Source organism: Sphingobium sp. VMM (assembly GCF_056790315.1).
On record NZ_JBXGSI010000015.1, the window covers coordinates 1 to 53,877 of the forward strand.

At 65.8% G+C, this 53,877-nt stretch carries 55 protein-coding genes and 1 riboswitch; of the genes, 24 read left to right on the forward strand and 31 right to left on the reverse strand.

Features of this window, described 5'->3' with window-relative positions:
• Positions 1-14: 14 nt before the first annotated feature.
• The 6 genes from ACUCV3_RS18230 to ACUCV3_RS18255 all read right to left on the reverse strand — a co-directional run bounded on the left by ACUCV3_RS18230 (position 15) and on the right by ACUCV3_RS18255 (position 8,829).
• Positions 15-2,552 carry a PepSY domain-containing protein gene (locus tag ACUCV3_RS18230; RefSeq protein WP_482240955.1) on the reverse strand — a complete coding sequence of 846 codons (2,538 nt, stop codon included), beginning with the start codon at positions 2,550-2,552 and terminating at the stop codon, positions 15-17.
• A 102-nt stretch (positions 2,553-2,654) separates the two neighbouring features.
• Positions 2,655-2,924 carry a SemiSWEET family transporter gene (locus tag ACUCV3_RS18235; RefSeq protein ID WP_004210495.1) on the reverse strand — a complete coding sequence of 90 codons (270 nt, stop codon included), beginning with the start codon at positions 2,922-2,924 and terminating at the stop codon, positions 2,655-2,657.
• Between the two features lie 142 nt (positions 2,925-3,066).
• Positions 3,067-5,679: a methionine synthase gene (gene metH / locus ACUCV3_RS18240; protein WP_279731714.1), complete on the reverse strand. Its 2,613-nt coding sequence runs from the start codon at positions 5,677-5,679 to the stop codon at positions 3,067-3,069.
• Between the two features lie 116 nt (positions 5,680-5,795).
• Positions 5,796-6,842 (reverse strand): homocysteine S-methyltransferase family protein, encoded by a 1,047-nt coding sequence (locus ACUCV3_RS18245; RefSeq protein WP_069336676.1) that lies wholly within the window; start codon positions 6,840-6,842, stop codon positions 5,796-5,798.
• 98 nt (positions 6,843-6,940) lie between these two features.
• The gene (gene metF, locus ACUCV3_RS18250; RefSeq protein ID WP_136186500.1) at positions 6,941-7,861 is read right to left on the reverse strand and encodes a methylenetetrahydrofolate reductase; all 921 of its coding nucleotides are present in this window, start codon (positions 7,859-7,861) and stop codon (positions 6,941-6,943) included.
• On the reverse strand, positions 7,858-8,829 hold the full coding sequence (locus tag ACUCV3_RS18255) for an ArsR/SmtB family transcription factor (RefSeq protein ID WP_482240956.1): 972 nt from the start codon (positions 8,827-8,829) through the stop codon (positions 7,858-7,860). Before ACUCV3_RS18255 ends, metF begins: the two co-directional genes overlap by 4 nt.
• Before the next feature lie 213 nt (positions 8,830-9,042).
• Here ACUCV3_RS18255 and ACUCV3_RS18260 point away from each other — a divergent pair, with 213 nt between their 5' ends.
• Both ACUCV3_RS18260 and ACUCV3_RS18265 read left to right on the forward strand, forming a co-directional pair.
• Positions 9,043-9,261, forward strand: a complete 219-nt coding sequence (locus tag ACUCV3_RS18260; protein ID WP_004210488.1) for a hypothetical protein — start codon at positions 9,043-9,045, stop codon at positions 9,259-9,261.
• 84 nt (positions 9,262-9,345) lie between these two features.
• Positions 9,346-9,579 (forward strand): hypothetical protein, encoded by a 234-nt coding sequence (locus ACUCV3_RS18265; protein WP_279729599.1) that lies wholly within the window; start codon positions 9,346-9,348, stop codon positions 9,577-9,579.
• A 58-nt stretch (positions 9,580-9,637) separates the two neighbouring features.
• Here ACUCV3_RS18265 and ACUCV3_RS18270 read toward each other — a convergent pair whose 3' ends face one another.
• Positions 9,638-10,063, reverse strand: coding sequence for a glycine zipper 2TM domain-containing protein (locus ACUCV3_RS18270; protein ID WP_279729598.1), 426 nt, complete (start codon positions 10,061-10,063; stop codon positions 9,638-9,640).
• A gap of 183 nt (positions 10,064-10,246) precedes the next feature.
• Here ACUCV3_RS18270 and ACUCV3_RS18275 point away from each other — a divergent pair, with 183 nt between their 5' ends.
• The gene (locus ACUCV3_RS18275; protein ID WP_279729597.1) at positions 10,247-11,230 is read left to right on the forward strand and encodes an esterase-like activity of phytase family protein; all 984 of its coding nucleotides are present in this window, start codon (positions 10,247-10,249) and stop codon (positions 11,228-11,230) included.
• A gap of 117 nt (positions 11,231-11,347) precedes the next feature.
• Here ACUCV3_RS18275 and rpmB read toward each other — a convergent pair whose 3' ends face one another.
• A complete protein-coding gene (rpmB, locus tag ACUCV3_RS18280) occupies positions 11,348-11,641 on the reverse strand; it encodes a 50S ribosomal protein L28 (protein WP_004210484.1) in 294 nt (97 codons plus the stop codon).
• Between the two features lie 153 nt (positions 11,642-11,794).
• Here rpmB and ACUCV3_RS18285 point away from each other — a divergent pair, with 153 nt between their 5' ends.
• On the forward strand, positions 11,795-12,016 hold the full coding sequence (locus ACUCV3_RS18285; RefSeq protein ID WP_004210483.1) for a hypothetical protein: 222 nt from the start codon (positions 11,795-11,797) through the stop codon (positions 12,014-12,016).
• 174 nt (positions 12,017-12,190) lie between these two features.
• A complete protein-coding gene (locus tag ACUCV3_RS18290) occupies positions 12,191-12,649 on the forward strand; it encodes a nucleoside deaminase (RefSeq protein ID WP_482240957.1) in 459 nt (152 codons plus the stop codon).
• Here ACUCV3_RS18290 and ACUCV3_RS18295 read toward each other — a convergent pair.
• Entirely contained in the window at positions 12,611-14,524 is a 1,914-nt protein-coding gene (locus ACUCV3_RS18295; protein ID WP_279729595.1) for a hypothetical protein, read from the reverse strand. The two genes, ACUCV3_RS18290 and ACUCV3_RS18295, sit on opposite strands and share 39 nt — an antisense overlap.
• A 44-nt stretch (positions 14,525-14,568) precedes the next feature.
• Between ACUCV3_RS18295 and ACUCV3_RS18300 the strand changes: the two genes are divergently transcribed.
• A complete protein-coding gene (locus ACUCV3_RS18300; RefSeq protein WP_048938366.1) occupies positions 14,569-14,985 on the forward strand; it encodes a GtrA family protein in 417 nt (138 codons plus the stop codon).
• Between the two features lie 18 nt (positions 14,986-15,003).
• Here the strand turns inward: ACUCV3_RS18300 and ACUCV3_RS18305 are convergent, their stop codons facing one another.
• On the reverse strand, positions 15,004-15,897 hold the full coding sequence (locus tag ACUCV3_RS18305; protein ID WP_048938367.1) for an AraC family transcriptional regulator: 894 nt from the start codon (positions 15,895-15,897) through the stop codon (positions 15,004-15,006).
• Positions 15,898-16,086: 189 nt separating this feature from the next.
• Between ACUCV3_RS18305 and ACUCV3_RS18310 the strand changes: the two genes are divergently transcribed.
• A complete protein-coding gene (locus tag ACUCV3_RS18310; RefSeq protein ID WP_279729594.1) occupies positions 16,087-16,818 on the forward strand; it encodes an SDR family oxidoreductase in 732 nt (243 codons plus the stop codon).
• Between the two features lie 216 nt (positions 16,819-17,034).
• Here ACUCV3_RS18310 and ACUCV3_RS18315 read toward each other — a convergent pair whose 3' ends face one another.
• The 3 genes from ACUCV3_RS18315 to ACUCV3_RS18325 are packed head-to-tail and all read right to left on the reverse strand — an operon-like array spanning position 17,035 to position 19,479.
• Positions 17,035-17,838 (reverse strand): LytR/AlgR family response regulator transcription factor, encoded by an 804-nt coding sequence (locus ACUCV3_RS18315; protein ID WP_004210477.1) that lies wholly within the window; start codon positions 17,836-17,838, stop codon positions 17,035-17,037.
• Entirely contained in the window at positions 17,835-18,941 is a 1,107-nt protein-coding gene (locus ACUCV3_RS18320; protein WP_010336741.1) for a sensor histidine kinase, read from the reverse strand. Before ACUCV3_RS18320 ends, ACUCV3_RS18315 begins: the two co-directional genes overlap by 4 nt.
• A 55-nt stretch (positions 18,942-18,996) precedes the next feature.
• Complete coding sequence (locus tag ACUCV3_RS18325) at positions 18,997-19,479, reverse strand: winged helix-turn-helix transcriptional regulator (protein WP_010336740.1); 483 nt, start codon at positions 19,477-19,479, stop codon at positions 18,997-18,999.
• Between the two features lie 121 nt (positions 19,480-19,600).
• On the opposite strand from ACUCV3_RS18325, the gene ACUCV3_RS18330 reads away from it, so the two are divergent.
• A complete protein-coding gene (locus tag ACUCV3_RS18330; RefSeq protein ID WP_004210474.1) occupies positions 19,601-21,706 on the forward strand; it encodes a RelA/SpoT family protein in 2,106 nt (701 codons plus the stop codon).
• A gap of 55 nt (positions 21,707-21,761) precedes the next feature.
• On the opposite strand, the gene ACUCV3_RS18335 is transcribed toward ACUCV3_RS18330, so the two are convergent.
• Entirely contained in the window at positions 21,762-22,049 is a 288-nt protein-coding gene (locus tag ACUCV3_RS18335) for an addiction module antidote protein (RefSeq protein ID WP_010336739.1), read from the reverse strand.
• A 34-nt stretch (positions 22,050-22,083) separates the two neighbouring features.
• Entirely contained in the window at positions 22,084-22,374 is a 291-nt protein-coding gene (locus tag ACUCV3_RS18340; protein WP_010336738.1) for a type II toxin-antitoxin system RelE/ParE family toxin, read from the reverse strand.
• Positions 22,375-22,746: 372 nt separating this feature from the next.
• Between ACUCV3_RS18340 and rplJ the strand changes: the two genes are divergently transcribed.
• From rplJ to ACUCV3_RS18355, 3 genes are all read left to right on the forward strand, one after another.
• On the forward strand, positions 22,747-23,262 hold the full coding sequence (rplJ, locus tag ACUCV3_RS18345; RefSeq protein ID WP_004210472.1) for a 50S ribosomal protein L10: 516 nt from the start codon (positions 22,747-22,749) through the stop codon (positions 23,260-23,262).
• 72 nt (positions 23,263-23,334) lie between these two features.
• Positions 23,335-23,709 carry a 50S ribosomal protein L7/L12 gene (gene rplL, locus ACUCV3_RS18350; protein WP_004210471.1) on the forward strand — a complete coding sequence of 125 codons (375 nt, stop codon included), beginning with the start codon at positions 23,335-23,337 and terminating at the stop codon, positions 23,707-23,709.
• Between the two features lie 169 nt (positions 23,710-23,878).
• Positions 23,879-25,300 carry a carboxylesterase/lipase family protein gene (locus ACUCV3_RS18355; protein WP_482240958.1) on the forward strand — a complete coding sequence of 474 codons (1,422 nt, stop codon included), beginning with the start codon at positions 23,879-23,881 and terminating at the stop codon, positions 25,298-25,300.
• 15 nt (positions 25,301-25,315) lie between these two features.
• Here the strand turns inward: ACUCV3_RS18355 and ACUCV3_RS18360 are convergent, their stop codons facing one another.
• Positions 25,316-26,746, reverse strand: coding sequence for a porin (locus ACUCV3_RS18360; RefSeq protein ID WP_482240959.1), 1,431 nt, complete (start codon positions 26,744-26,746; stop codon positions 25,316-25,318).
• 143 nt (positions 26,747-26,889) lie between these two features.
• On the opposite strand from ACUCV3_RS18360, the gene ACUCV3_RS18365 reads away from it, so the two are divergent.
• Entirely contained in the window at positions 26,890-28,398 is a 1,509-nt protein-coding gene (locus ACUCV3_RS18365; RefSeq protein ID WP_482240960.1) for an ABC transporter substrate-binding protein, read from the forward strand.
• Between the two features lie 65 nt (positions 28,399-28,463).
• On the forward strand, positions 28,464-28,886 hold the full coding sequence (locus tag ACUCV3_RS18370) for a DUF4112 domain-containing protein (protein ID WP_010336734.1): 423 nt from the start codon (positions 28,464-28,466) through the stop codon (positions 28,884-28,886).
• A 142-nt stretch (positions 28,887-29,028) separates the two neighbouring features.
• Here ACUCV3_RS18370 and ACUCV3_RS18375 read toward each other — a convergent pair whose 3' ends face one another.
• The 7 genes from ACUCV3_RS18375 to ACUCV3_RS18405 form a co-directional block, all read right to left on the reverse strand.
• Positions 29,029-29,736: a ribonuclease T2 family protein gene (locus tag ACUCV3_RS18375; protein WP_010336733.1), complete on the reverse strand. Its 708-nt coding sequence runs from the start codon at positions 29,734-29,736 to the stop codon at positions 29,029-29,031.
• The gene (nadC, locus tag ACUCV3_RS18380) at positions 29,729-30,583 is read right to left on the reverse strand and encodes a carboxylating nicotinate-nucleotide diphosphorylase (RefSeq protein WP_010336732.1); all 855 of its coding nucleotides are present in this window, start codon (positions 30,581-30,583) and stop codon (positions 29,729-29,731) included. Before nadC ends, ACUCV3_RS18375 begins: the two co-directional genes overlap by 8 nt.
• A complete protein-coding gene (locus ACUCV3_RS18385) occupies positions 30,580-32,706 on the reverse strand; it encodes a prolyl oligopeptidase family serine peptidase (RefSeq protein ID WP_482240961.1) in 2,127 nt (708 codons plus the stop codon). Before ACUCV3_RS18385 ends, nadC begins: the two co-directional genes overlap by 4 nt.
• Before the next feature lie 178 nt (positions 32,707-32,884).
• On the reverse strand, positions 32,885-34,300 hold the full coding sequence (gene cls, locus ACUCV3_RS18390; protein ID WP_010336730.1) for a cardiolipin synthase: 1,416 nt from the start codon (positions 34,298-34,300) through the stop codon (positions 32,885-32,887).
• A gap of 24 nt (positions 34,301-34,324) precedes the next feature.
• Entirely contained in the window at positions 34,325-35,311 is a 987-nt protein-coding gene (gene nadA / locus ACUCV3_RS18395; RefSeq protein ID WP_004210458.1) for a quinolinate synthase NadA, read from the reverse strand.
• Between the two features lie 31 nt (positions 35,312-35,342).
• Entirely contained in the window at positions 35,343-36,056 is a 714-nt protein-coding gene (locus ACUCV3_RS18400; protein WP_010336729.1) for a DUF4230 domain-containing protein, read from the reverse strand.
• The gene (locus tag ACUCV3_RS18405) at positions 36,041-36,919 is read right to left on the reverse strand and encodes an MBL fold metallo-hydrolase (RefSeq protein WP_029547572.1); all 879 of its coding nucleotides are present in this window, start codon (positions 36,917-36,919) and stop codon (positions 36,041-36,043) included. The genes ACUCV3_RS18400 and ACUCV3_RS18405 overlap by 16 nt, the downstream gene beginning before the upstream one ends.
• 100 nt (positions 36,920-37,019) lie before the next feature.
• On the opposite strand from ACUCV3_RS18405, the gene ACUCV3_RS18410 reads away from it, so the two are divergent.
• The 4 genes from ACUCV3_RS18410 to ACUCV3_RS18425 all read left to right on the forward strand — a co-directional run bounded on the left by ACUCV3_RS18410 (position 37,020) and on the right by ACUCV3_RS18425 (position 39,200).
• On the forward strand, positions 37,020-37,310 hold the full coding sequence (locus tag ACUCV3_RS18410; protein ID WP_010336727.1) for a GIY-YIG nuclease family protein: 291 nt from the start codon (positions 37,020-37,022) through the stop codon (positions 37,308-37,310).
• An 89-nt stretch (positions 37,311-37,399) separates the two neighbouring features.
• Positions 37,400-37,930 (forward strand): hypothetical protein, encoded by a 531-nt coding sequence (locus tag ACUCV3_RS18415; protein ID WP_138984426.1) that lies wholly within the window; start codon positions 37,400-37,402, stop codon positions 37,928-37,930.
• Positions 37,930-38,832, forward strand: coding sequence for a tyrosine recombinase XerC (locus tag ACUCV3_RS18420; protein ID WP_010336725.1), 903 nt, complete (start codon positions 37,930-37,932; stop codon positions 38,830-38,832). Before ACUCV3_RS18415 ends, ACUCV3_RS18420 begins: the two co-directional genes overlap by 1 nt.
• 74 nt (positions 38,833-38,906) lie before the next feature.
• Positions 38,907-39,200, forward strand: coding sequence for a hypothetical protein (locus tag ACUCV3_RS18425; RefSeq protein ID WP_029547570.1), 294 nt, complete (start codon positions 38,907-38,909; stop codon positions 39,198-39,200).
• Positions 39,201-39,206: 6 nt separating this feature from the next.
• Here ACUCV3_RS18425 and ACUCV3_RS18430 read toward each other — a convergent pair whose 3' ends face one another.
• The 4 genes from ACUCV3_RS18430 to rsmI all read right to left on the reverse strand — a co-directional run bounded on the left by ACUCV3_RS18430 (position 39,207) and on the right by rsmI (position 42,260).
• Positions 39,207-39,806 (reverse strand): DedA family protein, encoded by a 600-nt coding sequence (locus ACUCV3_RS18430; protein ID WP_010336723.1) that lies wholly within the window; start codon positions 39,804-39,806, stop codon positions 39,207-39,209.
• A gap of 141 nt (positions 39,807-39,947) precedes the next feature.
• Positions 39,948-40,922: a glutathione synthase gene (gene gshB / locus ACUCV3_RS18435; protein WP_029547569.1), complete on the reverse strand. Its 975-nt coding sequence runs from the start codon at positions 40,920-40,922 to the stop codon at positions 39,948-39,950.
• Between the two features lie 130 nt (positions 40,923-41,052).
• Positions 41,053-41,406, reverse strand: a complete 354-nt coding sequence (locus tag ACUCV3_RS18440; RefSeq protein ID WP_010336721.1) for a YraN family protein — start codon at positions 41,404-41,406, stop codon at positions 41,053-41,055.
• Positions 41,403-42,260, reverse strand: a complete 858-nt coding sequence (rsmI, locus tag ACUCV3_RS18445; RefSeq protein WP_482240962.1) for a 16S rRNA (cytidine(1402)-2'-O)-methyltransferase — start codon at positions 42,258-42,260, stop codon at positions 41,403-41,405. The genes ACUCV3_RS18440 and rsmI overlap by 4 nt, the downstream gene beginning before the upstream one ends.
• 11 nt (positions 42,261-42,271) lie before the next feature.
• Here rsmI and ACUCV3_RS18450 point away from each other — a divergent pair, with 11 nt between their 5' ends.
• A complete protein-coding gene (locus ACUCV3_RS18450) occupies positions 42,272-43,477 on the forward strand; it encodes a penicillin-binding protein activator (RefSeq protein ID WP_010336719.1) in 1,206 nt (401 codons plus the stop codon).
• A gap of 37 nt (positions 43,478-43,514) precedes the next feature.
• On the opposite strand, the gene ACUCV3_RS18455 is transcribed toward ACUCV3_RS18450, so the two are convergent.
• From ACUCV3_RS18455 to ACUCV3_RS18465, 3 genes are read right to left on the reverse strand one after another with little or no spacing between them, the layout of a single operon-like run.
• Complete coding sequence (locus ACUCV3_RS18455; RefSeq protein WP_279729590.1) at positions 43,515-44,288, reverse strand: ABC transporter ATP-binding protein; 774 nt, start codon at positions 44,286-44,288, stop codon at positions 43,515-43,517.
• On the reverse strand, positions 44,282-45,277 hold the full coding sequence (locus ACUCV3_RS18460) for a FecCD family ABC transporter permease (RefSeq protein ID WP_279729589.1): 996 nt from the start codon (positions 45,275-45,277) through the stop codon (positions 44,282-44,284). The genes ACUCV3_RS18455 and ACUCV3_RS18460 overlap by 7 nt, the downstream gene beginning before the upstream one ends.
• Before the next feature lie 12 nt (positions 45,278-45,289).
• Entirely contained in the window at positions 45,290-47,134 is a 1,845-nt protein-coding gene (locus ACUCV3_RS18465; protein ID WP_279729588.1) for a TonB-dependent receptor plug domain-containing protein, read from the reverse strand.
• Between the two features lie 171 nt (positions 47,135-47,305).
• Positions 47,306-47,547, reverse strand: a riboswitch (cobalamin riboswitch).
• A 139-nt stretch (positions 47,548-47,686) separates the two neighbouring features.
• Between ACUCV3_RS18465 and ACUCV3_RS18470 the strand changes: the two genes are divergently transcribed.
• The 6 genes from ACUCV3_RS18470 to ispZ all read left to right on the forward strand — a co-directional run bounded on the left by ACUCV3_RS18470 (position 47,687) and on the right by ispZ (position 53,064).
• Positions 47,687-48,676 (forward strand): threonine ammonia-lyase, encoded by a 990-nt coding sequence (locus tag ACUCV3_RS18470; RefSeq protein ID WP_279776259.1) that lies wholly within the window; start codon positions 47,687-47,689, stop codon positions 48,674-48,676.
• A gap of 69 nt (positions 48,677-48,745) precedes the next feature.
• Positions 48,746-49,369: an energy transducer TonB gene (locus ACUCV3_RS18475; RefSeq protein ID WP_279731231.1), complete on the forward strand. Its 624-nt coding sequence runs from the start codon at positions 48,746-48,748 to the stop codon at positions 49,367-49,369.
• 57 nt (positions 49,370-49,426) lie between these two features.
• Positions 49,427-50,239, forward strand: a complete 813-nt coding sequence (gene dapF / locus ACUCV3_RS18480) for a diaminopimelate epimerase (protein WP_279731230.1) — start codon at positions 49,427-49,429, stop codon at positions 50,237-50,239.
• A gap of 2 nt (positions 50,240-50,241) precedes the next feature.
• The gene (mtaB, locus tag ACUCV3_RS18485; protein WP_279731229.1) at positions 50,242-51,483 is read left to right on the forward strand and encodes a tRNA (N(6)-L-threonylcarbamoyladenosine(37)-C(2))-methylthiotransferase MtaB; all 1,242 of its coding nucleotides are present in this window, start codon (positions 50,242-50,244) and stop codon (positions 51,481-51,483) included.
• Complete coding sequence (ftsY, locus tag ACUCV3_RS18490) at positions 51,483-52,421, forward strand: signal recognition particle-docking protein FtsY (protein ID WP_279731228.1); 939 nt, start codon at positions 51,483-51,485, stop codon at positions 52,419-52,421. The genes mtaB and ftsY overlap by 1 nt, the downstream gene beginning before the upstream one ends.
• Positions 52,411-53,064, forward strand: coding sequence for a septation protein IspZ (gene ispZ / locus ACUCV3_RS18495; protein ID WP_279731227.1), 654 nt, complete (start codon positions 52,411-52,413; stop codon positions 53,062-53,064). The genes ftsY and ispZ overlap by 11 nt, the downstream gene beginning before the upstream one ends.
• A gap of 21 nt (positions 53,065-53,085) precedes the next feature.
• On the opposite strand, the gene rnk is transcribed toward ispZ, so the two are convergent.
• Entirely contained in the window at positions 53,086-53,496 is a 411-nt protein-coding gene (gene rnk / locus ACUCV3_RS18500) for a nucleoside diphosphate kinase regulator (RefSeq protein WP_037516172.1), read from the reverse strand.
• Positions 53,497-53,877 lie beyond the last annotated feature (381 nt).

Here is a 53,877-nt window from a genome sequence, read left to right on the forward strand (position 1 = left end):
CTTCCAATCCGTCCTTAATAGACGTCGCGCTTGTAGCGGCCGGCCTCGGCCAGGTCATTGAGCATCGCCTCGCCCAGGATCGCGATCAGCGCCTCATGGACGCTCTGCGCCATGCCTTCCAGGCTGCCGCAGACCAGGATGGTCGCGCCCTGGCCGATCCGTTCGCGCAGTTCCGCGCCGGCGTCCGCCAGCAGATGCTGGACATAGCGGCCGCAATCCGCATCGCGCGAGAAGCTGCGATCCAGCCGTGCCAGCGTGCCGTCCGCCAGCCAGGTCGACAGTTCCGCATCGAAATAGCGCTCATGCGCCCGGCTGCGCTCGCCGAACAGCAGCCAGTGGCCGCCCATCCCGTCATGGGCGGCGGCGCGCAGATGGGCGCGCAGCCCGGCAATGCCGGTGCCATTGCCGATCAGGATCATCGCGCCGCGCGCCGCCGGATCGGTGCGGAAGCCCGGATTGGGCCGCACCCGCATCATCGTCGTCTCGCCCGGCGCCATATGCGCGGTCAGCCAGCCCGAACCGATGCCCAGCCGCCCGTCATCATCGCGCACCTGCCGCACCACCAGGTCCAGCACGCCATCGGCCATGATCGACGCCGCCGAATATTCGCGCGCCGGCAGCGGGCGCAGCGCCCGCGCTTCTGCCATGGTGAGCGGGGTTCCGGCTTCGGGCAGCATCGCGCGTGCCAGTTCCGCCCGCAACGCCGCCGGCACCGCGATCAGATCGCCCTCGGGCGCCTGGCTGGCCAGCAGCGCCTCGACCGCCTCGGGCGCGTTGCAGGGGTGGAGTTCGACGATATCGCCCGCCTGCCATTCAGGCACGTCCGTACCCACCGGCTCGAACTGCAGATGATAGGCGGTGAGCGCCGGGCTGTCGGGATTGAGCGCATGGCGCGCCACCAGTCGCCACGGCGTGAACGGGATCACCATCTGGCCCCGATCGCCCTCGCCCGCGCCCAGATCATGCAACGCATCATGCCAGGCCTGCTCCGCCGCTTCATCTTCATGCCCCATGGCGATCAGCGGGAAGAGCGGCTGCGCGCCCGCCCCAGCCATCCAGCCATCGACCGCGATGCCGAAGGCGCAGAAATCGGGATATTCCCGGTCGCCGATCGCCAGCACGCCATAATGGAGATGGCCAAGATCGATCGCCCCGCCGCGCAGCAGCCGGCTGGCAAAGCCGCGCGCCATGTCCGGCGGCTCACCCTCGCCATAGGTCGAAACGACGAACAGGATGCGCTGCGCCCCCGCCAGCATGTTACGGGTCAGCCGGCCGACCGGCACCACCTGTGCCCGCACCCCGCCATGGGCCAGCGCCTGCGCCGCATTGCGCGCACGAATCTCGGCCGTCCCGGTCTGGCTGGCATAGGCGATCAGCAGGTCGCCGCCGCCCATGTCGCCGCCCGCAACCGCCGCGACATCGCCGGCCAGCGCCCGCGCCGCCTGCTTGCGCTTGCGGCGCGAGAGATAGAGCAGGAAGCCGGTCACCGTGAACAGCGGCATGGTGAGGCTGGTCAGCATCATGATGATCCGGCCGGGCAGCCCGAAAAAGGCACCGCGGTGCAGTTCATAGACGCTCTGGGTGATGATCACGCCCAGCGGCCGGCGATCATAGAGGTCGCGCTTCTCCAGCGCATAGCTGGCCGGATCATAGCTATATTTGTCGGTCTGGCGCAGATGGCGCGCGCCTTCGGGCCGGGCGTCGAAGCTGATCGTCTTCATCGGCTGCGATGGCGCCGGCTGGGTGATGCGTACCCAGATATAGTCATTGCCGGTGGCGCGGCGGAAGGCGGTCCAGGCCGGATCGATCGACGGGCGCGGCGCGATCCCCTCGCGCTTTTCCGACCGCCGCCCTTCCTCGCCCGGTGCCTTGCCGGTCAGGCTGTATATCACCCCTTGCCGATACCAGTCATAGCTCCACCACAGGCCGGTGAGCGCGCTCAGCAGATAGAAGAGCAGCACCCAGGTGCCGATCACGACATGCAGCGCGCGCCACAGGTTGCGCCCGGTCTTGCGCAGGTCCAGCACCAGCCAGGCGCGCCAGTCCAGCGCCTGCCGCGGCCAGCGCAGATAGAGGCCGGACAAAGCGAAGAAGATCAGCGAAATCGCGCTGAAGGCAGTGATCTGCCGACCGATGCCATTGCCACCGCCCGGCAGCGCCAGCCAGCGATGCAGATCGTCCATCAGATGGAAAAAGCCTTCGCCCGCCGGCGCGCCGAGCCAGGCGCCGGTGGCCCGATCGACCTGCCCCTGCTTGCGGTCGCGCCCTTCGCTCGACGACAGGCGCACGCTGTGCGCCCGGTCACGCGCCATTTCCCAGTCCAGCCGCGCGATATAATAGCCCGGATTGTCGGCCTGCACCCTGGCGATCAACTGGTCGGGCGACAGGTCCGGCCTGGACGGCACGCCGGGCGCATAGAGGCGCGGCGACAGCGCCTCGCTGATCTCGTCCTCGAAGCTCATGGTCGCGCCGGTCACGCCCATCAGCGCCAGCACCAGGCCGGCGGTGATCCCCAGGAACCAGTGGATCTGGAACAATATGCGCTTGGTCACCGGGGCTCCGTGGGCTGTCATCCGAAAGCCCAGCCTATTACGCATCTGCAACATGAATGCAATTGCGACTTAGTTTCAAGCAGGCCGAGCGAAAGATCAGCCCTAAAGCGCGGTGTAGAGGCAGGTCGCACCCAGGATGATGCCGGGCACATTGGCGACGATGATCGGCCAGTCCTTGTCCTTGTGCAACCAGCCATAGGCCGCCCAAAGGCAGGTATTGAGCACGGTCGCCAGCGGCTGGATCACCGAGCCCTTGTCTCCGGCCAGGTTCATCCGGATCTGGTCCAGATAGGAACCATACATGAGGATGGCGGTGACGGTCGCGATCCAGCCGACCACCCGCAACGTCCGCTCGTCGAGATGCCGTGCCATCCTGCCCCCATGCCTGTCGTCCGCGGCACTTAGCCACCGACCGCCGCCCGCGCGCAAGACCGCAATTACCCGGAGGCACGCATGGCACCGCCGGGCATGGGGTAGCAGGCAACCTCCCCCCGATGGAGGGAGGCGCCGGGCGTCAGTCCAGGTTCGGGCGCAGATAGCGTTCGGCGGTTTCCAGGTCGATGCCGCGGCGCTGGGCATAATCTTCCAGCTGGTCGCGGCCGACGCGGGCGACGCCGAAATATTCCGCCTGCTGGTGGCCGAAATAGAAGCCGCTGACCGCCGCCGTCGGCAGCATGGCAAAGCTTTCGGTGAGGGTCGCGCCGGTCGCATGATGGGCGTCCAGCATCTCGAACAGGATGGGCTTCAAACTATGTTCCGGGCAGGCCGGATAGCCGGGCGCGGGGCGGATGCCGCGATATTCTTCCTTGATCAGCGCCTCGTTGGTCAGCTGCTCGCCCTCGGCATAGCCCCAGAGCGCGGTGCGGACATAATGGTGCAGCCGCTCGGCAAAGGCTTCGGCGAGACGGTCGGCCAAGGCCTTCAGCAGGATGTCCGAATAATCGTCGATCGCATTTTTGAAGCGCGCCAGATGCGGTTCGATGCCGTGGATCGACACGGCAAAGCCGCCCATCCAGTCGCCATCATGGCTGATGAAGTCGGCGAGGCACATGTTCGCCCGGCCTTCGCGCTTGGCGATCTGCTGGCGCAGCATCGGCAGGGTGTAGTGCTTCTCGTCCTCGACATGGACGATGATGTCGTCGCCCTGACGACGGCAGGGCCACAGGCCGGCGACACCGCGCGCGGTCAGCCATTTCTCGTCGATGATCTTCTGGAGCATCTTCTGCGCGTCGGCGAACAGGCTGCGGGCGCTTTCGCCGACAATCTCGTCCTCCAGGATGGCGGGATAATTGCCGGCCAGTTCCCAGGCGCGGAAGAAGGGGGTCCAGTCGATATAGTTGACCAGATCCTTCAGATCCCAGTCGGGGAAGCGGTGCGTACCGGGCAGAAGCGGACGGGGGGCCTTCAGGCTTTCGTCCATTTCGAACGCGTTGGCGCGCGCGTCCTCGAGCGACAGGAGCTGGCTCTGCCCCTTGTTCGCGCGGGCGACGCGGACATGCTCATAATCATCCTTGGTCTTCTGAACGAAATCGGCCTTCTGCGTTTCGGAGACGAGCGCGGTGGCGACGCCGACCGCGCGGCTGGCGTCGAGCACATGGACGACCGGGCCGGTGAAGGCCGGGTCGATGCGCAGCGCGGTGTGGACGCGCGAGGTGGTCGCGCCGCCGATGAGCAGCGGCATGGTCATGTTGGCGCGCTGCATTTCCGCCGCCACCGTCACCATCTCGTCCAGCGAGGGGGTGATGAGGCCGGACAGGCCGATCATGTCGGCATCATTCTCGTTCGCGGCCTTGATGATGTCCTGCCAGGGCACCATCACGCCCATGTCTATCACCTCGAAGCCGTTGCACTGGAGCACGACGCCGACGATATTCTTGCCGATATCATGGACGTCGCCCTTGACCGTCGCCATGATGATCTTGCCCTTGCCCTTGGCACCGGGTTCCTTCGCCGCCTCGATATAGGGCAGCAGATGGGCGACCGCCTTCTTCATGACACGGGCGGACTTCACCACCTGCGGCAGGAACATCTTGCCCGCGCCGAACAGGTCGCCGACGACGTTCATGCCGTCCATCAGCGGGCCTTCGATCACCTGGATCGGCTTTTCGGCGGCGAGGCGGCATTCCTCGGTGTCTTCCACCACATACATGTCGATGCCCTTGACCAGCGCATGTTCGAGGCGCTTGGCGACCGGCCAGCCCCGCCATTCCTGCGCCGCCTTTTCGGACGCCGCATCCTTGCCCTTGAAGCTTTCCGCGAGCGCGACGAGGCGGTCGCCGGCTTCGGGATCGCTGTTCAGCAGCACGTCCTCGCATGCCTGGCGCAGCGCCGGGTCGATCGCGTCATAGACGTCGAGCTGCCCGGCATTGACGATCGCCATGTCGAGGCCGGCGGGGATGGCATGATAGAGGAACACCGAGTGCATCGCCCGGCGCACCGGCTCGTTACCGCGGAAGGAGAAGGAGAAGTTCGACAGGCCGCCCGAGATATGGACATGGGGGCAGCGCTTCTTGATCTCGCGGCAGGCCTCGATGAAGTCGACGCCGTAATTATTATGCTCCTCGATCCCCGTCGCCACGGCGAAGATATTGGGATCGAAGATGATGTCCTCGGGCGGGAAGCCGATCGTCATCAGCAGCTTGTAGGCGCGCTCGCAAATCTCGACCTTGCGGGCTTGCGTGTCGGCCTGGCCGGTCTCGTCGAAGGCCATGACGACCACGGCGGCGCCATAGGCCATGCAGAGTTTCGCATGATGCAGGAAGGCCTCTTCGCCCTCCTTCATGCTGATCGAGTTGACCACCGGCTTGCCGGAGACGCATTTCAGACCCGCTTCGATGACTTCCCATTTGGAACTGTCGATCATCACCGGCACGCGGCTGATGTCCGGCTCCGACGTCATGAGCTTGAGGAAAGTGGTCATCGCCTCGACCGCGTCGAGCAGGCCTTCGTCCATGTTCACGTCGACGATCTGCGCGCCATTTTCGACCTGCTCGCGGGCGATATCGATCGCCGCGGCATAGTCGCCGGCCATGATCAGCTTCTTGAACTTGGCGGAGCCGGTGACGTTGGTGCGTTCACCGATATTGACGAAGGTGGCGCCAGAAAGATCGGGGGAGGTCGTGGTCATTTTTCTTACCTGCTCCCCTCCCGCAGGCGGGAAGGGCTGGGAGTGGGCAATTGAGGCAGTGCCTGGACAGGCCCACCCCCTAGCCCCCTCCCGCTTGCGGGAGGGGGAACATCTAATTAGGCCGCGATGTGCATCGGTTCGAGGCCCGCGAGGCGGGTCACGACCGTCAGTTCGGGCACCTGGCGCGGCTTGTGACCGTCCAGCGCCTTCGCCACTGCGCCGATATGGGCGGGCGTCGTGCCGCAGCAGCCGCCGACCATGTTGACGAGGCCCTCGTCCACCCACTGACGGATCAGCTTCGCGGTGGTTTCCGGCAGCTCGTCATATTGCCCCAGTTCATTGGGCAGGCCGGCATTGGGATAGGCCAGGATCAGCGTGTCGGCATTTTTCGACAGTTCGGCGAGATAAGGCCGCAGCAGGTCCGCCCCGAAGGCGCAGTTCACGCCGATGGTCAGCGGCTTCAGGTGGCGCAGCGAATACCAGAAGGCGTTGATCGTGTGGCCCGACAGGTTGCGGCCCGACATGTCGGTGATGGTGAAGCTGAGCATCACCGGCACCGAACGACCGGCCGCCGCTTCGGCTTCGCGCGCGGCCATGCCGGCGGCCTTGGCGTTGAGCGTATCGAAGCAGGTTTCGATCAGCAGGAAGTCGACGCCGCCGGCGATCAGCGCATCGCACTGTTCGCGATAATCGGCCTTGAGCGTGTCATAGTCGACCTCGCGATAGGCGGGATCGTTGACGTCGGGCGAGATGCTGAGCGTCTTGTTGGTCGGGCCGATCGAGCCGCAGACGAAGCGGGGCTTGCCGTCCTTCGCCGTCGCCTTCTCGCAGGCGGCCCGCGCGATCTTGGCGGCCGCGACATTGATGTCCCATACCAGATGTTCGCAGCCATAATCGGCCATCGCGATCTTGGTCGAGGAGAAGGTGTTGGTCTCGATCATGTCGGCGCCATTGTCGAGATAGGCGGTATGAATGCCCTCGACGATGTCAGGCCGGGTCAGGCAGAGCAGGTCATTATTGCCCTTCTGGTCCTTGGCCAGGTCCAGGTCGCCGCGATAATCCGCCTCGGTCAGCCCATGCTTCTGGATCGAGGTGCCATAGCCACCGTCGAAGATCAGGATCTTTTCCGCCGCCAGGGCGCGCAATTTCTGTTCAGCGTTCATCGTCATATCCCCTCGTCCCGTTCGGTTCGAGCTTGTCGAGAACCCTCGCGCTTACGGTTCTCGACAAGCTCGAACCGAACGGAGGGGATGGTTTCAAATCAGGCGTCCACCGCAACCTGAGGCCTCAACCCCAGCAGATGGCAGATCGCATAGCTTAGTTCCGCCCGGTTGAGCGTATAGAAATGAAAGTCGCGCACGCCGCCCATATAGAGGTTGCGGCACAGTTCCGCCGCCAGCGTGGCCGAAACGAGCTGGCGCGCAGCGGGATGCTGGTCCAGCCCGTCGAACAGGCGGCCCATCCAGGCGGGGACATCGGTGTTGCACATCGCCGACATGCGCTGGACCGCGGCGAAATTACTGACCGGCATGATGCCGGGAATGACGTCCGCGTCGATGCCGGCGGCGGCGACCGTGTCGCGGAAGCGGAAGAAGGTATCCGCCTCGAAGAAGAATTGGGTGATCGCACGGGTCGCGCCGGCGTCGATCTTGCGCTTCAAATTGTCGATGTCGCTCTGCGCGCTCAGCGCATCGGGATGGGTTTCGGGATAGGCGGCGACCGAAATCTCGAAATCATGGCGCTTGCGCAGCCCCTCGACCAGTTCGGCCGCGCCCTTGTAACCATCGGGGTGCGGCTGGAAGGCGGTGCCGGCCTCCGGCGGATCGCCGCGCAGCGCGACGATATGGCGCACGCCCGCTTCCCAATAGGCGTCGGCGACCTCGTCGATCTCGGCCTTGCTAGCGGCGACGCAGGTCAGGTGCGCGGCGGCGGCCAGCGGCGTTTCCTTCGCGATGCGGGCGACCGTATTATGGGTGCGCTCGCGGGTGGAACCGCCCGCGCCATAGGTCACCGACACGAATTTGGGCGCCAGCGGCGTCAGCGTCTCGATCGCCGACCAGAGCTGCTCCTCCATCTTCTCCGTCTTGGGCGGGAAGAATTCGAAGCTCACATTGAGGTCGCCGGCCAGATCCGCATAGAGCGGCCCTTCGGCATCATGGCGGGCGCGGTCAGTCTGGGTCATGCGGAAATCCGTTCTTCGATGGGCAGGGTGTCGGCGCCGCGCTGGCGCCCGAGCCATAATTGTACCGTCAGTTCCTGGCCGGGCAGCACGTCCACCCGCTCCAGTTCCAGGCCCGCCTGCGCGAACCAGCCTTCGATCTGCATGTCGGAAAAGCCCAGGCGCGCATGCTGGTCGCGGGTGCGCAGTTCCTCGCGTTCATGAGCGGCGAAATCGACGATCAGCACCCGGCCGCCGGGGCGCAGCACCTGCGCCGCCTGCTCGATCACCTGCTCGGGCGCCTGCGCATAATGCAGCACCTGATGTAGCAGCACCGTGTCGACGCTGGCGGGATCGATCGGCAGCGCGGCGAAATCGCCCAGCAGCAGCGCATATTTGTCGCCCGCATCCTCGGGCAGCTTGGCACGGGCGAGCCGCAACATATCGGGGCTGCGATCAAGCGCCGTCACCTGATCGGCGGCGGGGCCGAACAATTCGATCATCCGCCCGGTGCCGGTGCCGATGTCGAGCAGATGGCCGATCGCCTGCCCGTCCAGCATCGCGCGCATCGCCGCTTCCACATCGGCTTCGGCGACATGGAGCGAACGGATCGCGTCCCATTCCTCGGCATGTTCGGCGAAATAGGCTTCGGCGGCGCGCGCACGCTCGGCCCGCACGGCGGCAAGGCGCGCGAGATCCGCGCTCTGCCAGGCAGCTTCGGTGGCTGACGGCTGCAACCGGTCGAACAAGGTGATGAAGGGCTGGACCGACGCCTTCTGCCCCAGCCGCAGGAAGACCCAATTGCCCTCCTTGCGCCGTTCGACCAGGCCGGATTCCACGAGAATGCGGATATGGCGCGACACCCGCGGCTGGCTCTGGTCGACCACCTGCGCCACTTCGCCCACGGCCAGTTCCATCGCCCGCAACAGGTGGGCGATGCGCAGCCGCGTCGGGTCTCCAAGAGACCGGAAAATGTCGAGGGCGCCACTCATGAAGCAATCATATAAAGAAATCTTTATATGCGTCAATGGCCCTCCATTGCGGGCACTTCCGACAAAAACCGCGCCTTATCAGGCCCTCCCGCTCAGGAATGGGATTGCCTTGCTTCGCCCAAAGCATTACGAATCAGCGCGCAGGCGCAATGGGGGGTGAGCTTTTCTCCGAGAGTGGTCTGCATCTTTTTTTTCTCTGAGAGGGGTTTGCCCATGTCCAAGTCGATTGCTCTTTCGCTCGTTCTCGCCGCTTCGCTGGGTCTGGCTGCTTGCGGTGGCCACACCGCCGAAAACGCTGCCAACAACGCCGCCAACGCTGCTGAGAACGCTTCGAACGCTGCCGACAACGCCATGAACGCCGCGATGAACGCTGCCGACAACGCTGCGAACGCCGCTTCGAACGCGACCAACAACGTCGCCAACGCGATGTAATTTCCCTTTCGGGAAGAGTTTCTTGGAAAAGGGCCGCACCGGAAACGGGAGCGGCCCTTTTCTTATGCGCGAAAGGACCGGCGAGTGACCAAGCGATCTGCCCTGCTGCTCCTGCTGGCGCTGGGTGCCTGCAATTCCGGCCAGGATGATGGCGTCGGCGGCGTCAGCGCGGCCGAAGCCAGCGCGCTCAATGCCGCCGCGGCGCAGCTGGATGCGCGCGCCGGTGCCGCGTCGCCGCAGGAGGCCGGGCTCAACCCCGCTGCCATCGCGGCCGCCCGCGCCGACCGGCGACAGGCCGGGGGCAATGCCGCCCGATAGCAAGAAGGCCGCCCCCTTCACGGGGACGGCCCTTCAAAGTCACCAGATGGGGTGACGCTTAGCAGTTGCGGTCGATCGCGCGGCCAGCCAGCGCACCGACGCCCGCGCCGATGATGGCGCCCGTGGTGCCGTCGCCCCGGCCATAGCGGCTGCTGCCCCGACCCACCTCGTTACCGAGCAGGCCGCCGGCGATCGCGCCGATGATGGTGCCGCCCGTGCCATTGTCCCGGCAGCGATAACCGCCACGATAGCCACGATAATCATTGCGGTAATAATTGCCGCGATAACCGCCGCGATAGCCACGGTCGCCGCGATAATAGTCGCCCCGATAGCCGCGATAGCCGCGATCACCCCGGTAATAGTCGCCGCGTTCATAGCCGCGGCCCCAGCCATCGCGCGCCATGGCGGGCGTCGCCGTGACAGCGAGGGAGGCAGCGCCCATGGCGAGCGCAGCACCCAGATTGATCAGATACTTCATCTTCATGGCGTTGCTCCTCAGATTGCCATTTCCGCGGTGAACCGGACGGGCCGATCACCAGGATTGATGCCCTTATGACTGATTCGCGTTGAGTGGAGCCTGAATGGCGGTGACAGCCACCGTTCAGCTGGCAACGCTTCGCCACTCCCCTGCTGCGTCCCGCCGACATTTCCCCTATGGCAGAGCGCGATGCGTCGAATCCTGATCGTTCTCGCTCTTGCGATCCTGCTGCTGCCTGCCCCGCCGTCCACCAAGCCCGCCGCCGTGCGGCCGGGCACCTTGCTGGTGACGGCGCGCGCCGTGCCGCTCGACAGCAGCGATCCCGATCGCCGCCGGGTCGGCACGCTCACCTATCTGGGTGGCTGGCAGCTTGGCAGCGACAATCCGGGCTTTGGCAGCATATCCTCGCTGCTGGTCGACGGGCCGGGCCAGATATTGGCGCTGAGCGATGCCGGCGTGCTGATGGGCTTCCATGTCGGCCCCGGCCGCGCCAGCCGCCGCCCCTTCATCGCGCCGCTGCCGGTGCGAGCGCAGGACAGGGACCGGCCCTGGTGGTCCTGGGATTCGGAATCCATGACCCATGATCCGGCCAGCGACCGCTATTGGGTCGGGTTCGAGCTGCTCCAGGCGATCTGCCGCTACTCCCCCGGCTTCGCGCGGGTGGAGGCGTGCCGGACCTGGCCCGAAATCGTCGCCTGGCCCAAGACCGGATCGATCGAATCCTTCACCCGCCTGCCCGACGGCCGCTTCATCGCGATCGGCGAGATGGGCATGACCGCCGACGGCCATCATGACACATTGCTCTGGTCGGGCGATCCGGCCGAGCATGACACGGCCGACCCGATCCATCTCCATTATGTCGCGCCGCAGGGCTATCGTCCGACCGACATGGTCGCGCTGGACGATCACCATCTGCTGGTGCTGAACCGGCGCCTGACCCTGCAGGAACTGTTCACCGCGACGATCGCGATGATCGAGCTGCCTGAGAATCCCGCACCGAACACGGAACTGCGCGCCCGGACGCTGGCGCGGCTGGCGCCACCGCTGCTGGCCGACAATTTCGAAGGACTGGCGCTCAGCCGGGAACAGGGCCGGACGATCCTGTGGGTCGCCTCCGACGACAATCACGAATTCTTCCAGCGCACCTTGCTGCTGAAATTCCGATTGGATTGATCGGGGTCGGGGCGCGGACTGGTGCGGCGCATTCCCTGCCGCGCAGGGAATATCAAGAAACGCAAAAAAGCGGCCTGTTGCCAGGCCGCTTCTTATGCCGAAACGAATCGAAGCGAATCAGGCGGCTGCGGCTGCCTGCTTCTTGACGATGTCGCGCTTCAGGCGACGGGCCTTCAGCGACAGCTTGTCGTCGCTGGTCTTGACCAGCCAGTTGTCGAGGCCGCCATTATGCTCGACCGAGCGCAGACCATGGGTCGACACGCGCAGCTTGACGGTGGTTTCCAGCGTTTCGGAGATCAGCGACACGTTCTGCAGGTTCGGCAGGAACACGCGCTTGGTCTTGTTGTTGGCGTGGGAAACATTGTGACCCACCTGGCGACCCTTACCGGTCAGCTCGCAAATGCGCGACATAGTCAATCAACCTTTGAAATTCGGGTTCGTTCGGAAAGCGGCGCCGATAGCGGGATTCCCGCTCGCCGTCAACCTTCCGCTCGGTTCGTGGCACTATCGCAACCATTTCACCGGGCCCCGCGTTCATCCCCCCGTTCAACAGAGGAGAGTGCCATGCGTTTCATCGGCGGATTGCTGCTGATCGCGCTTATCGTCATCGGCGCCGGGATAGCAACCGGATTCATCGACCTGCAGAAGACTCAGGAGGGTCGTTTGCCCGAAGTCTCCGTAAAACAGGGCGCCCTGCCCAAATATGAGGCGAGCGTCGCCAAGGTCGAAGTGGGCAGCCGCAACGAAACGGTCGAGGTTCCGACCGTGGACGTGAAGAAGCCCTGAGTCGATTCGCGGACTTTTGATGCGCCGCCCGGCGCATGGACGGCACCAGCCCGCACCCCCACCCGGCCGCCCAACAGCCTATCCTGGAATGGGAGGCCGGGTGGGGGTTCAGCCGAGTCCGGCGCCTTCCGCTGAAGGCTGGTGCGGCTCTCCCTCTCCGACTAAGGCGAGGTCATGACCTCGCCCTTTCCCTTGCCCGAACCGATGCGCCGCGCCTTTGCGCTGGCCCGCGCGGCAGAGGCTGCGGGCGAAGTTCCGATCGGCGCCGTGGTGACGCGTGACGGCATCATCATCGGCGAGGGCGAGAATCGCAACCGTCGCGACAATGACCCCACCGCCCATGCCGAAATGGTCGCGATTCGCGCCGCCGCCACCCGGATCGGCGACTTCCGCCTGACCGGCTGCGACCTGTGGGTGACGCTGGAGCCGTGCCCGATGTGCGCGGGCGCGATTTCCCACGCGCGGGTCGCCCGGCTCTATTATGCGGTGTCCGACCCCAAGGGTGGCGCGGTCGAACAGGGACCGCGCCTCTTTTCCCAGCCGCAATGCCTGCACCGCCCGGAAATCTATGGCGGGCTGGCCGAGGCGGAAGGATCAGCGCTGCTGCGCGACTTTTTTGCCGCCCGGCGCTGAATAATCGATTCTGTACAGCGTGTAGGGCAGCGTCATCGCCGTCTTGAGCGTCACCGGCTGCAACCAGGCCGGAATCGTGCCGCGCATCAGGTCCGCATAGAAGCCGCGCGGGCTGCGCGACTGATAGATGGTCCCTTCGGGGAAATTCGGACAGACCAGCAAATAGGTCGCATGATGCTTCGCCGCGATCGGGCGGAAGGCGTCGGCCGGCCCGTCATAGGCATGATGCATGTCGAGGATCGTCGCGCCATTGCGATGATAGGGGCCGGCCACCGCGCTATGATGCGTCGTGGCGATGATGCGTGGTCCCAGATCGACCATGGTGAAGATGGTCGCCGACGGCAGCTGGTCCAGCACCTCTAGCGCCGGCAGGGTGCGACAGCGGCCATTGGCCTTCTTGATCGCGTCGGTGCGGGCGATGGCGGACGGGCGCCAGGGCTTGGGCTTGGTGCCGGTCGCCTGCTGCCACAGCGCGATCACCTGCGGATAGAGCGGATAGGCACAGGCAATGGCGCCGACCAGCAGTGCGCCGATCCCGGCCAGGATGCGCACCCGGCGCGATCCGGTGAAGATCGCCGTCACCAGCCGCCATCCGGCCCAGGCAGCGGGTGGGATCGCCAGCAATTGCGCCGCCGGCCCGGCGCGCAGCTGCCAGAAGAGCAAAGCGGTCGAGAAGAGCATCATCAGGCCGATCGTCGCGAACGCCCAGAGCCGGTCGCTATCGCGCCGCAGTTCCCACAGCGCCCAGAGTAGGCCGAGGAGGCCCACCGCCGGCAGCGCCATCAGCGGCACGACCAGGCTCTGCGCCTGCGCGGTGATGGGCTTTGCCTCGCGGATATTGGCGAGCCAGAGCTGCTGCAGCTCAGGCGAGATCTGATAGGGGGTCAGGCATTGCGGCCAGTTCAGGAAGAAGAACAGACCCACCGCCCCGCCGACGATCATGCCGGCGATCAGCCGCTGCCACCAGAGCCGCAGCGGCAGGCGGCCGAGCAGCACCATGCCCGCACCGGCCGCGCCGAACACCGCGACCCAGATGGGCGAGATGGCGTCGCACACCATGTGGCGATTGTCGTAGCTGGCGAAGAGGACGTAGCAGAGCGAGGTCGCCCCCGCGAGGCTGAGGCCATAGGGCAGCATCCGCCGCCCGGCGCCATCGCGGAACACCCAGCGCAGCGCCACCAGCGCGCCGCCGGCGGCGAGATAGACGATCATCTCCATGCCGATCGCCACCGACAGGGCGCTCGACACGCCGGCCACCACGCCGCCGCGCAACCAGTTGCGATCGATAAGCCCCGCCATCATCGTCAGCGCCAGTGCCAGCTGCCAGCCATGATGGTCGATCCGCATCGGCGCGAACATGCCCAGGCCCATCTGCGCGGCGAGCGGCGCCAGCACCGCGAACAGCCAGGCCCAGCGCGCACCGACCGCGTCGCCCGCCAGCCGGCGTGCGATCGACCCCAGGCTCAGCATCAGCAGGAACAGCGGCAGCAACGGCGCGATCGCGCAGGCAAGTCGGTCGGCCAGATCCTGTTCGACAAAGGCGCGGAAGAACAGCATCAGCCCGGCGAGCGGGATGTCGACCAGCCGCGACCAGTGGATATTGGCACCGCCCGGCGGATCGAGCCGATATTGGCGCAGATCATACCAGCCTTGCCCGGCAAGCCAGTCCTTGACCTGGACGAAGCGGATATTGTCGTCGGTGTCGCTGAGCGTCAGCCAGTGGATGGCGGGCCAGCGGTCGACCAGCATGCCGACCAGGATCGCGATCCAGATCAGGAAGGTCAGCCACTTCCAGTGGCGATCGGCATAGGCGGTGAGGATCGCGAACCAATGGGACGCGCGGGCGCGGAAAGCAGGCCAGCTTTGCAAATTCATGGCCGGTGGATTAGACGCTCCACACCAAAGCGCAACGGGGCTCCATGAAAATCATCGACCGACTGTCGCCGGCCCATCAGGCCCTGTTCTGGCAGATATTGCGCTATGGCATCAGCGGCCTGTTCATCACCGCCTGCCAGGCGGCGATCTACTGGACGCTGGCGGCGCCGGTGGGCCTCCATCCACAGGTCGCCAACGGCATCGGTTATCTCTGCGCGGTGGCCATCGGCTATGTGCTGCACAATGCCTTCACCTTTCGCGGCCATGGCAGCCAGTCGGGCCATGCCGCGCGCGGTTTCCGCTTCGTCGCGGTCTCGCTGATCAGCTATGCGCTCAACGCCCTGTGGGTCTATCTGTGCGTCACCCATATGCGCTGGCCCGAATGGTCGCCGATCCCGGCGATGATCTTCCTCACCCCCGCCGTGGTGTTCGGCCTCAACCGGCAATGGGTGTTCCGCTAAGGGAAATACCCCCCGATCTCAGATCGCCAGCGCCCGGTTCGGCATGGCGCGCAAGCGGCCGACGTCGCGCTGCGGTGGCGCGCCGAACAGGCGGCGATATTCGCGACTGAACTGGGACGGGCTGTCATAGCCGACCTGATAGCCAGCCTCGGCCGCGTCGATCCGCTGTGCCAGCATCATCTGCCGCGCCTGCTGGAGCCGCAGCTGCTTTTGATATTGCAGCGGCGTCATCGCCGTCGCCCGGCGAAAATGATCGTGGAAGCTCGACAGGCTCATGCCGGCAAGATCGGCCAGCACCGGGCCGCTGAACGGTTCGCGATAATGGGCCTTGAGCCAGCGGATCGCGCGCGCGATTTGGCCGGTGCGGCTGTCACCATTCGCAATCGCGCGCAGCAGCCCGCCGCTCGGCCCCATCATCAACCGCAGCAGCAATTCCCGTTCGACCAATGGCGCCAGCAGCGCGGCGCTGTCCGGCTGGCCGAGCAGGCCGGTGAGCCGGCTCGCCGCGTCCAGCAGTTCGGGCGTGATCGGATGGAGCGAGAGCGCCCGCCCCTCCTCCACCGCCGCAGCCGCCGGCAGGGCCAGCGCCATGTCGGACAGCATCGCCGGGTCGAGATAGAGGCAGAAGCAGAGATAGGGGCTGTCCGCATCCGCCTGCGTCACCGTGCCGGTGATCGGCAGGTCGAGCGTGGCGACCAGATAGCTGGCCGGGCCATAGGCTATGACCGCGTCGCCCATCATCACCTGCTTGGCGCCCTGCGCGATGATGCAGAGAGCCGGGCGCTGGAGCATATGCACCGGCTCGCCCGGCTGCGACCAGCGCACCAGCGTCAGCCGCGGGATCAGCGTGTCGACTATGCCGTCCGCGTCCATATGGCGGGCGATCTGCTCGCCCAGATGCTCATGGCTCATGCGCACCCCCTTCCAGGAATTTCAGGCAATCTGAATAGCCCATAAGCCCGCCAATAGCCACTTCCGATCATTAATTCGGAATATCGTACAATCATGGCGCAGAACCATTCTACCGCTCCACGGCCGGACGGGCGCATTCCTGCTCCATCGGATCGGATGTCGATCCGCCCCAAGGATGGAGCTTCAATCATGGCTATCGAGAACAAGGTCATCGCGATCACCGGCGCCAGCAGCGGCATTGGCGAGGGCACGGCGCGGCTGCTGGCGGCGCGCGGGGCGAAGCTGATGCTGGGTGCCCGCCGCACCGACCGGCTGGCCGCGCTTGCCGACGAACTCAATGCTGCCGGCGGCCAGGTCGCTTTCCGCGCGCTCGACGTCACCGACCGCGCCGATGTCGAAGCGTTCATTGCCGCAACCGAAGCCGAATTTGGCCGCATCGACGTGCTGGTCAGCAATGCCGGGCTGATGCCGCTGTCGCGCTTCGACAGCTTGAAGGTCGAGGAATGGGACCGGATGATCGACGTCAACATCCGCGGAGTGCTGCACGGCATCGCCGCCGCCCTGCCCCGCTTCAAGGCCCAGGGCAGCGGCCATTTCGTCAATATCGCGTCGATCGGCGGCTATCGCGTCTGGCCGACCTGCGGCGTCTATTCTGCGACCAAATATGCGGTGCGCGCCATTTCCGACGGGCTGCGGATGGAGCACGATGACATCCGCGTCACCATCGTGTCGCCCGGCGTAGTCGAATCCGAACTGGCCAGCACCATCACCGAAGCGGGCGCCGCCGCCGCAATGGAGGATTTCCGCGCCATCGCCCTGACGCCGGACGCGATCGCCCGCGCCATCGCCTATGCGGTGGAGCAGCCCGACGATGTCGATGTGAATGAATTGATCGTCCGTCCGGTGCGGACGATAGACTGAGGAAGAGACCATTTGAGAAATGGCTGTACCAGCCCGCTCCCCCGTCTAACCACCCGATCCAGTGTCATCCTGTCGGGTGGTTGGGCGGGGGAGCGGGCTGGTACCGTACCGAAAAATCGCTCTTTCGCGATTTTTCCAAACAGACTCCGGGATCGGTTCAGGCCATCGCGCACCAAACGGCCGGCCGCCCCTGCACGGGCGGCCGGCGCCGTTTCGTCAGTGGACGAAACGCGCGACGACGTCGCGGTAGGAACGGCTGACCTTCACCTGGGCGCCGGATTCCAGCACCAGGAAGCATTCGCCGTTGGTATGGGGCTTCACCTGACGCACCTGGCTCAGGTTGACGATGGTCGAGCGATGGACGCGCTGGAAATTGCGCGGGTCGAGCCGCTTTTCCAGATCCTTCATCGTCTCGCGCAGGATCAGCGAATTGTCGGCGGTATAGATGCACATATAGTCGCCCGCCGCGTCGATCCGCTCGATCGAATCCACGTCGACGCGGAAAATCTGCCCGCGATCCTTGATGTTGATGAGCTTTTCGAAGCGGTTCGACGCCGGCGCATCCTCGTCGCCATTGGCAAAGTCGTGCATCGCGTCGGGCGCCACTTCGGCCAGCACCTCGCGCAGCTTTTCCGCTTCCTGAACCTGCTTCTTCTCGGACAGGCGCAGGCGCACCCGGTCGAGCGCATCGGCCAGGCGGCCTTCATCCACCGGCTTCATCAGATAATCGACCGCCTGTGCCTCGAAGGCGCGGATCGCATGGTCGCTATAGGCGGTGACGAAGATGAACAACGGTGGTTCGACCTCCATCATCCCCTGGACGACGGAGAAGCCGTCGAAGCCGGGCATCTGGATATCGAGGAACACAAGGTCGGGTTTATGCGTCTTGATGGCACGGATGGCTTCGCGGCCATTGGTGCAGGTCTCGATGATTTCGACATCCTCATGCGCTTGCAGACGGAGCTTAAGGCCTTGGATAGCCAGGCTTTCGTCGTCGACGAGGATTGTTCTGATGGTCATGCGGCCACTTTCGATGTTTCATCCATGTTAAGCGGAATTTCGATGATGACCGAAAATCCGCTTTGCGTGGAACGCGTTTCGAACCGCTGTCGTTCCCCGAAGGCCTGAATTAACCGGTCCCGGATGTTCGGCAGGCCGACGCCCGTCCCCTCGCTGACCGGAATGTGTGGCTTCATTGCGCCATCGTTCAATCCCGGCCCGCTGTCCGACACGACGATCCGGACATTTTCACCGGCGGGTTGCGCCGAGACCGAGATTTCCGCCCCTTCCTCCTTGGGCGTGACCGCATATTTGATCGCATTTTCCACCAGCGGCTGCAGCAGCAGCGACGGCAGGCGTGCGTGGGCGACCGAAGGATGGACGTCGAAGGACGGACGCAGCCGGTCCTCGAAGCGCATCTTCTCGATCTCCAGATAGAGTTTCAGCGTCTCGATCTCCTGCTCGATCGTCACATGCGCGGTCGGCTCGTTGATCAGCGTATAGCGCAGGAAGGAGGACAGCCGCGACAGCATCGCATTGGCGCGCGTGGTTTCCTTGAGCAGCACCAGGGTCGAGATGGAATTGAGCGTGTTGAACAGGAAATGCGGATTGAGCTGATAGCGCAGCATGGCGAGTTGCGCGCTCGACGCCTGATTCTCCAGATGCAGCAGCTGGTCCGCCTGTTCCTCCACCGTCAGGTAGAAGTTGATCGCATAATAGAGCGCCGACCAGGCGCCCAGCAGCGTCATCGACAGATAGAAGGCGCCCAGGAACAGCTGCAACCCGGCGGTTTCGCTGCCCTTGTTCTGGGTCGAAAAGACCCAGGCATCGATGAAGGCGACCATCGCGGCGGCGGCGACCACGGTAACGATCGACGCGCCCCAGGTCAGGATCGGCCGCTGTTTCTGCAGAAAACGGAAAGCGACCGCGATCAGCAAGGTCGCCGAATAGCCGGTGACGGTGGAGATCAGCACCGGGATCAGGCTGGACAGCGGCTGACCATTGGCGATGGTGGACGACCCGCGCAGTAGGAAGGCCCCGGCCCAGCCAAGCGACTGGAGGTTCCAGAAAGCGCGATTCTTGTCCGCGAAAAAGGGTTTGGGCTGCAGGGGATGGACTGACATTACCGACAGCCTAGGCGATTTCAGCGCCATGGTGAAGCCGCCCCGTCGTCCGGTATCAGGCCGCCGCAGCCGGCTCTTGCGCCATCGGGGTCACTTCGTCGCGGCACAGCCAGACCAGATCGCTCAGGTCCAGCGTGCGGCCGTCATGCGCCTGGATCGCGATCGCGCGGATCGGCAGGCCATCGCGCTTGTCCGCCAGCACTTGGCAGAAGGGCGGAGCGCTGCCCCATTTCTCGCCCCACTGGCGCAGTGCGATCATCGCGGGGGCCAGTTCCTGGCCCTTTTCGGTCAGCCGATATTCGACCTTGCGCCGGTCGCACTGCATCGGCTGGCGCAGCATGATGCCATTTTCGACGAGCCGCGCGAGGCGGTTGGCCAGGATATTGCGGGCGATGCCCAGCGTCGACTGGAACTCCTCGAAATGGCGAATGCCCGACAGGGCGCCCCGCAGGATCAGGAAGGACCAGCGCTCACCCATCGCCTCCAGCGCGGCGGGAAGGGCGCATTGTTCCAGGTCCTGGGCAAGATTATGTTTCATGATGTCGATCTAATAGCGCAAAGCGGCGACCGTTGCAAAAGTTGCACAAAGGCAACCCAAATCACACAGATCGGGATTTTTTTGTTGCGCTGCAAGGCGCTTCCCACACAATCGGGAAACGATGCTACGTCAATATGAACTTGTCGAACGGGTAAAGCGCTACGATCCGGATGCGGATGAAGCGATGATCAACCGCGCTTATGTCTTCTCCGTCCAGAAGCATGGCAGCCAGAAGCGTGCCAGCGGCGACCCCTATTTCAGCCATCCGATCGAGGTCGCGGGTATCCTGACCGACTTCTATCTGGACGACCAGACGATCGTGACAGCGCTGCTGCACGACACGATCGAGGATACGCTGGTCACCTATGACGAGATCGAGGAGGCGTTCGGCAAGGATGTCGCCCGCATGGTCGACGGCGTGACCAAGCTTTCCAAGATCGAGGCCATGTCCGAAAATGAGCGGGCGGCCGAGAATTTGCGCAAGTTCCTGCTCGCCATGTCGGACGATATCCGCGTGCTGCTGGTGAAGCTGGCCGACCGGCTGCACAATATGCGCACGCTGCACTTCATCAAGAATGAGCAGAAGCGCCGCCGCATCGCCAAGGAGACGATGGACATCTATGCCCCGCTGGCGGAGCGGATCGGCATGTATGACTTCATGCGCGAGATGCAGCTTCTCTCGTTCCGCGTGCTGGAACCCGAAGCCTATGACAGCATCACCAAGCGGCTGGAGCAACTGAAGGAAGGCGGCCATGACAAGGTCGACCGGATCGGCGCGGAGCTGCAATTGCTGTTGGGCGGCCATAATCTGTCCGTCACCGTGTCGGGCCGCGAAAAGCATCCCTATTCCATCTGGAAGAAGATGCAGGAACGGCACATCAGCTTTGAACAGCTGACCGACGTCATGGCCTTCCGCGTCATCACCGAGACCACCGAGGATTGCTATCGCGCGCTCGGCGTCATCCACCAGACCTTCAAGATGGTGCCGGGCCGGTTCAAGGATTATATCTCCACCCCCAAGCGCAACGGCTATCGCTCGCTGCACACTACGGTCATCCATCAGGAAAATGCCCGTATCGAGGTGCAGATCCGCAGCCGCGACATGCATAATGACGCCGAACTCGGCCTTGCGGCGCACTGGGCCTACAAGCAGAAGGGCGACGCCACCGACCAGAATGCGGCCTGGCTGCGCGACCTGGTCGAAATCCTGGAACAGAGCCAGGATGCCGACGAGCTGCTCGAACATACCCGCATGGCGATGTATCAGGATCGCATCTTCGCCTTCTCGCCCAAGGGGGAGTTGCACCAGTTGCCCAAGGGATCGACCCCGGTCGATTTCGCCTATGCCGTCCACACCTCGCTCGGCAACCAGACCGTGGGGGCGAAGGTGAATGGCCGGGTGGTGCCGCTCCGCACCAGTCTCGAAAATGGCGACCAGGTCGAAATCCTGAAATCGGCCGGCCAGGAACCCCAGCCCGGCTGGCTCAGCTTTGCCATCACCGGCAAGGCGCGCGCCGCCATCCGCCGCTTCATCCGCCAGAAGCAGCGCGGCGAGGAAGTGGCGCTGGGCGAAAAACTCTATGAGGAAATCATCGGCCGCTTCTCGCCCGAACTGGCGAGCGAGCTGGGCGACAAGGCGCTCAATGCCGCGCTCAAGCGGCTGAAGCTGGAGGATCGCGCTTCGCTGATGGTAGCGATCGCCACCCATCGCCTGCTCGATTCCGAAGTGATGGAGGCACTGATCCCCGGCTCCACCAGCGGCCAGGAACTGGAAGAAGCCCATCCGCGCCAGCATGCCCCGGTCTCGATCCGCGGCCTGACGCCGGGCATCGCCTACAAGCTGAGCGAATGCTGCCACCCGGTGCCGGGCGACCGCATCGTCGGCATCCGCCGCACCGGCGAGCCGATCGAGGTCCACACCATCGACTGCCGCACGCTGGAGGCCGGCCAGGACGACGACTGGGTCGATTTGAGCTGGGACAGCAAGTCCAAGGGCGGCACCGCCCGGCTGCAGGTCATCGTCAAGAACCAGCCCGGTGCGCTCGCCGCGGTCGCCAATGTGTTCGGCGCGACCAAGGCGAACATCCTCAACCTGCAACTGGTCAACCGCGAAGGCCCCTTCCACACCGATATCATCGACCTGGAAGTGGCCGACGCCCAGCATCTGAGCCGCATCGTCTCGGCGCTCCGTGCCCTCGATACGGTGGTGCAGGCGGACCGGGTCTAGGACCATCCTCACTTCGGCGGTGGCACATATTGCCACTGCCGAAGCGGGCCATCAATCAGGCAGCCGCCTCGATCCGCATCCGCAGGCCCAGCGCCGGCAGCAGCTTCAACATGCTGCCCAGCGTCGGATTCCCTTCGGGGCCGAGCATCCGATAAAGTTGCTGCCGCTTCATGCCGGTCTCCTTCGCCAGCTCGGTCATGCCATGCGCCCGCGCTACAATCCCGATGGCCTGGGTAATGACATGCACGTCACCGGTGGCGAACGCATCGGCGAGCAGTTCCGCCTGATCCTCCGCTTGCGTCAGCGCCTCAGCCGCATCAAAGCGGGTCAATTCGATCGTCATATCAACCTCCTTGGCCGGGTCGATGAGGGACAGCTCAATCGATCCGGGCCGCCATATCCTTTGCCCTGGCAATGTCCCGCGGCTGGCTCGACTTGTCGCCACCAACCAGCAGGACGATAAGCCGATCCCCGCGCCGCACGAAATAGAGGCGATAGCCCGGACCGAAATCGACACGCGCCTCCAGCACGCCATCGCCCACCGACTTCACATCGCCCAGCAGTCCCAGTTCGAAGCGGGCAATCCGCCCGGCAATCTTCGACCGCGCCCGGCGATCGCGAAGCGCGGCAAACCATTCTGCAAAGACCGGGGTTTGCAGCACTTCCATGCCGACAACATATATGTGACACGCCGCCGCTTATCAAGCCATCGTCGGCCGCACCCGCCGCCCTGCCAGCGTTTATCCGTTGCGTTTCATGCCCAAAATCTGTAAGGGCGCCCCAGCAGACCCGTGGCTCATGCCATTGGTCTTCCGTCCGAGACAGTTGGTGAAGGGAATTTGCCCTTCTTAATCTCCAGCCTAGACGGGGAAAAGTTCTTTACCGGACGGGCCATGCGCCCGATTCGGGTCTGCCTGATTTCCTTTTCGAGGATATGGGCCAGTCGACCTCTCCCCTTCGGACTTAACTGCCCCATGGCTTGCCATGGGTTTTAGCCGTTCGCGTAGCGCAAGCGACGCGAACATGAAGTGGAGAATGGCATGGATCGTAATCAGAAATCTGAGATCGTCTCCGCGCTGAACGCTCAGCTGGCAGAAGTTGGTGTGGTCGTCGTGACCCGCAACCTCGGCATGACCGTCGCTCAGTCGACCGTCCTGCGCCAGAAGATGCGCGACGCCGGTGCGTCCTACAAGGTTACGAAGAACCGCCTCGTCAAGATCGCCCTCGAAGGCACCGACTATACCGGCATCAGCGACCTGCTGACCGGCCCCGTCGGCCTCGCCTCGTCGGTCGATCCGGTTGCAGCCGCCAAGGTTGCAGTCGATTTCGCGAAGACCAACGACAAGCTTGAGATCGTTGGCGGCGCGATGGGCGAAGTGCTGCTCGATGCGGAGGGCGTCAAGGCCCTGGCATCGATGCCGTCGCTGGATGAACTGCGTGCGAAGCTGGTCGGCCTTCTGGTCGCCCCGGCTACCAAGCTCGCAACCGTCACCCAGGCACCGGCTGCGCAGCTTGCGCGCGTCTTCAACGCCTATGCGGAGAAGGAAGCGGCCTGAGCCGCCCCTCATCCTCATTAACTTTTGAACCTCATTTGTTCGGGGCAATCGCCCCTTAGAAGGAATTGAAAAATGGCAGACATCAACGCTCTGGTCGATCAGCTCTCGGCCCTCACCGTCCTCGAAGCCGCTGAGCTGTCGAAGGCTCTGGAAGAAAAGTGGGGCGTTTCGGCCGCCGCTGCTGTCGCTGTGGCCGCTCCGGCTGCTGGCGGCGCCGCTCCGGCTGCTGAAGAGCAGACCGAATTCGACGTGATCCTGACCGGCGACGGTGGCAAGAAGATCAACGTCATCAAGGAAGTCCGCGCCATCACCGGCCTGGGCCTGACCGAAGCCAAGGCTCTGGTCGAAGGCGCCCCGAAGGCTGTCAAGGAAGGCGCCAGCAAGGACGAAGCCGAAAAGCTGAAGAAGCAGCTGGAAGAAGCCGGCGCGACCGTCGAGCTGAAGTAAGCTGTTGCGGCCTTGCTTCGGCAAGGCCCGGCTTTCCGGTTGCAACCGGAGAAATTTGGGGTGGTGCCTTCGGGTGCCGCCCCTTTTTCCTTGCCCGATCAAGCCGATTGATTTCCGCGCCATATTTGCCTCTATTCCTGCCCACAGAATGGAATGGAGGATGCAGGCGATGCGGCGGACCACTATCATCGGGCTTGGCGCCCTGTTGCTCGGCACCAGCACCCTTGGCACGGCGTCCCTCGCCGCCCGCTCCCCCACGCCCCAGCCGCAGATGGCCCAGACCGAAGCGGGAATCGTCCATGGCGCGCTCGACGCCGGGGTGGAAAGCTGGAAGGGCATTCCCTTCGCTGCGCCGCCGGTCGGCGACCTGCGCTGGCGCATGCCCCAGCCCGTGGCCCGCTGGCAGGGCGTGCGCGAAACCACCGCCTATCGCAACGACTGCATGCAGCTGCCATTCCCCAGCGATGCGGCCCCGCTCGGCACCCCGCCGGCCGAGGATTGCCTCTACGCCAATGTCTGGAAGCCCGCCGGCGCCACCGCCAAGCTGCCGGTCCTGTTCTGGATCTATGGCGGCGGCTTCGTGAATGGCGGATCGTCGCCGCCCACCTATTCGGGCACCGCGCTGGCGAAGCAGGGGCTGATGGTGGTCAGCTTCAACTATCGGCTCGGCCGCTTCGGCACTTTCGCCCACCCCGCCCTTGCCGCCGCAAATGAGGACAAGGGCCTCGCCGGTAATTACGGCCTGATGGACCAGGTCGCGGCGCTGCAATGGGTGAAGCGCAACATCGCCCGTTTCGGCGGCGATCCCGCCAACATCACCATCATCGGCGAAAGCGCGGGCGGCATGTCGGTCCATGCCCTGCTGACCTCGCCTTTGTCACAGGGCCTGTTCCAGCGCGCGGTCATCATGTCGGGCGGCGACGGCCAGATGATGGGGCCAAAGGACGGCAGCGCCGCAACGATCGGCGAAGCCTTTGCCGCGACCAAGGGGATCAAGGGCAGCGACGCCGCCGCGCTCAAGGCGCTGCGCGCTCTGCCCGCCGACCAGGTGATCGACGGCCTCAACCTGGAGGGCATGTTCAAGGGCCAGCTTGGCCCCTACAGCCCGCCCTTCCCCGACGGGAAGATCGCGGTCAATCCCGCCGCCGCCTATGCCAGCGGCAATTTCGCCCATGTGCCGGTGATGGTCGGCGCGACCGGCGCCGACATTGGCGGGCCGACCGGCTTCATGGTCGGCGGCGCCCGCACCGTCGCCGCAACCCTCGCCGCGGCGAAGCTGCCGGTCTATGCCTATCGCTTCGACTATGTCGCAACCTCGGTGGGCAAGCCCGGTGCCGGCCATGCCACCGACATCCCCTATTTCTTTGACACCCAGGCGATCAAATATGGCGCCGCGACCACGCCACGCGACAATGATATGGGTCGCACCATCAGCGCCTATATCGTCAATTTCGCGCGCAGCGGCGATCCGAACGGCACCGGCCTTGCCGCCTGGCCGCGCTATGACGCGAGCGAGGATCGGATCATGCTCTTCAATCCCGACGGCAAGGCCGCAGCGCAGAAGGATCCGCTACCGCCGGTCACGCCCTGACAGGGGCATGACCGGTCAGTAGTTCCACTGCACCTGGGTGCGGATCAGATTGCCTTCCGCCCGGCCGGTGCGGCGTTCGTCGGCTTCGGCGCGCTTCATCCGGGCATAGGCGAAGGTGAATTCCAGCGCCTTCCACGGCTGCCATTCCACACCCAGTTCGAACTCGTCGGTTTCCAGCCGCGGCGCATTAGTGCCGGCCTTCCACCCGCCGCGATAATGCTGCCAGCGGGCATAGGGCATCAACGCGCCGATCGTCTCGGTCGGCAGGCGATACATCATCTGGACATAACCACCGCTCAAATTCTTGGTCTCGATCGACTGGCTGTCCAGGTCATATTCCGGCCCCTTGCCCCAATTCCATTCGGCCTGGATGCCGAAGGGCTGGGGATAGAGAATGGCGTGCAGGCCGACGCGATCATCGTCATAGGCGATCGTGCTGACTCCGCCGCTGCGCAGTTCGGGCTGCACATCGTTCATCATCGCCGATCCGCCGACTTCCAGCACCTGCCCCTCAAAGGCACCGCCCAGCCCGTCCAGTTCGAACGGCCAGGTCGCAAAGGCGACCTTCATCAGCCCGCGATTCTGCTCGGTCCGGTTGGTGCCCTGGCCGTTGAAGACGCCCAGGCCGAACGCGCCATAATTGCCGAACAGCTTCTGCCCGTCATGCCCCAGCCGATCCCAGATCTGCTGCACCGATGTCGGCGTATAATAGCCGACAATGCCCAGATCGCGCTCGCTGGGCACCGCGCTGTTGATCGCGTCGCTGCGATCCAGCGTCAGCCGGTTGGACGAGGACTGCATATTTTCCCAGCCGAACGGCACCTTCGACTGGCCGAAGCGCAGGCGCCAATTCTTCTGCTTGTCGAGGAAGACATCGGCATAGGCATCGCGCAGCTGGACGAAGCCCTCGCGCCGCTCGCTGCCCGCCTGGTTGTTCACCGCCGACGCGAAATCGGATTGGAGATAGAGCGACACCCGATCGGACACATCGCCCTGCAGCACCAGCCGCGCCCGGCGCAGCGAGAAGCCGCCGCGATCCGAGATCGAACTGTCATGGGGCGAACGGAGCCGGGACTCGCCGGTCGGCGCCGTATCGCCGCCCGACAGGAAGCCATTGTAACGCATCTGGGTATAGCCGCGCAGCGACAGCTTCTCGTACCAGGCCTTGGACTTGGGCGCGTCCGCAGACACCGGGACGGCCGCCGGTGCGGCCGGTGCAGCGGCAAGGGCGACGGGCGGCGCAGCGGCGTCCACCGCTGGCGCTGGCGCAGCCGCCGCCGGCTGCGTGCCCTTGTTGGCGGCCAGTGCGGCCGTCAGCGCCTGCACCTGCGCCTTGAGTTCGTCGATCTGGCGCTGCAAGGCCGCATTATCCTGCGCCTGTGCCGGCGTGGAGATCATCAGCGTCGCCAGCGCGGTGCCGGCGGCCAGTCGCAATCGGAGCGTCATTCCTGTCCATTCCCCTGTTTCGGGGACGCCAGTATGAATTTTATGTTACATCGCAGCGTCTTTGAGATGTCGGTTTTGTGACATTGGCAAAAGCGCCGATCGCGGTTGGCGGCGGCGCCCCGTCCGGCTAAGCCCGTTCCTGCATGTTCGCCGTCCCGCCCCGCCTGCGCGCTCTGTCGCGCCGCGCCGCCCTGATCGCCGGGTCCAGCCTCGGCCTCGCGCTCGGCAGCTGCTCCGACGAAGGCAGCGGCCCGGTGGTGGTCAGCGTCATCGGCAGCCGCACCGAACTTGCCAAGCCCTTGCAGAATCTGCCCTATCCGGCAGCCAAGCTGATCCTGGAGGCCACCGCCCAGGGGCTGGTCGCCTTCGATGCCGGCGGCGACATCTTGCCTGCCCTCGCCCAGCGCTGGGTGGTGGAGGATGATGGGCGCAGCTATATTTTCCGCCTGCGCCGCGCCTTCTGGGCCAATGGCGCCCGCGTCACCGCGCCCGATGTCGCCCGCATGTTGATGGCGCGGATCGAGATGCTGCGCCAGCTCGACCCCGACGGACCGCTCGACGCGGTGCAGGCGGTCGTGCCGATGACCGGCGAGGTGATCGAGATTCGCATGGCCGCTGCCCGCCCCTATGTGCTGCAGATGCTGGCCCAGCCGCAAATGGCGGTGTTGTCGCGCGACGGCGGCACCGGCCCCTATCGCAGCGTCTGGCGCAGCGGCGCGCCGATGCTCGCCCCGGTCGATCGCCTCAGCGGCGACGATGCCGACAGCGATGAGGAGGAAGCCGGCGTCCCCGCCTGGCAGACCCGCGTGCTGCGCGCCGAGCGCGCGTCGCTCGCCATCATCCGCTTCCGCGAGAAACAGTCGGCGCTGGTGCTGGGCGGCCGCTATGCCGACCTGCCCCTGCTGGTGCCCGCCGGCATCGATCGTGACGCCGTGCGAATGGACCCGGTGCAGGGGCTGCTGGGCCTTGCCGTCACCGGCAAGGGCGATCTGCTCGACGATGACGGCGTGCGCGCCGCGATCAACATGGCGGTCGATCGCAACCAGCTGCTCCAGATGTTCCCGCTGGGCGGCTGGGCGATCAGCGAGCAGTTGCTGCCCGGTCAGCTCGACCTGCCGGTGGCGCCGCCCACGCCCGGCTGGGTCGGGCAGGCGATGGATGATCGCCGCGCACAGGGCCGCGCCATCATCGACCGCTGGCGCAATACCCATGGCGATCCGCCGCCGCTGCGCATCGCCCTGCCCGCCGGCCCCGGCTCGACCCTGTTGTTCGGCCTGCTGGCGCGCGATCTGGGCGCCATCGGCCTTGCCGCAGAGCGGGTCGATCTGGCCGACAAGGCAGACCTTTCCCTGATCGACGAGGTCGCCGCCTATGACAGCGCGCTCTGGTATCTCGGCCGCATCGGCTGTGCCCGCAAGATTCACTGCAGCCCGGAGGGCGAAGCCGCGCTGCAGGCCGCCAGCCTCGCCAGCACGGCGGAGGAACGCGCCGCCCGCGTCGCCCAGGCAGTGGGCCTGATTCAGGGCCATGATGGCTATATCCCGCTCGGCGCGCCGATCCGCTGGTCGCTGGTGTCGAAACGGCTCAGCGGCTTCCTGCCCTCGCCGCGTGGCCGCCACCCATTGAACCATCTCTTCCGCAGCACCAACTAAGGGTCTGCGCCCTTTTTGCCGCGCCGGACGTTATCCGGCAGCACGGGGCTTTGGAGAGTGATGGAATGCCCGTTTCGGCCAAGCAGTTCGATGACCTTGTTCGTGACATGCCCGGCTTCGGCCGCGACCCCGCCTCGATCCGGCGCCGGATCGAGATGATGGAGGCCGTGCTGGAGGGGCTGTTCGTCATTCCCGGCACGAAGCGCCGGGTCGGCATGGACAGCCTGATCGGTCTCGTCCCCGTCGTCGGCGATATCGCGACCGCCGCCATGGGCGCCTGGATCGTGTGGGAAGCCCGCAATCTCGGCCTGTCGAAATGGCAGCTGACCCGCATGGCCGCCAATGTCGGCGTCGACACGCTGGTCGGCGCCATACCCTTCGCCGGCGATATCTTCGACTTTCTCTACAAGTCGAACACGAAGAATCTGCGCATCATCCGCAAGCATCTCGATCGCCACCATCCCTCGACGGTGACGATCGACGGCTGACATGCACCATCGTTGATCCTCCCCTGCCAGGGGAGGGGGACCGGCAAAGCCGGTGGAGGGGTGTCCCGCTCTCGATGGAGCGCTGCCTCTCCGCCTGACCCGCGATCATTGCCCTTTCCACGCGGGAAAGGGCGCCTGGGTCTCAGCCCCTCGGCTCGATCCGCAACTGCGCCCGGTCGCGCACGCCGCCCTGCTGCGGCGGGCAGGCCATGTAGCGATATTTGCGGTCCATGCAGATCCATACTTCGCTCAGCGCACCGTCGCGGCTGACGTTCAGGCGGATGCCATCGGCGACCATGCCCTTGTTCTCCGCCGCGAACGCCTTGGCGAAATCCTGCGCCGACAGGGTCGGCCGCGCGGCCAGCGCCGCCATGTCGGGATAACGCAGCCCCTGATACAGCTTGCGCGACAGAGCAAAGAATTTGGTCGGCGTGGTCGGCATGCAGGTGCCATGCTTGACCCATTCATGCTGAATCAGTTGCACCGACGGCGTCGAACAGAGATGCTCGCGGATCACCTTGCGCGGCAACGGCGCGGCCGGCTTGCAATATTGCGGCCATTCCTTGCCATAGCCATCGGGCCACAGGCCATGCAGGGTGAAGCCGAAATCATTGCCCGACCCGCACTGGAAGGCATCGCGGGCGCCGCCGCGCGACGTCTTGCAATATTGCGGGCTCCAGCTGACGGCCAGCGTGTAATAGCCGATCGGCAGCACCCGCTTGGGTTCGTCGGCGCTCGGCCCCTCCACCTGCGGGCGGGCGATGATCTCGGGCAGGCGGCACTGATTGGCCTGGGCGTGGGCGATGCCGGGCAGCAGCAGGGCGATCAGGGGCAGCAGATATTTACGCATGGGAGAAATCCAGTCCGATGTCGGCGGCAGGGGCAGATTGGGTAAGGCGGCCGACGCTGATATAGGTGACGCCGGTGTCCGCCTTGGCGCGGATCGTCTCCAGCGTGACGCCGCCCGATGCTTCGGTCGGCACCCGGCCGCCGACCAGGGTGACGGCGCCGCGCAGTGTGGCTGCATCCATATTGTCGAGCAGCAAATGGGTCGCCCCGGCGGCCAGCGCCGGCTCGATCTGGTCGACCCGGTCGACCTCGACGATGATCTGGGCGATGCCGGCGGCGACCGCACGGCGCGCGGCTTCCTCTACCGACCCGGCGACCGCGACATGATTGTCCTTGATCATCGCCGCATCCCACAGGCCCATGCGATGATTGGTCGCGCCGCCCATGCGGGTGGCGTATTTCTCCAGCCGGCGCAGGCCGGGGATGGTCTTGCGCGTATCCAGCAAGGTCGCGCCCGTGCCCAGGATCGCGTCGACATAGGCGCGCGTCATGGTGGCGATACCGGTCAGATGCTGCACCGTGTTGAGCGCCGATCGCTCCGCCGTCAGCAGCGCGCGGGCCTTGCCCCGGATGCGCATGATGTCGGTCCCTGCCGCCACCCGGTCGCCATCCTGGTGCAGCAGTTCGATCTCGACATCGGGATCGAGCGCGCGGAAGAAGGCGACCGCGATCGGCAGGCCGGCGAGCGTCACCGCGTCGCGGCTGTCCATCACCCCGTTGAAGATCGCATCGGCCGGGATCACCGCCTCGCTGGTGACATCGCGGCCGTCCGGCCCCAGATCCTCGGCCAGCGTAGCCGCGACAAAGGCATCGAGGTCGAACCCCTCCAGCGTGAAAGCGGCGCTCACTTCTTCTTCTCCACCAGTTCGCGGGTCAGGAAGGCGTGCAGCAGCGCCGCGCGCACCGCATCCTCGGCATGGTCAGCGCCGACCGAATGGCCGCCCTCGCGATATTCATGATAATAGACCGTGCTGCCGGTCGCCTTCAGCTTCGCCGCCATCTTGCGCGCATGGCCCGGATGCACCCGGTCATCCTTGGTCGACAGGTAGAAGAAGGCTGGCGGATAGCGCACCCCGGTCCTCACATTCTGATAGGGCGACCATTTGGACATGAACGCCCAGTCCGACGGCACATCAGGATCGCCATATTCCGCCACCCACGACGCGCCAGCCGACAGATGCGAATAGCGCTTCATATCCTCCAGCGGCGACCCCGCGATCACCGCGCCATAGAGGTCGGGCCGCTGCGTCATCGCCGCGCCCACCAGCACGCCGCCGTTGGAGCGGCCGGAAATGCCGATATCGCCCTTGGTCGACACGCCGGTCTTGACCAGATCCTCGGCCACCGCCGCCAGATCGTCGAACGCATTCTGGCGCTTCTCGCGCAGCGCATCCTGATGCCAGGCCGGGCCATATTCGCCGCCGCCCCGGATATTGGCGAGGACATAGGCATTGCCATCCTCGACCCAGAACAGGCCCAGCGGCCCGGCGCGATAGGGTTCGGTGGTGAGATAGGTCGGCGTCTGCGCCGCGCGAAACCCGCCATAGGCATGGATGAACGCCGGCACCGGCCCCGTCACGCCCTTTTTGCGCGCCAGGAAATAGGGCACCTTCGTCCCGTCCTTCGACGTGGCGAAGCGCTGCTCCACCACGAACTGGCTGGCGTCGAAGCGCGCGGGCAGTTGCTGGATCGTTTGCGCGGCTCCCTGCGCCCCTGCCACCATCAGGCTGGGCGGCGTCAGCATCCCCTCGACCGAGGCGAAGACCTGGTCGCCCTTGTCGTCGGTGCCGACCAGATGGACCGTCGCCTTGTCGGCCAGCGGCACCGAACGGCTGGTCCAGCGGCCGGTGGCGGCATCGCGGGTCATCGCCAGCAGCGCGCCCGACACATTGTCGAGCTGCTTCACCCACAGGATATGGTCGGTGGTGCGCACTTCCTCGACCACGGTGGTCGCGGTCGGCTTCAGCACCACCTGCGGCGCGCCCGCCTTGCCCGCCGCAACATCGGCGATCGGCCAGGACACCAGCGATCCGGTCGGAATGTCGCCCAGCGGCTTGTTCAGCAGCACGATCATCTGGCCATCAATAAGGCCGCGGAAATCGGCCGTGTCGGGCACCGGCGTGCGGATCAGCTGGCCGTTCGCGCCCTCGATATAGAGGTCGTTGGTGTAGAAGGTCAGCGCCCGGTCGATGAAGACCCAGCGTTTGTCGCCATCCTGCTCGACACGCGGCCGCACCGAAATGTCGCTGTCCACGCCTTCCTTGACCAAGGTCGCCGACGACAGCGGCGTGCCCCGCTTCCAGCGCTTGACGATGCGCGGATAGCCCGACGCGGTCAGCGATCCCGCGCCATAGTCGGTGCCGACCAGCAGCGTATCCTTGTCGGCCCAGGCGACGTCGCTCTTGGCTTCGGGCAGGGTAAAGCCGCCCTCGACGAACTTGCCGGTGGCGAGGTCATATTCGCGCACGACATCGGCATCGGTACCGCCCGCGCTCAGCGAGATCAGGCAGCGGCTGTAATCGGGCGCCAGGCAGTCGGCGCCATGCCAGACCCAGCTCTTGCCCTCCGCCTTGCCCAGCGCATCGACGTCGATGATCGTCGTCCAGTTGGGCTTGCCGGCGAGATAGGATGCGAGGTCGCTCGACCGCCACAGGCCGCGCGGATTCTTCGCGTCGCGCCACAAATTGGTGACGCGGCCGCCCATCACCTTGTCGGGCACCGCAATCTGGCTTTCATCGTCCAGGATCGCGCGCGCGCGCGCCCGGTCCGCCTCGAACCGCGGGCTGGCACGCAACAGCTTTTCCGTCTCGCCATTCCACTGCTCGACCTGCGCGATCGCCTTGGCGCCCTCGATATCCTCCAGCCAGAGATAGGGATCATCGCCCGTGGCGGGCGCGGCGGCGATCAGGGCAGGAGCGGAAGCGATGGCGATCGCCATCAGGGCGGAACGGAGCGTCAGCTTATGTCTCATGGCCCGATGCGATAGGCGATGATGCGGGGCTATGCCAGCCTGTGGATGCGCACAGTCCATTGAAAACCGCCGTCATCCTGACGGAAGTCAGGATCCATTCCGGACAATGTCAGCCATCTGTCCCGATGGAGTGCCGAATGGATCCCGCATCAAGTGCGGGATGACGCCGGCGGCAGGGTCAAAGCAGCGAGCCGACCATCCGCGCGACATTTTCCGCAACCTTGCGATAGAGCGGCCGCGCCCGCCATGTTTCGCGGTCCAGCGTCTCCGCCCGCGCCATGAAACGACGCTGCACCAGCTCCACCGCCGCCACCGTTTCCGCGTCATAGATGAGCAGGCTCGCCTCCTCGTTCAGCTCGAAACTGCGCATGTCGACATTGGAGGAGCCGACCACCGCCAGCCGGCCGTCGATGCTGACCGTCTTGGCATGGACGAATTCGGGCCGATGGGCATGAATGCCGATGCCCGCCGCCATCAGCTCGGCATAATAGGAGGCCTGCGCCGCATGGACCAGCCACTGGTCCACCGGCTTGGACACGATCAGGTCGACCTTCACCCCGCGCACCACCGCCGTGCGCATCGCATCGACCAGGTCATCGTCGGGAATGAAATAGGGCGTCACCAGCATCACATGGCTGCGCGCCTGATGCAGCTGCCACACCAGCAAGGTCTTGAACCCTTCCAGCGGATAGTTGGACCCGCTCGGCAGCAATTGCGTCACCGCGTCGCCGGCCGGCTCGGGAATGACCACCGGCCCTTCGGGCAAGCGGTGCGTCTCCATATACCAGTCGGCGCGCACCAGCGCCTCCAGCTCCGCCACGACCGGCCCGGTCACCCGCGCCACCAATTCCTGGTTGACGATGCCGGGCTTGAAGTCGCGCGCGACGATATTCTGCGATCCGACATGGCCGATCACCCCGTCGATCACGAACAGCTTGCGATGGTTGCGCATGTCGCGCCTTGTCCGCCCGCGGATCCAGCGGAACGGCAGGGCGGCGCACAGCTCCACCCCCGCCGCGCGCAGCATCGCCTCCATTCCCTTGCGCCAGGGCCGCGACCCGACCGGATCGTACATCACCTGCACGGTGACGCCGCGCTTGACCGCCGCGCCCAGCGCATCGGCCACCCGCCGCCCCACCGCATCATCGGCGAAGATATAGACGAGGATGCGCACGCTGTGCCGCGCGGCGTTGATGTCCGCCACCAGCCGGTCGATCGCCACGATATAGTCGAAGATCAGATCGACCCGGTTGCCCCCGGTCGCCGGCATCTTGCCAAGCTTTGCGGCCAAGTCGACGATCGGCGCGCGATCAGGGTCGGGTGATGGCGCATGGGGCAGTAGCCGCGCAGCAATGCCGCCGAACCAGGGATCAAGCTCGCCGAACCGGGCGCGCCGCCATTCGGGGAAACGCGGGCTGCCGATGATCCAGAACAGGATCAGCCCCGGCACCGGCAGGAAGAAGATCAGCAGCAGCCAGGCCCGCGTCGCCGCCGGCGTCCGGCGAAAGGGCACGGCGATCAGCGCGCCGATGCGGATCGCCCATTCGAGGAAATAATAGAAAAGGCCGAAATCGCTGTCGGGGAGGTTGACCATGTGACCGACCTCCCCCGTCTATCCTCAGCGTGCGCCCAGATCGCCCTGACCGACCGTACCGCTGGCCATCTCCAGCATCCGGTCGAGGCTCTTCTTGGCCGCGACGCGCAGCGTCTCGTCCATCTCGATGCGCGGGCTCAGGTCGCGCAGCGACAGATAGAGCTTCTCCATCGTGTTGAGCGCCATATAGGGGCAGATATTGCAGTTGCAGTTGCCGTCCGCGCCCGGCGCGCCGATGAAATTCTTGTCCGGCACGCTTTTTTGCATCTGATGGATGATATGCGGTTCGGTGGCGACGATCAGCGTGTCGCCCGGCATCGTCTTGGCAAAGTCCAGGATGCCGCTGGTCGACCCGACATAATCGGCATGGTCGACGATATAGGGCGGGCATTCCGGGTGCGCGGCGACCGGCGCCTGCGGATGCTGGGCCTTGAGCTTCAGCAATTCGGTTTCGCTGAACGCCTCGTGCACGATGCACACGCCCGGCCACAGCAGCATGTCGCGGCCCAGCTTGCGCTTCAAATAGCCGCCCAGATGCTTGTCGGGGCCGAAGATGATCTTCTGATCCTTGGGGATCTGCGCCAGGATCTTCTCGGCCGACGAACTGGTGACGATGATGTCGGACAGCGCCTTCACCTCGGCCGAACAGTTGATGTAGCTCAGCGCAATATGATCGGGATGCGCCTCACGGAACGCCTTGAACTGGGCGGGCGGGCAGCTGTCTTCCAGGCTGCAGCCCGCATCCATATCCGGCAGCACGACGATCTTCTGCGGCGACAGGATCTTCGCCGTCTCTGCCATGAAGCGCACGCCACAGAAAGCGATGACATCGGCGTCGGTCTCGGCCGCCTTGCGCGACAGTTCCAGGCTGTCACCGACGAAATCGGACAGATCCTGAATCTCGGGCGACTGGTAATAATGGCCCAGGATGACGGCGTTGCGCTCCTTGCGCAGGCGGTCGATCTCCGCGCGCAGGTCCGTCCCCTGCGGAATTCCAGTGAAAGCGTTCATACCCTGTGACTCCTCGGTCTTACCGGGCGCCCTAGCGGGCCTGTCTCCGGTTTGCCAGTACCTCGTTGACCGGCGTGGTCACGTCCCAGCGATCGCGATTGGGTCGTTCCGCCGGAAAAGTGACGATCACCCGCGCATCGCCCTGCCCGGCCGCTGCCAGCGGCGCCGCCATCAGCTTCACCAGCGCGGCCCGGCCATATTCGCGCGCCTGCGCCATCCGCTCGGGCGACCCGGCCGATTTGGCGGCCCGTGCCTGCGCGTAAGCCGACGTGCGCCGGCTCAGTTCCTCGCCCGCCTCGCGGGTCACGAACAGGCCGCTGGTCCGCACCAAAGTCCGCTGGCTCTCGTCGACATTGGGTTTGCCGACGGTCACGTCGGGCGCATTCACGATCAGGGTGCGGCGCTCCGCATCCCATTCCAGGTCATCCGCACCGATCGCGCCGACATTGACGAAATAATCGACCGAAAAGGGCATCTTCACCACCTGGTCGGACTTCAGCCAGCCAAAGCCGCGCACATCGCGCGCGCTGCTCTGGATCGTGCCGCTGAGTTCGGAGACCTTCAGGCTGCTGGTACCGGCAATCTTCTCGGCAATGACCTTGGTCACCGCCGTCCCGTCATCCTCGACGCTCACCACATAGTCGCGATTATAGCGCTGCCAGCCGACCAGCATCGCCCCGCCGACAATCAGGATCAGCAGCGCGACCGCGACCGGCCCAGCATAGCGCTTCAGCGCATCTGCCATCGCCCATCCTCCAGCGGCGCGGCCATGCCCCGGCCATTGAGATCGATCAGGTGCGCCAGCACCGATCGCCCGGCCGCCCCATAGAGGCGCGGGTCCACGCCCTTGTACATTTCCGCCACCATGTCGGGGATGGCGCTGTCGCCATTGCGCTCCAGAAAGCGCATGATCTGGCCCTCGCGCTGCTTGCGATGGCCCATCATGCCGCGCACCAGCCGCTGCGGATTTTCAATCGGCTCGCCATGGGCCGGATAATAGACGATATCGTCCCGACCCAGCAGCAACTGCATCGACCGCATATAGGCGGTCATGTCGCCATCGGGCGGGGAAATGACGCTGGTGGACCAGCCCATCACATGGTCGCCGGTGAACAGCGCCTTGTCCTGCGCCAGCGCAAAGCAGAGATGGTTGGACGTATGGCCCGGCGTCGCCACCGCCGCCAGCGTCCAGCCGGTGCCGGCCACCACTTCGCCATCGCCCAGCACCCGGTCGGGCCGATAGTCCGCGTCAAAGGCCGCGTCCGCGCGCGGCCCGTCGTCGCTCAGCGTCAGCGGCGCACAGCCGATGATCGGCGCGCCGGTCAGCACACTCAGCGGCCGGGCCGCCGGGCTATGGTCGCGATGGGTATGGGTGCAGAGGATCGCCACCACGGGCCGCCCGCCGATCGCGGCGATCAGCGCGTCGAGATGCTCGGCCTCGTCCGGCCCAGGATCGATCACCGCGACATCCGCGCCGCCGACCAGATAGGTCTGGGTGCCGGTATAGGTGAAGGGCGACGGATTGGGCGCCAGCACGCGCGCCACCAGCGGCGACAGCGTCATCAGGATGCCGGTCGGCAAATCGGCCGGATCGAACGGGGTAGCCATGGCTCCCATGTGCCCATTTCTCGGCGGATTTCAAGGGCCGCAGATGACCGTCATGCCAGCGAAAGCTGGCATCTCAGGCCTTTATATGTAGCATCGCCGGATGGCGCAGGGCGGCTATACCTACATCATGACCAACAAGCCGGGCGGCGTCCTCTATATCGGCGTCACTGCCGATCTCGCCACGCGCATCGATCAGCATCGGCGCGGCACCGGATCGATTTTCTGCCGCAAATATGGGCTGACACGCCTGGTCCTCGTCGAACATCATGAGGATATCCTGCTGGCGATCAGTCGGGAGAAAGCACTCAAGGCCTGGAAGCGCGATTGGAAGATCCGGCTGATCGAACAGGCCAACCCGGACTGGGATGATCTGTTCGACCATATTGCCTGAAGGCCACAGACCCCGGCCTTCGCTGGGGTGACGATCAAGGAGGAGAGCGCCACCTGTCCTACGTCGCCCCCCTCTGCTAGGCTGCCGCCATGCGCAACGCAGCCCCTCCCCGCATTCCCTGCTCCACGAAACAAGATTTCCAACTCTTGTTTCATACTGTCAAAATGTGCGGGAAATATGCGAAGTTAAGCGCAGCATTTCCAACAACGGCCTTAGGCCAACCTCTCACCGCCTTGGCGACAATCGGCCTGATCAGTCTGAGCGGCTGCGACACCTACACGGTGCCCGTCGATGCAAGTTATAGTCGCCCCGCCCAGGCAGCATCGCCACCCCCTCAACAGGATTATCAGCTAAGGCTCTGGGTCTCGCCACTCTATGTGCCCATCATCAGCCGGCACCTGAACAGCAGCAGTGCCACCATCTTCGAATGCCGCTCGGGGGTCCGCTTCGCGACGGTGAACGGCTTCACCCACGATCCGTCGTTAGGCTTTCAGGCGCATGTCCGAGTCAAATATACGATGCCCATGAACCGGATGTGCATCATGATGCGAGGCGGTCGCTGGCTGGAACGGTTCGAGACTCTGCCGGCGCAGATCAAACCGATGGATATCCTGTTTTGATGACCGACAGCGTGCCCCCCTCCCTCCCCGAACGCTGGCGCCAGCATCTCAGCCTCGACCGGCGGCGCTCCACCCATACGGTGCGGGCCTATGTCGCCACCGCCGAGCGGCTGGTCGTCTTCCTTGCCGAGCATCAGGGACAGGCCGTGACCGCCGCCAGCCTCGCCCGGCTGGAGCAGGCGGACCTGCGCGCCTATCTCGCCAGCCGCCGGGTCGACGGCATCGGCAATATCTCCGCCGCGCGCGAATTGTCGGCGGTGCGCGGTTTCCTGAAATTTGTCGGCGGCGCGGAAGCCCGTATCCCCCAGCTCAAGGGGCCACGGGTCAAGCGCGGCCTGCCCCGCCCCATCTCCCCTGACGAGGCGCTGGCGCTGGCCGGCGACATTGCCGAGGGCGCGCGCGAAGAGTGGATCGGCGCGCGCGACTGGGCGGTGCTGCTGCTGCTCTATGGCGCGGGCCTGCGCATTGGCGAGGCGATGGGGCTGATGGGCGACATCATGCCGCTGGGCGACACGCTGCGCGTCACCGGCAAGCGCGGCAAGACCCGGCTGGTCCCGCTGCTGCAGCAGGTCCGTTCCGCGATCGAGGCCTATGCCGACCAATGCCCCTGGTCGCCGGAGCGCGACCAGCCACTGTTCCGGGGGGCGCGCGGCGGGCCGCTCTCGGCCGCGCTGATCCGTCGATCGGTACAGGGCGCGCGCGGGCGGCTTGGCCTGTCGGACCGGACCACGCCCCATGCGCTGCGCCACAGTTTCGCGACCCATCTGCTCGGCCGCGGCGCGGACCTGCGCTCCCTCCAGGAACTGCTCGGCCATGCCAGCCTGACCTCGACCCAGGTCTATACGCAGGTCGATGCCGCCCATCTGCTCGACGTCTATCGCGCCGCCCATCCCCGCGCCTGAAACGGCCATGGATTCGCCGTAATCCTGCGTCAGCCTCGCTGGCAGATCCCCGTTGCGACCGGAGGACCCCCAGGATGCTGCGTCTGTTGATGGCCCTGCAAAGCGTTGGCGGCACCGACATCCCGCCCGATTTCGACCTTCAGAAGGTGCAGCCCGCGCCCAATCCCAACGCCATCGTCGTCACCGGCCGCCGCCGCGACGAACGGGTCGACCGCGAGATCGTCGCCACCAGCGACGAGCCACCGCTCGGCCGCGCCGAGACCACCCTGTTCGGCAAGGTGAAAGGCAATGTCCATGTCGAAAGTCAGGGCATGGGCAATGGCACCACGTCACAGCGGGTGATGGTGGGCATCAAGCTGCCTTTCTGAACCACCTCACCCCTTGGGCCGCCAGGTCGCCAGCCGCCAGAGATAGAGCAGCACCGCGCCGACCACGCAGGCGGTCGCCACCGGCCCCACATATTTGTCGATATCGCGGAAATTCTGGCCGAGCAGGAAGCCGGCATAGGCCAGCACCAGATTCCACACCAGCGCCCCGCCGGCAGTCCAGATCAGGAAGCGGACATGGCCCATGCGGAAGAGGCCGGCGGGCAGCGAGATCATCGTGCGGAAGGCCGGCATGAAGCGGAAGACGAAGACGACGATCTGGCCATATTTGCCGAACAGCCGGTCCAGCGCCTCGACATCGCGCCATTCCAGCGTCGCCCAGCGGCCATAGCGGTCGACCAGCGGTTTGAGCCGCCCGAAGCCCAATATATGGCCGACCAGATACCAGAAATAATTGCCGATGGTGGTGCCCAGCGTGCCCGCCAGCAGCAGCCACTCCATCGCCATCCGCCCCTGGCCGACGCGGATGCCGCCAATCCCCATGATCAGTTCGGACGGGATCGGCGGGAAGACATTTTCGAGGATCATCAGCAGGAATATCCCCCAATAGCCCCCTGCATCGATCAGCCGCAGCACCCAGTCGGTCATGCCCCTATGTCCGTTCGTGCTGAGTAGAGGCTGAGCGAAGTCGAAGCCTCGTATCGAAGCATCGCGTGCAACATCCTTCGATACGCCATTTCGACATGCTCAATGGCTACTCAGGACGAACGGAGGAATGGCGCACATCCGTCAAGCCGCCGCCCGCGCCGCCAGGCGGGCGTCGATCGCGTCCCAGATCAGGCTGCCGGTGTCGGTGCCGTCGAATGCGTCGATCGACACGATGCCGGTCGGCGACGTCACGTTGATCTCGGTCAGCCATTCGCCGCCGATCACGTCGATGCCGACGAACAACAGGCCGCGGCGCTTCAATTCCGGCCCCATCGCCTCGCAGATTTCCCGCTCGCGATCGGTCAGCACCGTCTTGGCCGCCGATCCGCCGACCGCCAGGTTGGACCGGATCTCGCCCGCGCCCGGAATGCGGTTGACCGCGCCCGCGACCTCGCCATCGACCAGCACGATGCGCTTGTCGCCCTGGGCGACGCCGGGGATGAAGGCCTGGACCATGAAGGGTTCGACCCACGAAGCCTTGAACAGTTCCACCAGCGAAGACAGGTTCGCGCCATTGCTGCCGACGTGGAACACCGCGACGCCGCCATTGCCATAGAGCGGCTTCACCACGATCTCGCCATGCTCGGCCAGGAAGCTCTTCACCTCGGCCAGGTCGCGCGTGATCATCGTCGGCGGCATGAAGCGGGCATAATCGAGCACGAACAGCTTTTCGGGCGCATTGCGGACGCTGGCAGGGTCGTTCACCACCAGCGTCTCTTCCTGCACCCGCTCCAGCAAATGGGTGGCGGTGATGTAGCTCAGGTCAAAGGGCGGGTCCTGCCGCATCCACACGACATCGACATCGCGGCCCAGGTCCAGCATCTCCGGCTCGCCCAGCGCATAATGATCGCCCTCGACCTTCTGCACCTTCACCGGCCGCGCCTTGGCCAGCACCCGGCCGTCGCGATAGGTCAGGTCGGGCGCCAGATAATGATAGAGCTTATGCCCCCGCGCCTGCGCCGCCAGCATGATGTGGAAGGTCGAATCGCCGGCGATCCTGATCCCTTCCATCGGGTCCATCTGCATGGCGACGGTCAGGGGGTTGAGTTCGGTCATCTTCATTCCTTTTACCGTTCGCCCTGAGCGAAGTCGAAGGGCTCCGCCGAGCGTTAGCGAGGTGACTTGCCTTCGCTGGCGCTCAGGCGTGGGCTTCGACTTCGCTCAGCCCGAACGGAATGGAGAGCCTTCACCCCCCATGCCAGACATTGGCCAGATGGCGTGGCGGGCGGCCGGGCGCAAGGAGGATGACGTCAATTCGCATGTCGTCTCCGGGTCTTGCCAGCTGATGCCATAATATTTCGGCGCTCGCCGCCACCCGTGCCAGTCGGCGTTGGTCGATCGCGACGTCCAGCTCGGCATCGGTGGCGCGGCTCTTCACCTCGACAAAGGCCAGCATCGCGCCCTTGCGCGCGACCAGATCGACCTCGCCCGCGGGCGTGCGCAGGCGCTGGCCGATAATCTGCCAGCCCTTGAGGCGCAGCCACCAGGCGGCGATGCGTTCGGCCTGCCGGCCGCGCTTCTCCGCCTGCTGGCGGTTCACGCCTCGCGTTCCCCTTTCAGCTCGTTCGCCCGGTCATAGAGCGTCCGCCGGTCGAGCCCCAGCTTCTTGGCGACCTCGCCCGCCGCCTTCGACACCGGCAGCAGGGTCAGCGCCTCCCGCAGCGCCGCGTCGGCATCCTCGGCGCTGGCCGGGGGTGCCTCGCCGGGCGGGCCGACGATGACGACGATCTCGCCCTTGGGCGGCGCATCGGCATAGCGGGCGGACAGTTCGGTCAGCGTGCCGGTCGCCGTCTCCTCGAACGTTTTGCTGATCTCGCGGCTGACCGCCGCCTCGCGATCACCCAGCGCCGCCGCCATCGCCGCCAGACTGTCCGACAGGCGCGGCCCGCTTTCGTAGAAGACCAGGGTCGCGCGCAGCGCCACCACTTCGGCCAGCACGTCGCCCCGCGCCTTCGCCTTGCTGGGCAGGAAGCCCATGAACAGGAAGCGGTCGGTCGGCAGGCCCGACAGGGTCAGCGCCGCGATCGCCGCGCTCGGCCCCGGCAGGGTCGTGATCTTGCGCCCCGCCGCCCGCGCGTCGCGCACCAGCTTGTAGCCGGGGTCAGAAATCAGCGGCGTCCCCGCATCCGACAGCAGCGCCACCGATTCGCTCGCCATCCGCTCGATCAGCCGTTGCCGCACATTTTCCGCGCTATGGTCATGATAGGGAATCATCGGTCGATCCGATCCCGCATGGCGCAGCAGCCTTGCGCTGACCCGTGTATCTTCCACGGCGACCACGTCGGCCAACCGCAGGACTTCGGCCGCGCGGGGCGTAAGGTCTCCAAGGTTGCCGATCGGCCCCGCCACGATGTAAAGCCCGGGCTCAAGCCCGGATGCCAATATAGTTTCCATAAGGATCCCAGATGACAGAGACGGATGCCCCCCGGCAAGCGAACATGTTCGCGGCGATGAAGCGCAGCGCGCGATTGCTGTTCGTTGCCAGCACGATCATGCTTGCCGCCTGTCAGTCGATCGTGCCCAAGGGCCCCGGTCCCGCCCAGCCCACCGGTCCCGCCAAGCCGACCGGCCCGGAAGTGACCCAGGGCCTGCCGACCGACACCGCGCGCCACCGCGTCGCGTTGCTGGTGCCGACCAGCGGCCCCAATGCCGGCGTCGGCCAGTCGATCGCCAATGCCACCACCCTGGCGCTGATGGATATCAAGACCGACAAGGTCCGCATCACCACCTATGACACCGCCACCGGCGCGGCGGCCGCCGCCAACCGGGCGCTGGCCGACGGCAACCGCCTGATCCTGGGTCCGCTGCTGGCCGATGACGCCCGCATCGTCGGGCCGATCGCGGCCAAGGCCAATGTCCCGGTCATCAGCTTCTCCAACGACACCAGCGTCGCGGGCAGCAACATCTTCCTGATGGGCTATACCCCCAACCAGTCGATCGAGCGCGTGATCGGCTTCGCCCGTGAAAAGGGCCTGTCGAATTTCGGCGCGCTGGTGCCGCGCGGCACCTATGGCGAGCGCGCCGGCAATGCGCTGCTGCGCGCGGTCGAACAGGCTGGCGGCACGGTCGTGTCGATGCAGACCTTCGATCGCACCCCCGCCTCGATCACCGCTGCGGTCAAGAAGCTGCAAGCCTCGTCCAGCTATGACGCGCTGCTGATAGCCGACAGCGGCCGGGTCGCGCTGCAGGTCGCACCGATCGTGCGCAAGAATGGCGGCGCCAATGCCCGCCTGCTCGGTACCGAAATCTGGAATACCGAAGAATCGCTGGCCGCCAGCCCCGTGCTGCGCGGCGCCTGGTATGCCAGCGTGTCGGACGGCCTCTATCGCCAGCTCGCGACCAAATATCGCACCCGCTATGGCAGCGCGCCGTTCCGCCTGTCCTCGATGGGCTATGACGCGGTGCTGCTGACCGTGCGGATCGCCCAGGACTGGAAGCCGGGCGCCCCCTTCCCGACCGCGCGTCTGCGCGATCCGGGCGGCTTTGCCGGCATCGACGGCGCCTTCCGCTTCAACCGCAACGGCATCGCCGAACGCGCACTGGAAGTGAGCGAGGTCGGCGCCGGCACGATCAGCGTGGTCGATCCCGCCCCGCGCGGCTTCGGCAACTAAGCAAAGGGGGCCGGAAGGCTCCCTTTTCCGTTACAGATCAGACCCGTGCCGTCGGCACGATCAGCGGCAGGCCATCGCTGACGTCGATCCGCGCGGCGACACCATAGACGGATGCCAGCCGCTCCGGCGTCAGCACGTCCATCGGCGCGCCGTCCGCCACCAGCGCGCCGCCATCCATCAGCAGCAGCCGGTCGCAATAGCGCGCCGCCATGGCCAGGTCGTGCAGCACCGTGACAACCAGCGCCCCGCCCTGCGCCTGCGCGCGCAGCAAAGCCATCACATCGATCTGGTGGCCGGGGTCGAGCGCGGCGAGCGGCTCGTCGGCGATCAGCGCCGGCGCGCCCACCGCCAGCGCCCGCGCCAGCAGCACCCGCGCCCGCTCGCCGCCCGACAGCTCGGTCGCGATCCGGCCCTTGAAGCCGGTAACATCGGCGCGGACCATCGCATCCTCGATCGCCGCCTCATCGTCGGCGGTCAGGCGCGACAGCGGCCCCAGATGCGGCAAGCGCCCCAGCGCCACCAGCCGCTCGACCGCCAGGGGCCAGTGCAATGTCTGGCCCTGCGGCAGATAGGCGATGGACCGCGCCACCGCCTGGCGCGACAGCCGCTCGACCGGCGCTCCGTCCAGCAGCGCGCGACCGGCGGCCGGCTTCACCAGCCCCAGCAGCGCCCGCACCAAGGTCGACTTGCCCGCGCCATTGGGGCCGATCACGCCGATCAACTGGCCCGGCGCCATGGTCAGGTCGACGCCGCGCACCGCCAGATGGCGGCCCAGCCGGACGTCCAGTTGCTCGGTCGACAGGGTCACCATAGCCGCCGCTCCCGCATCAGGTGAATGAGGAAGACCGGCACGCCCAGGATCGCGGTCAGCACGCCCAGCTTCAATTCGCTGCTGGTCGGGATGATGCGCACGCCGATATCGGCCAGGGTCAGCAACACCGCGCCGCCCAGCATGGACGGCAACAGCAGCGCGGAGGGCGACCGATCGGTCAGCGGCCGCACCAGATGCGGCACGATCAGGCCGACGAAGCCGATCGATCCGGTCACCGCCACCGCGCCACCGACGCCAATCGCCACCCCCGCCATCAGCCGCAGCCGCGCCCGCGACAGGTCGACGCCCAGCGCCCGCGCGCCATCCTCGCCCAGGGTCAGCGCATCGAGCGCGCGCCCGTCATAGAGCAGCAGCGCCGCGCCGACCGCGATGCAGGGCAGCGCCAGCAGCAGATGGTCGATGCTGCGATTTTCCAGGCTGCCCATCAGCCAGCTCATAATCTCCATCGCGGCGAAGGGATTGGGCGACAGGTTGAGCGCCAGGCTGATCCCCGCCCCCGCCAGCGTCGCGACGGCAATGCCGGCCAGGATCAGCGTCAACGGGCTTTCCGATGGTCCCGCCAGCAGGAACAGCGCGCCGATCGCCGCCAGTGCGGTAACGATCGCCAGCAGCGGCAACGCCATCGGGTGCAGTTCGGACAGGCCGAAATAGAGCGCGATCACCGCGCCCAGCGCCGCTGCATTGGATACGCCCAGCACGGCAGGTTCGGCCAGCGGATTGCGCAGATAGCCCTGCAATGCCGCACCCGACAGGCCCAGCATGGCGCCGACCAGCAGGCCGATCGCCATGCGCGGCAGGCGCAGGTCGATGACGATCGCGCGCGCCACCATATCGCCACCGCCCGCCAGCACCGCCAGGATGCGGGCCGGCGCGATCGTCACCGATCCCAGCGCGACCGACGCGATGGCCGCGACCAGCAGCAGGCCGATCAGCCCCGGCAGCAACAAAGGATGCCGCCGCCCGCTCATGCGCGCCGCCCCTTAGAAGCGGACACGCACGCCGCCATAGGCCGACCGGCCATAGGTGCCATAGCCATAGGCGGTGGCGTAATCCGCATCGAACAGATTGTCGATCCGGCCATAGACTTCCAGATGGTCGCCCACGGGGAAGGACGCGCGCAGCCCGGCCAGCCCATAGCCGTCGAGCCGGCGGGTGTTCGCCGTGTCGTCATAGCTGTCGCCGACCATGGTCAGGGTCGCGCCGGTCGACAGGCCGAAGGACCAGAGATAGTCGGCCGACACGCTCACCGCATTGGCGGCGCGGCGCGGCAGGCGATTGCCGTCGGTGGCCCCGCCCGACCGGTCGCGCGCATCGACATAGCTGTAAGATGCCGCCACCGTCAGCGCCTCGACCGGCTTCAGCGTCAGCGTCGCTTCCACGCCCTTGGCGCGGGTCCGGTCCAGATTGCCATAGGTGTAGGTCGCATAATCATAATTGATCTGGTTGCGGGTATCGCGCCGGAAGGCGGTCAGCGACAGCACCGCCTTGTCCCCGTCCAGGCTCTGGTCGAAGCCGATATCATAGCTTTTCGACCGTTCCGGCCGCAGCGCGCTGTTGCCGCTATAGGTGTCGTAGAGCTGATAGAGCGACGGCGCCTTGAACCCCTCGCCATAGGAGAGGCGGATATTGGTGGCGCCGGCGTTCGGCGTGTAATTGGCGTTGGCACCAAAGGTGGTCGCGCCGCCGAACTGGCTATGATCGTCATGGCGCAGCCCGCCGGTGACGGCCAGGCCGGCAAGCGGCTTCACCACCGCCAGCGCATAGACGCTGTCGATGTTCGCCTTCGCGCTCGCTATGTCGCCAAAGCCGAAATACTCATAGTCCGGCCGCTCATGCTCATAGCCGAAGATCAGCTTGGCCTGATCCACCGGGGCATAGACGCCCTCATATTCGAACCGCAGATTGGTGCCCGAATAGCCATAGTCCGGGTCAGTGCCGCGCACGAAATAATAGTCGCGATCGTTGCGCAGCCAGGTGACGGCAGCGCGGTTGGTCAGCTTGCCGTCGAGCAGCGCCAGGTTGATTCCGGCATAGCCGACATATTGGTCCAGCTTGCTGACGTCGCTGCTGTCCGCCGGCGCGCCGAAGAAGCTGTCATAGTCGAGATCCGCATGGATATAGTAACCGCGCAGGTCGAGGCTCAGGCTGTCGGAAAAGGCGATCTTCAGCTTGGCGTTGGTGGCGATATTCTCATAGCCGTCCTTCTCCACGCCGCCGAACGACCGGCCAACCGAGGAAATGCCGTCGGTGTTGAAATAGGCAACGCCGACGCCGCCCGACACCGCGCCGCGCGTGCCCGACACATCGGCCTTGGCATTCAGCGTGTCGCTATAGCCATAATCGGCCGAGGCATTGACCTCGAAACCCTCGCTCGGCGCGCCGGTCATCACATTGACCACGCCGCCGATCGCCTGGCTGCCATAGACCACCGAGTTGGAGCCGCGCAGCACTTCGATCCGGCGAATATTGCCGGTCAGCAGATGGCCGAAATCATAGCCGTCGCCGATGCCGCTCGGGTCGTTGACCTTGACCCCGTCGATCAGCACCAGCGTCTGGGTCGTCTCCGCCCCGCGCAGCGACACGCCGGTCACGCCGCCGGTGGAGCCGTTGCGGCTGAAGCGGACGCCCGGCGTGGTGGCGAGCAGGTCGACGACATCGACCGCCTGGCGCGTCCTGATCGTGTCGGCATCGATCACCGTGATCGCCTGGCCGACCTCGTCGCGCGGCTGCGCAATGCCCGAAGCGGTGACGACGATATCGTCATCCTGGGCCAATGCCGGCGTAGCGGCCAGCAATGCGATCAGCGAAATCCCCAACATCTTCATTTTATCGTCCCCCGGCGTCCGTCGATTTGGAACCGGGGCGTCCGCACAAGCGGTCGCTGCGTGAGGATCGGGAAGACGCCAGCGCCCCGCCCCACGCACCGATGCGGCCCCGGCCGCCATGGGCGTCGCTCGACGGAAACACCGCGCCATGGCCATCCCCTGGGCCAGGGCAAGAGCGACCAGACGCCGGCAGGTCTCCTGGCTCGCGGGTCAGGGCAGCGATGCGCCAGCCTTCCCGGACTTGGCGGTCCAGTGGCCGGTTCCGGCCCTCCCCTTTTGAAGAGCCTGGGAACCCTGCGCATCGCGCTCACCGCTTACAGTTGCAGGGACAGCCGCGGATTTGGAAGGGCTGCGCCCCCCGCACCGCATTCCCGTTTTCAGCCCTTGCGGGCACCGGCGCGATCATGCGCGTCCGGGGCTTTTGACCGCCCCGGCGCGCGGCCCCCATAAGCCAAAGCACAAGCCCTGCCAAGCGGGCCAGGATCGCCCCGGCGGATCGTTGCGCGGCGCCGGCGGGCGGCTATGCAGGGGCCTCTTACCGAAGGAGCCGACATGTCCGATTCGCTTGCCATCACTGCCGCCGACGTCGCCGATGCCGCGCGGCTGATCGCGCCGGCGGCGGTCCGCACCCCGCTGATCGAGAATGCCGCGCTGAACGATCTCTGCGGCCGGCGTGTGCTGGTGAAGTTCGAGGGGGCCCAGCATAGCGGATCGTTCAAGTTCCGCGGCGCCTATAACCGCCTCGCCCGACTGAACGCTGCGGAACGCGCGGCGGGCGTCGTCGCCTGGTCCTCGGGCAATCATGCCCAGGGCGTCGCCTTTGCCGCGCGCCTGCTCAGCATTCCCGCCACGATCGTGATGCCGGCCGATGCGCCGGCGATCAAGACCGCCAACACCCGCGCGCTGGGCGCCGAGGTCGTCCCCTATGACCGCTTCACCCAGAGCCGCGAGGAAATCGCCACCGCCCTTGCCACCGAACGCGGCGCGACGCTGGTTCCCTCCTTCGACGATCCCTTCATCATCGCCGGCCAGGGCACGATCGGCCTGGAGATATTGGAGCAAGCGCAGGCCGCCGGCGCCGACCTCACGCAGATTCTCGTCTGTTGCGGTGGTGGCGGCCTGGTCGCGGGCACGGCCACGGCGGTCAAGGCCGCCCGCCCGGACATCAGCGTCTATGCGGTCGAACCCGCCGGTTTCGATGATACCGCCCGCTCGCTCGCCAGCGGCACGCGCGAAAGCGTCTCGCCCGACGCGCGCAGCATCTGCGACGCGCTGCTGGCGCCCAGCCCCGGCGCGCTGACCTTCCCGATCAACCACGCCCTGCTCGCAGGCGGTCTGGTCGTCAGCGACGATCAGGTGCGCGACGCGATGCGCTTCGCCTTCACCACGCTCAAGCTGGTGGTCGAACCGGGCGGCGCGGTCGCGCTCGCCGCCATGCTTGCCGGCCTCGCCCCAGCGACCGACGGCGCCACCGCCCTCGTCATCTCCGGCGCCAATGTCGATCCGCAGGATTATGCCGCAATCATTGGCGGGGGCGCTTGACCGCTAGTCTTTCCAATCGGTCACCCTTAGTCTGGTCTGGGGATGCCGCGAGGGTCGGCTTTAGGGGAAATGATGGGAATCGTATCGGTACTGATCCATGCCGTCGCGCTTGTGAACGCGACACCAGCCAATTATCCGGGGGATTGGGTCACTTCGCTGGACTATCCTACTGACGACAAGCGACCACAGGGTGAGGGCACTACATTTTTCGCATTGCTGATCGCGCCCAATGGTCAAGCGATACGATGCGACATCACCCAATCTAGCGGCTCCACTGCCCTGGATCGGAAAACCTGCGCATTGATACTGGCAAGAGCGAAGTTCACGCATGCCACGGACGAAACGGGTAGCGCCATCCACAGCCAATGGCACAGCCGTGTCAGGTGGTGGCGCTCCAATGGCCAGGGCAAGGCGGGCTCCGAACGCTCTGCCGCACCACCCGTTGATCTGGGATTACAGGTCAGCAATCTGCCCGATGGCGCGCGCGAAACAACTGCCAGTATCGTCGTGAAGGTCGACACATCCGGGCATGTCTCCCATTGCCAGGGCGTCAAACCAGATGAGGCAAAACTGGTCGATGTAGCCTGCACCCAGGCCAGCGCCTTAACTCTGGAAGCTGGCAAGGATAATGAAGGCCAAGCCATCCCCTTTGTACGCGCCATGCTCGTCGGCTTTCGCGTTTCCCCGCAATAGCGGCGCCCGCACAGCCAAGACTCGCCTTTTCCGCCCCGCCACACTAAATGCGGCGCCATGATGAGCCGCTTTTCCAAGATGCATGGTCTGGGCAATGATTTCGTCGTGATCGACGCGCGCCAAGCGCCGGTCGCGATGACGGAGGCGCGCGCCCGCGCCATTGCCGATCGCCATGCCGGCGTGGGCTGCGACCAGTTGATCGTCATCGGCGATGCCGACCCCGGTGATCAGGCCGACGTGTCGATGCTGATCTTCAATTCCGACGGTTCGGAAGTGGAAGCCTGCGGCAACGCCACGCGCTGCGTGCCGCTGTTCGTCGGCAAGGATGTGCTGATCCGCACCAGGGCCGGGCTGCTCGATGCCAAGGGCGTGGACGGCGGCGCCAGCGTCGACATGGGCGCGCCCCGCTTCGACTGGGACGCGATCCCGCTCGCTTATCCGATGGACACGCTGACCATGAGCGCGAGTTGGGAAGACCTGCCCGCGCCGGCCGCCGTCAATGTCGGCAACCCGCATGTGATCTTCTTCGTCGAGGATCTGGACGCTGTCGATTTCGAACGGCTCGGCCCGCTGATCGAGCATGACCCGCTCTTCCCCGCCCGCGTGAACGTCAATTTCGCGCAGGTCGTCGGCCCGCAACATCTTCACCTGATCGTCTGGGAACGCGGCGCCGGCCTTACGCGCGCCTGCGGCACCGGCGCCTGCGCCACCGCCGTCGCCGCGATCCGCCGCAAGCTGATGGTCGGCCCGGTGACGGTCAGCCTGCCGGGCGGCGACCTGGAGATCGACTGGGCGCCGGGCGGCACGATCCGCATGACCGGCCCCGCCACCCATGTGTTCGACGGCGAGGCGGACTGGGACCGCTTCTGACCGTGGCTGGTCCCGACATCATCACCCTGGGCTGCCGGCTCAACATCGCGGAGAGCGAGGCTATTCGCGAAATGGCCGGCGCACAGGACGACCTGATCGTCGTCAACAGCTGCGCCGTGACGGCCGAGGCCGTGCGCCAGACCCGGCAGGCGATCCGCCGCGCCAGGCGAGACCGCCCCGACGCCCGCATCCTCGTCACCGGCTGCGCCGCCCAGACCGAACCCCAGACCTTCGCCGCCATGGCGGAAGTGGACCGCGTGATCGGCAACCGGGAGAAGCTGGAGGCCGCCGCCTTCGCCCCGGTGGCGGATAAGGTCAATGTCTCCGACATCATGGCCGTGCGCGACACCGCGCCGCACATGGCCAGCGCCTTTGCCGAACATGCCCGCGCCTTTCTGGAGGTGCAGAATGGCTGCGACCATCGCTGCACCTTCTGCATCATCCCCTATGGCCGGGGGAACAGCCGCTCCGTCCCCGCCGGCGCGGTGATCGACAAGGCCAAGCAGCTGGTCGATGCGGGCTATGGCGAGATCGTGCTGACCGGCGTCGACGTCACCAGCTATGGCCCCGACCTGCCCGGCAGCCCGTCGCTCGGCCAGTTGATCGAACGACTGCTCAAGCATGTCCCGGACCTGCCCCGGCTGCGCCTTTCCTCGATCGACAGTGTCGAGATTGACGAGCGGCTGTTCGACCTCATCGCCCATGAGCCGCGGATGATGCCGCATCTGCATCTCTCGCTACAGGCCGGCGACGACATGATCCTCAAGCGCATGAAGCGCCGCCATAGCCGCGCCGACGCGGTGCGCATCGTCGAGCGGGTGAAGGCCGCCCGCCCGGACATCAGCATCGGCGCCGACATCATCGCCGGCTTCCCGACCGAGGATGAGGCCATGTTCGCCAACAGCCTGGCGCTGGTCGCCGATTGCGACATCGTCCATGGCCATATCTTCCCCTATTCGCCGCGCACGGGCACGCCGGCCGCGCGCATGCCCCAGCTGGATCGCGCCACCATCAAGGCGCGCGCCGCACTGCTGCGCGACGCCTGCGCGGCCCAGCGCGACGCCTGGCTCGCTCGCCTGGTCGGCACCCGCCAGTCGGTGCTGGTCGAACGCAACGGCCTGTCGGGCCATGCGGAAAATTTCGCGCCGGTGCGCTTCACCACGCCCCAGCCCCCCTCCACGATCGTCGCGGCCCGCATCAGCGGCCTTGAGAATGGCGCGCTGATCGCGCAAGAGGCGCAATAATGACTGACACCGGCACCAGCTGGCGCGACCGCCTCTTCGGCGGCCTCAAGCGCACATCCGACAAGCTCGGCGAGAATCTGACCGGCCTTTTCACTAAGGCCGCGCTCGACGACCAGACCCTCGACGAGATCGAGGAAGCCCTGATCATGTCCGATCTCGGCCCGGCCATGGCCGGCCGGGTTCGTGATCGCCTCGCCGAGGGGCGCTACAACAAGGAACTGACCGAGGAATATCTGCGCGAGATCATCGCGGAGGAGATCGAGAAGGTGCTGGCCCCGGTCGCCCGCCCGCTCGAGATCGAGGCCTTTCCGCGGCCGCAGGTGATCCTGGTGATCGGCGTCAACGGATCGGGCAAGACCACCACCATCGCCAAGCTCGCCAATAATTTCCTGGAACAGGATTATGGCGTGATGCTGGCGGCGGGCGACACCTTCCGCGCGGCCGCGATCGGCCAATTGAAGGTCTGGGCAGAACGCCTCGGCGTGCCCATCGTCGCCGGCAAGGAAGGCGGCGACGCCGCGGGCATCGTGTTCGACGCGGTCAAGCAGGCCACGGTCACCGGCATCGACGTGCTGATCGTCGACACCGCCGGCCGCCTGCAGAACAAGACCGAACTGATGGACGAACTGGCCAAGGTGCGCCGCGTGCTCGGCCGATTGAACCCGGCCGCCCCGCACGACGTTGTCCTGGTCCTCGATGCCACCACGGGACAGAATGCGTTGAACCAGATCGAAGTATTCAAGGAAACCGCACAGGTCACGGGCCTGGTCATGACCAAGCTGGACGGCACCGCGCGCGGCGGCGTGCTGGTCGCGGCGGCGGAGAAATATCGCCTGCCGATCCATGCCATCGGCGTGGGCGAAAAGATCGAGGATCTGCGCCCCTTCGATGCCGGCGACATGGCACGCGCGATCGCGGGGACGGCCTATGCCCGCTGACGCCAAGAAGCCCGCCCATGGCGGCAGCCTCAGCCTCGCGCTCGATTTCGGGCCGCTGCTGGTCTTTTTTCTGAGCTACAAGGGCGCGGGCTGGTTCTGGGGTGCGGGCAATCCGATCACCGCCATGAGCTTTGGCACCGCCGCCTTCATGGCCGCGATCGTCATCGCCGTCATCATCTCCAAGGTGAAGCTCGGCCGGGTCTCGCCGATGCTGTGGCTCTCGGCGCTGCTGATCCTGTTCTTCGGCGGCCTCACCATCTATTTCCACGACCAGCGCTTCATCCAGTTGAAGCCGACCATCATCTACGCCTTCTTCGCGCTGATGCTGTTCGCCGGGCTGCTGCGCGGCAAGCCGCTGCTCAAATATCTGCTCCAGGCCGCCTATGACGGGCTGACCGAGGAAGGCTGGCGCAAGCTGTCGCGCAACTGGGCCTTCTTCTTCGTCTTCATGGCGGTTGCCAACGAGCTGATGCGCCGGACGATGAGCTTCGACACCTGGCTCGCGGTCAAGGTCTGGGGCGTCACCATCGTCTCGGTCGTGTTCGCCGGCGCCAACATCCCGATGCTGCTGCGCCACGGCCTGACCCTGGACGACGGCCTCGACAGCGACGAGGTGGGCGAAACCACCCCGCCGCAGGGCTGACAAAGCGCTGACCTACGTGGTTCAGGCCTGCGCCTGAACCACCTCGTCCACCATGATGTCGCGCAAATGGCCGTCGCGGTCCGGCCACAATATGGCATTGCCTGCCCGCATCCCGATCAGCGCGGCACCGACCGGCGTCAGGATCGATATCCGGCCCAGCGCCACATCGGCATGGCTGGGATAGACCAGCTCCACCCGGCGGGGCGTCCCGCGCGCGCCATCGCGATAGAGGATGGTCGATCCCATCGCCGCGACATCGGCCGGCAGCGCCGCCCGGCTGCACAATTGCGCCCGGCCGACCTCCTCCAGCAACAACTGGCTGACGTCAGGAAAGCGGTCGCGCGCCGCCCAGGCGAGGTCGGAAATCATGTCAGCTTCGGATTCGACGATATGGATCGGCGGCACGGCCGCCCACTTCTGTTGCAGGGTCATGGGAAAACTTCCTGATAGGGGTGCGCGCCCGGTCCTCGGGCGCAAAGCGTCAAGAAGGGTGCCCCGAACCTGCCGGCAGCGCGCCTGTCAGGTCCGGGGCGGATGGCCCGCGAGAAGCTGTCCCCCATGATGGCGGAAGCGTGCAAAGATGACCTTGAACGGCATGGCCGAGATCATGTTCGGCCCCGTCCCGCCTGTCAAGCAAGCCGCCCCGGCCCTGCCCGGCCGTTATCGCCCGAAAGCCCCGCCAACCGCCTGTTTCTGCGATCGTTTCGCAATAGGCACATATTGGTTTTCTTGGGCGTTGGGTGCGCATATGGGAAGCGATGGAGGCGTCCACGCCCCGCATGGACCATATGATAAACCGGCATCGCAAGCATC

What these genes read in the sequence shown, in the direction of transcription:
- ACUCV3_RS18330 (WP_004210474.1), top strand. Translation starts at nt 19,601, where the DNA reads ATGCTACGTCAATATGAACTTGTCGAACGGGTAAAGCGCTACGATCCG.
- ACUCV3_RS18340 (WP_010336738.1), bottom strand. Translation starts at nt 22,374, where the DNA reads ATGGAAGTGCTGCAAACCCCGGTCTTTGCAGAATGGTTTGCCGCGCTT.
- ACUCV3_RS18285 (WP_004210483.1), top strand. Translation starts at nt 11,795, where the DNA reads ATGCGTTTCATCGGCGGATTGCTGCTGATCGCGCTTATCGTCATCGGC.
- ACUCV3_RS18255 (WP_482240956.1), bottom strand. Translation starts at nt 8,829, where the DNA reads ATGAGTGGCGCCCTCGACATTTTCCGGTCTCTTGGAGACCCGACGCGG.
- ACUCV3_RS18275 (WP_279729597.1), top strand. Translation starts at nt 10,247, where the DNA reads ATGCGTCGAATCCTGATCGTTCTCGCTCTTGCGATCCTGCTGCTGCCT.
- ACUCV3_RS18325 (WP_010336740.1), bottom strand. Translation starts at nt 19,479, where the DNA reads ATGAAACATAATCTTGCCCAGGACCTGGAACAATGCGCCCTTCCCGCC.
- ACUCV3_RS18400 (WP_010336729.1), bottom strand. Translation starts at nt 36,056, where the DNA reads ATGGCAGATGCGCTGAAGCGCTATGCTGGGCCGGTCGCGGTCGCGCTG.
- ACUCV3_RS18475 (WP_279731231.1), top strand. Translation starts at nt 48,746, where the DNA reads ATGATGGGAATCGTATCGGTACTGATCCATGCCGTCGCGCTTGTGAAC.
- ACUCV3_RS18465 (WP_279729588.1), bottom strand. Translation starts at nt 47,134, where the DNA reads ATGAAGATGTTGGGGATTTCGCTGATCGCATTGCTGGCCGCTACGCCG.
- ftsY (WP_279731228.1), top strand. Translation starts at nt 51,483, where the DNA reads ATGACTGACACCGGCACCAGCTGGCGCGACCGCCTCTTCGGCGGCCTC.
- ACUCV3_RS18295 (WP_279729595.1), bottom strand. Translation starts at nt 14,524, where the DNA reads ATGAATTTGCAAAGCTGGCCTGCTTTCCGCGCCCGCGCGTCCCATTGG.
- ACUCV3_RS18335 (WP_010336739.1), bottom strand. Translation starts at nt 22,049, where the DNA reads ATGACGATCGAATTGACCCGCTTTGATGCGGCTGAGGCGCTGACGCAA.
- rsmI (WP_482240962.1), bottom strand. Translation starts at nt 42,260, where the DNA reads ATGGAAACTATATTGGCATCCGGGCTTGAGCCCGGGCTTTACATCGTG.
- ACUCV3_RS18375 (WP_010336733.1), bottom strand. Translation starts at nt 29,736, where the DNA reads ATGCGTAAATATCTGCTGCCCCTGATCGCCCTGCTGCTGCCCGGCATC.
- ACUCV3_RS18365 (WP_482240960.1), top strand. Translation starts at nt 26,890, where the DNA reads ATGTTCGCCGTCCCGCCCCGCCTGCGCGCTCTGTCGCGCCGCGCCGCC.
- ACUCV3_RS18320 (WP_010336741.1), bottom strand. Translation starts at nt 18,941, where the DNA reads ATGTCAGTCCATCCCCTGCAGCCCAAACCCTTTTTCGCGGACAAGAAT.
- ACUCV3_RS18370 (WP_010336734.1), top strand. Translation starts at nt 28,464, where the DNA reads ATGCCCGTTTCGGCCAAGCAGTTCGATGACCTTGTTCGTGACATGCCC.
- ACUCV3_RS18315 (WP_004210477.1), bottom strand. Translation starts at nt 17,838, where the DNA reads ATGACCATCAGAACAATCCTCGTCGACGACGAAAGCCTGGCTATCCAA.
- ACUCV3_RS18415 (WP_138984426.1), top strand. Translation starts at nt 37,400, where the DNA reads ATGCGCAACGCAGCCCCTCCCCGCATTCCCTGCTCCACGAAACAAGAT.
- ACUCV3_RS18310 (WP_279729594.1), top strand. Translation starts at nt 16,087, where the DNA reads ATGGCTATCGAGAACAAGGTCATCGCGATCACCGGCGCCAGCAGCGGC.
- ACUCV3_RS18425 (WP_029547570.1), top strand. Translation starts at nt 38,907, where the DNA reads ATGCTGCGTCTGTTGATGGCCCTGCAAAGCGTTGGCGGCACCGACATC.
- rpmB (WP_004210484.1), bottom strand. Translation starts at nt 11,641, where the DNA reads ATGTCGCGCATTTGCGAGCTGACCGGTAAGGGTCGCCAGGTGGGTCAC.
- rplJ (WP_004210472.1), top strand. Translation starts at nt 22,747, where the DNA reads ATGGATCGTAATCAGAAATCTGAGATCGTCTCCGCGCTGAACGCTCAG.
- ACUCV3_RS18260 (WP_004210488.1), top strand. Translation starts at nt 9,043, where the DNA reads ATGTCCAAGTCGATTGCTCTTTCGCTCGTTCTCGCCGCTTCGCTGGGT.
- gshB (WP_029547569.1), bottom strand. Translation starts at nt 40,922, where the DNA reads ATGACCGAACTCAACCCCCTGACCGTCGCCATGCAGATGGACCCGATG.
- rnk (WP_037516172.1), bottom strand. Translation starts at nt 53,496, where the DNA reads ATGACCCTGCAACAGAAGTGGGCGGCCGTGCCGCCGATCCATATCGTC.
- ACUCV3_RS18405 (WP_029547572.1), bottom strand. Translation starts at nt 36,919, where the DNA reads ATGGCTACCCCGTTCGATCCGGCCGATTTGCCGACCGGCATCCTGATG.
- ACUCV3_RS18355 (WP_482240958.1), top strand. Translation starts at nt 23,879, where the DNA reads ATGCGGCGGACCACTATCATCGGGCTTGGCGCCCTGTTGCTCGGCACC.
- ACUCV3_RS18410 (WP_010336727.1), top strand. Translation starts at nt 37,020, where the DNA reads ATGGCGCAGGGCGGCTATACCTACATCATGACCAACAAGCCGGGCGGC.
- ispZ (WP_279731227.1), top strand. Translation starts at nt 52,411, where the DNA reads ATGCCCGCTGACGCCAAGAAGCCCGCCCATGGCGGCAGCCTCAGCCTC.
- metF (WP_136186500.1), bottom strand. Translation starts at nt 7,861, where the DNA reads ATGACCCAGACTGACCGCGCCCGCCATGATGCCGAAGGGCCGCTCTAT.
- ACUCV3_RS18270 (WP_279729598.1), bottom strand. Translation starts at nt 10,063, where the DNA reads ATGAAGATGAAGTATCTGATCAATCTGGGTGCTGCGCTCGCCATGGGC.
- ACUCV3_RS18455 (WP_279729590.1), bottom strand. Translation starts at nt 44,288, where the DNA reads ATGGTGACCCTGTCGACCGAGCAACTGGACGTCCGGCTGGGCCGCCAT.
- ACUCV3_RS18290 (WP_482240957.1), top strand. Translation starts at nt 12,191, where the DNA reads ATGACCTCGCCCTTTCCCTTGCCCGAACCGATGCGCCGCGCCTTTGCG.
- metH (WP_279731714.1), bottom strand. Translation starts at nt 5,679, where the DNA reads ATGACCACGACCTCCCCCGATCTTTCTGGCGCCACCTTCGTCAATATC.
- ACUCV3_RS18385 (WP_482240961.1), bottom strand. Translation starts at nt 32,706, where the DNA reads ATGAGACATAAGCTGACGCTCCGTTCCGCCCTGATGGCGATCGCCATC.
- cls (WP_010336730.1), bottom strand. Translation starts at nt 34,300, where the DNA reads ATGGTCAACCTCCCCGACAGCGATTTCGGCCTTTTCTATTATTTCCTC.
- ACUCV3_RS18470 (WP_279776259.1), top strand. Translation starts at nt 47,687, where the DNA reads ATGTCCGATTCGCTTGCCATCACTGCCGCCGACGTCGCCGATGCCGCG.
- ACUCV3_RS18460 (WP_279729589.1), bottom strand. Translation starts at nt 45,277, where the DNA reads ATGAGCGGGCGGCGGCATCCTTTGTTGCTGCCGGGGCTGATCGGCCTG.
- nadA (WP_004210458.1), bottom strand. Translation starts at nt 35,311, where the DNA reads ATGAACGCTTTCACTGGAATTCCGCAGGGGACGGACCTGCGCGCGGAG.
- dapF (WP_279731230.1), top strand. Translation starts at nt 49,427, where the DNA reads ATGATGAGCCGCTTTTCCAAGATGCATGGTCTGGGCAATGATTTCGTC.
- rplL (WP_004210471.1), top strand. Translation starts at nt 23,335, where the DNA reads ATGGCAGACATCAACGCTCTGGTCGATCAGCTCTCGGCCCTCACCGTC.
- ACUCV3_RS18420 (WP_010336725.1), top strand. Translation starts at nt 37,930, where the DNA reads ATGACCGACAGCGTGCCCCCCTCCCTCCCCGAACGCTGGCGCCAGCAT.
- ACUCV3_RS18300 (WP_048938366.1), top strand. Translation starts at nt 14,569, where the DNA reads ATGAAAATCATCGACCGACTGTCGCCGGCCCATCAGGCCCTGTTCTGG.
- ACUCV3_RS18450 (WP_010336719.1), top strand. Translation starts at nt 42,272, where the DNA reads ATGACAGAGACGGATGCCCCCCGGCAAGCGAACATGTTCGCGGCGATG.
- ACUCV3_RS18245 (WP_069336676.1), bottom strand. Translation starts at nt 6,842, where the DNA reads ATGAACGCTGAACAGAAATTGCGCGCCCTGGCGGCGGAAAAGATCCTG.
- ACUCV3_RS18235 (WP_004210495.1), bottom strand. Translation starts at nt 2,924, where the DNA reads ATGGCACGGCATCTCGACGAGCGGACGTTGCGGGTGGTCGGCTGGATC.
- ACUCV3_RS18305 (WP_048938367.1), bottom strand. Translation starts at nt 15,897, where the DNA reads ATGAGCCATGAGCATCTGGGCGAGCAGATCGCCCGCCATATGGACGCG.
- ACUCV3_RS18430 (WP_010336723.1), bottom strand. Translation starts at nt 39,806, where the DNA reads ATGACCGACTGGGTGCTGCGGCTGATCGATGCAGGGGGCTATTGGGGG.
- ACUCV3_RS18360 (WP_482240959.1), bottom strand. Translation starts at nt 26,746, where the DNA reads ATGACGCTCCGATTGCGACTGGCCGCCGGCACCGCGCTGGCGACGCTG.